General features: G+C 66.0%; 50 protein-coding genes (2 of these 50 running past the window's edge). 27 read left to right on the top strand and 23 right to left on the bottom strand.

Features of this window, described 5'->3' with window-relative positions:
* Both J0A90_RS17320 and J0A90_RS17315 read right to left on the bottom strand, forming a co-directional pair.
* Positions 1 to 178 carry the 5' portion of an efflux transporter outer membrane subunit gene (locus tag J0A90_RS17320; protein WP_207033983.1) on the bottom strand. 1343 nt of this gene lie to the left of the window's left edge, so 178 of the gene's 1521 nt are visible here — the first part of the coding sequence; the start codon lies at positions 176 to 178; its stop codon lies off the left edge, out of view.
* A gap of 90 nt (positions 179 to 268) precedes the next feature.
* Positions 269 to 1417: an AI-2E family transporter gene (locus J0A90_RS17315; protein WP_207033982.1), complete on the bottom strand. Its 1149-nt coding sequence runs from the start codon at positions 1415 to 1417 to the stop codon at positions 269 to 271.
* A gap of 486 nt (positions 1418 to 1903) precedes the next feature.
* On the opposite strand from J0A90_RS17315, the gene J0A90_RS17310 reads away from it, so the two are divergent.
* The 13 genes from J0A90_RS17310 to J0A90_RS17250 all read left to right on the top strand — a co-directional run bounded on the left by J0A90_RS17310 (position 1904) and on the right by J0A90_RS17250 (position 14593).
* Positions 1904 to 2131: a hypothetical protein gene (locus J0A90_RS17310; RefSeq protein WP_207033980.1), complete on the top strand. Its 228-nt coding sequence runs from the start codon at positions 1904 to 1906 to the stop codon at positions 2129 to 2131.
* A complete protein-coding gene (locus J0A90_RS17305) occupies positions 2128 to 2322 on the top strand; it encodes a hypothetical protein (protein WP_035475037.1) in 195 nt (64 codons plus the stop codon). The genes J0A90_RS17310 and J0A90_RS17305 overlap by 4 nt, the downstream gene beginning before the upstream one ends.
* Before the next feature lie 138 nt (positions 2323 to 2460).
* A complete protein-coding gene (locus tag J0A90_RS17300) occupies positions 2461 to 2937 on the top strand; it encodes a hypothetical protein (RefSeq protein ID WP_207033978.1) in 477 nt (158 codons plus the stop codon).
* 244 nt (positions 2938 to 3181) lie between these two features.
* A complete protein-coding gene (gene katG, locus J0A90_RS17295; RefSeq protein WP_207033976.1) occupies positions 3182 to 5470 on the top strand; it encodes a catalase/peroxidase HPI in 2289 nt (762 codons plus the stop codon).
* Positions 5471 to 5667: 197 nt separating this feature from the next.
* Positions 5668 to 5814, top strand: a complete 147-nt coding sequence (locus J0A90_RS17290) for a hypothetical protein (protein ID WP_207033974.1) — start codon at positions 5668 to 5670, stop codon at positions 5812 to 5814.
* 2 nt (positions 5815 to 5816) lie between these two features.
* Positions 5817 to 6527 (top strand): metal ABC transporter ATP-binding protein, encoded by a 711-nt coding sequence (locus tag J0A90_RS17285; protein WP_207033972.1) that lies wholly within the window; start codon positions 5817 to 5819, stop codon positions 6525 to 6527.
* Positions 6524 to 7408 carry a metal ABC transporter permease gene (locus J0A90_RS17280; protein WP_035475051.1) on the top strand — a complete coding sequence of 295 codons (885 nt, stop codon included), beginning with the start codon at positions 6524 to 6526 and terminating at the stop codon, positions 7406 to 7408. Before J0A90_RS17285 ends, J0A90_RS17280 begins: the two co-directional genes overlap by 4 nt.
* A 259-nt stretch (positions 7409 to 7667) precedes the next feature.
* Complete coding sequence (locus tag J0A90_RS17275) at positions 7668 to 8741, top strand: metal ABC transporter substrate-binding protein (RefSeq protein ID WP_207033970.1); 1074 nt, start codon at positions 7668 to 7670, stop codon at positions 8739 to 8741.
* Positions 8742 to 8832: 91 nt separating this feature from the next.
* Positions 8833 to 10059: a winged helix-turn-helix domain-containing protein gene (locus J0A90_RS17270; RefSeq protein WP_207033968.1), complete on the top strand. Its 1227-nt coding sequence runs from the start codon at positions 8833 to 8835 to the stop codon at positions 10057 to 10059.
* 151 nt (positions 10060 to 10210) lie between these two features.
* Entirely contained in the window at positions 10211 to 10840 is a 630-nt protein-coding gene (locus J0A90_RS17265; protein WP_207034026.1) for an OmpW family protein, read from the top strand.
* A gap of 248 nt (positions 10841 to 11088) precedes the next feature.
* A complete protein-coding gene (locus J0A90_RS17260; protein WP_207033965.1) occupies positions 11089 to 13347 on the top strand; it encodes an FUSC family protein in 2259 nt (752 codons plus the stop codon).
* Positions 13337 to 13552, top strand: a complete 216-nt coding sequence (locus J0A90_RS17255; RefSeq protein WP_035475058.1) for a DUF1656 domain-containing protein — start codon at positions 13337 to 13339, stop codon at positions 13550 to 13552. Before J0A90_RS17260 ends, J0A90_RS17255 begins: the two co-directional genes overlap by 11 nt.
* A gap of 102 nt (positions 13553 to 13654) precedes the next feature.
* The gene (locus tag J0A90_RS17250; RefSeq protein WP_207033963.1) at positions 13655 to 14593 is read left to right on the top strand and encodes an efflux RND transporter periplasmic adaptor subunit; all 939 of its coding nucleotides are present in this window, start codon (positions 13655 to 13657) and stop codon (positions 14591 to 14593) included.
* A gap of 56 nt (positions 14594 to 14649) precedes the next feature.
* On the opposite strand, the gene J0A90_RS17245 is transcribed toward J0A90_RS17250, so the two are convergent.
* A complete protein-coding gene (locus J0A90_RS17245; RefSeq protein WP_207033961.1) occupies positions 14650 to 15828 on the bottom strand; it encodes a M42 family metallopeptidase in 1179 nt (392 codons plus the stop codon).
* A 168-nt stretch (positions 15829 to 15996) separates the two neighbouring features.
* On the opposite strand from J0A90_RS17245, the gene J0A90_RS17240 reads away from it, so the two are divergent.
* Positions 15997 to 16908: a polysaccharide deacetylase family protein gene (locus J0A90_RS17240; protein WP_207033959.1), complete on the top strand. Its 912-nt coding sequence runs from the start codon at positions 15997 to 15999 to the stop codon at positions 16906 to 16908.
* A gap of 46 nt (positions 16909 to 16954) precedes the next feature.
* On the opposite strand, the gene J0A90_RS17235 is transcribed toward J0A90_RS17240, so the two are convergent.
* The 3 genes from J0A90_RS17235 to gloA all read right to left on the bottom strand — a co-directional run bounded on the left by J0A90_RS17235 (position 16955) and on the right by gloA (position 21152).
* Positions 16955 to 18313, bottom strand: a complete 1359-nt coding sequence (locus J0A90_RS17235; RefSeq protein WP_207033957.1) for a Na+/H+ antiporter family protein — start codon at positions 18311 to 18313, stop codon at positions 16955 to 16957.
* Positions 18314 to 18680: 367 nt separating this feature from the next.
* Positions 18681 to 20336, bottom strand: coding sequence for a glucan biosynthesis protein (locus tag J0A90_RS17230; RefSeq protein ID WP_207033955.1), 1656 nt, complete (start codon positions 20334 to 20336; stop codon positions 18681 to 18683).
* Positions 20337 to 20621: 285 nt separating this feature from the next.
* A complete protein-coding gene (gene gloA, locus J0A90_RS17225; protein WP_207033953.1) occupies positions 20622 to 21152 on the bottom strand; it encodes a lactoylglutathione lyase in 531 nt (176 codons plus the stop codon).
* Positions 21153 to 21467: 315 nt separating this feature from the next.
* Here gloA and J0A90_RS17220 point away from each other — a divergent pair, with 315 nt between their 5' ends.
* A complete protein-coding gene (locus tag J0A90_RS17220; protein ID WP_233076901.1) occupies positions 21468 to 21938 on the top strand; it encodes a C40 family peptidase in 471 nt (156 codons plus the stop codon).
* Here the strand turns inward: J0A90_RS17220 and J0A90_RS17215 are convergent.
* Positions 21908 to 22894 (bottom strand): AraC family transcriptional regulator, encoded by a 987-nt coding sequence (locus tag J0A90_RS17215; RefSeq protein ID WP_207033951.1) that lies wholly within the window; start codon positions 22892 to 22894, stop codon positions 21908 to 21910. The two genes, J0A90_RS17220 and J0A90_RS17215, sit on opposite strands and share 31 nt — an antisense overlap.
* A 198-nt stretch (positions 22895 to 23092) precedes the next feature.
* Here J0A90_RS17215 and J0A90_RS17210 point away from each other — a divergent pair, with 198 nt between their 5' ends.
* Both J0A90_RS17210 and J0A90_RS17205 read left to right on the top strand, forming a co-directional pair.
* Positions 23093 to 24160, top strand: coding sequence for an aldo/keto reductase (locus J0A90_RS17210; RefSeq protein ID WP_207033949.1), 1068 nt, complete (start codon positions 23093 to 23095; stop codon positions 24158 to 24160).
* 213 nt (positions 24161 to 24373) lie between these two features.
* A complete protein-coding gene (locus J0A90_RS17205; protein ID WP_207033947.1) occupies positions 24374 to 25009 on the top strand; it encodes a peroxiredoxin in 636 nt (211 codons plus the stop codon).
* A gap of 166 nt (positions 25010 to 25175) precedes the next feature.
* Here the strand turns inward: J0A90_RS17205 and J0A90_RS17200 are convergent, their stop codons facing one another.
* Complete coding sequence (locus tag J0A90_RS17200; RefSeq protein WP_207033946.1) at positions 25176 to 25460, bottom strand: hypothetical protein; 285 nt, start codon at positions 25458 to 25460, stop codon at positions 25176 to 25178.
* A 193-nt stretch (positions 25461 to 25653) separates the two neighbouring features.
* On the opposite strand from J0A90_RS17200, the gene J0A90_RS17195 reads away from it, so the two are divergent.
* From J0A90_RS17195 to J0A90_RS17165, 7 genes are all read left to right on the top strand, one after another.
* Positions 25654 to 26202, top strand: coding sequence for a sigma-70 family RNA polymerase sigma factor (locus tag J0A90_RS17195; RefSeq protein ID WP_370635810.1), 549 nt, complete (start codon positions 25654 to 25656; stop codon positions 26200 to 26202).
* Complete coding sequence (locus J0A90_RS17190; RefSeq protein ID WP_207033942.1) at positions 26195 to 27181, top strand: FecR domain-containing protein; 987 nt, start codon at positions 26195 to 26197, stop codon at positions 27179 to 27181. The genes J0A90_RS17195 and J0A90_RS17190 overlap by 8 nt, the downstream gene beginning before the upstream one ends.
* A gap of 250 nt (positions 27182 to 27431) precedes the next feature.
* Positions 27432 to 29723 (top strand): TonB-dependent siderophore receptor, encoded by a 2292-nt coding sequence (locus J0A90_RS17185; RefSeq protein WP_233076900.1) that lies wholly within the window; start codon positions 27432 to 27434, stop codon positions 29721 to 29723.
* 14 nt (positions 29724 to 29737) lie between these two features.
* Positions 29738 to 30613 (top strand): alpha/beta hydrolase-fold protein, encoded by an 876-nt coding sequence (locus tag J0A90_RS17180; RefSeq protein ID WP_207033938.1) that lies wholly within the window; start codon positions 29738 to 29740, stop codon positions 30611 to 30613.
* A gap of 177 nt (positions 30614 to 30790) precedes the next feature.
* Positions 30791 to 31402 (top strand): HAD family hydrolase, encoded by a 612-nt coding sequence (locus J0A90_RS17175; RefSeq protein ID WP_233076898.1) that lies wholly within the window; start codon positions 30791 to 30793, stop codon positions 31400 to 31402.
* Between the two features lie 154 nt (positions 31403 to 31556).
* Positions 31557 to 32699, top strand: coding sequence for an N-acetylmuramoyl-L-alanine amidase (locus J0A90_RS17170; RefSeq protein WP_207033936.1), 1143 nt, complete (start codon positions 31557 to 31559; stop codon positions 32697 to 32699).
* Positions 32700 to 32904: 205 nt separating this feature from the next.
* On the top strand, positions 32905 to 33555 hold the full coding sequence (locus J0A90_RS17165) for a phosphatase PAP2 family protein (protein ID WP_207033933.1): 651 nt from the start codon (positions 32905 to 32907) through the stop codon (positions 33553 to 33555).
* 98 nt (positions 33556 to 33653) lie between these two features.
* Here the strand turns inward: J0A90_RS17165 and J0A90_RS17160 are convergent, their stop codons facing one another.
* The 6 genes from J0A90_RS17160 to J0A90_RS17135 all read right to left on the bottom strand — a co-directional run bounded on the left by J0A90_RS17160 (position 33654) and on the right by J0A90_RS17135 (position 40923).
* Positions 33654 to 34667: an HlyD family secretion protein gene (locus tag J0A90_RS17160; RefSeq protein ID WP_233076897.1), complete on the bottom strand. Its 1014-nt coding sequence runs from the start codon at positions 34665 to 34667 to the stop codon at positions 33654 to 33656.
* A 66-nt stretch (positions 34668 to 34733) separates the two neighbouring features.
* On the bottom strand, positions 34734 to 36281 hold the full coding sequence (locus J0A90_RS17155) for an MFS transporter (protein ID WP_207033929.1): 1548 nt from the start codon (positions 36279 to 36281) through the stop codon (positions 34734 to 34736).
* Positions 36282 to 36445: 164 nt separating this feature from the next.
* Positions 36446 to 36883, bottom strand: a complete 438-nt coding sequence (locus J0A90_RS17150; RefSeq protein ID WP_233076896.1) for a MarR family winged helix-turn-helix transcriptional regulator — start codon at positions 36881 to 36883, stop codon at positions 36446 to 36448.
* Between the two features lie 201 nt (positions 36884 to 37084).
* Complete coding sequence (locus tag J0A90_RS17145) at positions 37085 to 38473, bottom strand: sodium:solute symporter (protein ID WP_207033928.1); 1389 nt, start codon at positions 38471 to 38473, stop codon at positions 37085 to 37087.
* A gap of 126 nt (positions 38474 to 38599) precedes the next feature.
* Positions 38600 to 39853 (bottom strand): amidohydrolase family protein, encoded by a 1254-nt coding sequence (locus J0A90_RS17140; RefSeq protein ID WP_207033926.1) that lies wholly within the window; start codon positions 39851 to 39853, stop codon positions 38600 to 38602.
* A 101-nt stretch (positions 39854 to 39954) separates the two neighbouring features.
* Complete coding sequence (locus J0A90_RS17135; protein WP_207033924.1) at positions 39955 to 40923, bottom strand: LysR substrate-binding domain-containing protein; 969 nt, start codon at positions 40921 to 40923, stop codon at positions 39955 to 39957.
* Positions 40924 to 41085: 162 nt separating this feature from the next.
* On the opposite strand from J0A90_RS17135, the gene folE2 reads away from it, so the two are divergent.
* The gene (gene folE2 / locus J0A90_RS17130) at positions 41086 to 41988 is read left to right on the top strand and encodes a GTP cyclohydrolase FolE2 (RefSeq protein WP_207033922.1); all 903 of its coding nucleotides are present in this window, start codon (positions 41086 to 41088) and stop codon (positions 41986 to 41988) included.
* 182 nt (positions 41989 to 42170) lie between these two features.
* A complete protein-coding gene (locus J0A90_RS17125; RefSeq protein WP_207033920.1) occupies positions 42171 to 44084 on the top strand; it encodes an AMP-binding protein in 1914 nt (637 codons plus the stop codon).
* 125 nt (positions 44085 to 44209) lie between these two features.
* Here the strand turns inward: J0A90_RS17125 and J0A90_RS17120 are convergent, their stop codons facing one another.
* The 6 genes from J0A90_RS17120 to J0A90_RS17095 all read right to left on the bottom strand — a co-directional run bounded on the left by J0A90_RS17120 (position 44210) and on the right by J0A90_RS17095 (position 50647).
* Positions 44210 to 45310 carry an NADH:flavin oxidoreductase/NADH oxidase gene (locus J0A90_RS17120; RefSeq protein ID WP_207033918.1) on the bottom strand — a complete coding sequence of 367 codons (1101 nt, stop codon included), beginning with the start codon at positions 45308 to 45310 and terminating at the stop codon, positions 44210 to 44212.
* Positions 45311 to 45471: 161 nt separating this feature from the next.
* On the bottom strand, positions 45472 to 46686 hold the full coding sequence (cml, locus tag J0A90_RS17115) for a CmlA/FloR family chloramphenicol efflux MFS transporter (RefSeq protein WP_207033916.1): 1215 nt from the start codon (positions 46684 to 46686) through the stop codon (positions 45472 to 45474).
* Between the two features lie 359 nt (positions 46687 to 47045).
* The gene (gene zigA / locus J0A90_RS17110; protein ID WP_233076895.1) at positions 47046 to 48281 is read right to left on the bottom strand and encodes a zinc metallochaperone GTPase ZigA; all 1236 of its coding nucleotides are present in this window, start codon (positions 48279 to 48281) and stop codon (positions 47046 to 47048) included.
* A 49-nt stretch (positions 48282 to 48330) separates the two neighbouring features.
* Positions 48331 to 48762 (bottom strand): RNA polymerase-binding protein DksA, encoded by a 432-nt coding sequence (gene dksA / locus J0A90_RS17105; protein WP_035475089.1) that lies wholly within the window; start codon positions 48760 to 48762, stop codon positions 48331 to 48333.
* 250 nt (positions 48763 to 49012) lie between these two features.
* Complete coding sequence (locus J0A90_RS17100; RefSeq protein WP_207033914.1) at positions 49013 to 50047, bottom strand: CNNM domain-containing protein; 1035 nt, start codon at positions 50045 to 50047, stop codon at positions 49013 to 49015.
* A gap of 111 nt (positions 50048 to 50158) precedes the next feature.
* Positions 50159 to 50647, bottom strand: a complete 489-nt coding sequence (locus tag J0A90_RS17095; RefSeq protein WP_207033912.1) for a pyridoxamine 5'-phosphate oxidase family protein — start codon at positions 50645 to 50647, stop codon at positions 50159 to 50161.
* A gap of 240 nt (positions 50648 to 50887) precedes the next feature.
* Between J0A90_RS17095 and stpA the strand changes: the two genes are divergently transcribed.
* Positions 50888 to 52201 carry a glucosylglycerol 3-phosphatase gene (stpA, locus tag J0A90_RS17090; RefSeq protein ID WP_207033910.1) on the top strand — a complete coding sequence of 438 codons (1314 nt, stop codon included), beginning with the start codon at positions 50888 to 50890 and terminating at the stop codon, positions 52199 to 52201.
* Here stpA and J0A90_RS17085 read toward each other — a convergent pair.
* From J0A90_RS17085 to pgm, 3 genes are all read right to left on the bottom strand, one after another.
* Positions 52198 to 54294, bottom strand: coding sequence for a methyl-accepting chemotaxis protein (locus J0A90_RS17085; RefSeq protein WP_233076894.1), 2097 nt, complete (start codon positions 54292 to 54294; stop codon positions 52198 to 52200). The two genes, stpA and J0A90_RS17085, sit on opposite strands and share 4 nt — an antisense overlap.
* Before the next feature lie 328 nt (positions 54295 to 54622).
* Positions 54623 to 56710, bottom strand: coding sequence for a methyl-accepting chemotaxis protein (locus tag J0A90_RS17080; RefSeq protein ID WP_233076893.1), 2088 nt, complete (start codon positions 56708 to 56710; stop codon positions 54623 to 54625).
* A gap of 249 nt (positions 56711 to 56959) precedes the next feature.
* Positions 56960 to 57671 carry the final stretch of a phosphoglucomutase (alpha-D-glucose-1,6-bisphosphate-dependent) gene (pgm, locus tag J0A90_RS17075; RefSeq protein ID WP_207033907.1) on the bottom strand. Its footprint extends 953 nt past the window's final position, so the window shows 712 of its 1665 coding nt (coding positions 954–1665); its start codon lies off the right edge, out of view — the gene reads right to left on this strand; its stop codon occupies positions 56960 to 56962.

Genomic DNA, 57671 nt, shown 5'->3' with positions numbered 1-57671 from the left:
GCGATATCGGCGTATCACCCAGCACCTGCTGCGCGCTCAGCCGGCTGATCGGCGTCAGCGTCGTCTGCGGCGAAATGCCGGCATAGTTGGCACACCCCGCCAGCAGCATGAGTGTCAGCATCAGCCCACCGGTCAGCAGCCGAGGCACCGGCCGCGTCTTTTCCTGGTGTAAAGACATCCTTGTCCCCACTTGCCTACCCGGCGACCTGGCGGGCCGGGCATCGTCCTGAATTTTCAGTCATCGGTCGATCCAGCGGTCTCGACGCCGCTAGCTCTCCCGATGGCCCGGTTGCGCCGTTGGCGTAACGTGCGATGGCTGGTGCTGGCGAGACTCGTTGGTGATGCCACCGCCACCGGAGAGCGGCCGCGCCTCGTCCTCTTTCTCGGAGCGGAACAGCGACCAAGACACCATGAACAGCGCCGCGATCAGCGGCCCCAGCACGAAGCCGTTGATCCCCAGCAGCGTCATGCCACCGACGGTGGAGATCAGCACCACATAGTCAGGCAGCTTGGTCTCCTTGCCCACCAGCGGCGGCCGCAGCAGATTATCCACCAGCCCGATCACCACCACGCCGACGAAGACCAGGATCGATCCCCTGGCGTAGTCGCCGCTCAGCAGCAGATAGGCCGCCACCGGCACCCAGATGATCGCCGAGCCGATGGCCGGCAGCAGCGACAGAAACGCCATCAGCACACCCCATAAAAGCGCGGCCTCGATCCCCAGCAGCCAGAACGCGACCCCACCGATCGCCCCCTGCGCCATGGCGATGATCACATTGCCCTTGACCGTAGCCCGGACCACCGCGGTGAACTTCTCGATCAGGCGCGAAGTATAGGCATCGCTGAGCGGCGCCGTGGCACGGATCTGCTGGCCCAGCTTGCGGCCGTCACGGAACAGGAAGAACAGCAGGTAGAGCATGATCCCCGAACTGATCAGAAACTGCAGGGTGTTCTGGCCGACGCTCAGCAGGTGCTGGGCGATCAACTGGCTGCCCTGCTCGAGTGCCGACGCCAGCCGCTGGCTCAGATCGGCGAAGCTGCCGATGCCGGCATCCCCAAGCCAGCCCTGCACATAGGGCGGCAGCGAATCGCGAAACTGAGCGATATAGGCGTTGTAGTCGATATCGCCCTGATTGATTCGCTGATACACGCTCGCTCCCTCACGCAGTAGCGAGAAGAAGATCAGCGACATGGGAATGATGACGATGAAGACGCAGGCGAGCACGCTGAGGAAAGCCGCGGTGTTGGGCCGCTGCCCCAACCGCGCGTTCAACCGCCGGTGCATCGGCTGGAACAGGATCGCCAGGATGACCGCCCACAGGATCGCGCCATAGAACGGCAACAGCAGCCACACAAAAGCGATGGAGACCGCCGTCAGCAGCAGGATGAACGCCTTGTGCTGGCTCAATGAACTCATGGAATCGACAGGCTCCGGTAATGGCACGCCAAGAATGACACGCCAAGCATAGCCGCAACCGGGCGGTGCTGACCGCTTTCAGCGCAAGTTGGGCGCAGCCCGAGCACACCGCAAAGACCTTTCGCCGGATACTGGAAGCCTTCGAGCATGCGCCGGGATCAGCTTTTGTACAGTTTATTAACAATCCGCTCAGCGTCCCGAATTGCAGAACGCAACCATCTGAAAGCGTTGATTTTTCAATTCGGTTTCGAAGAATAGTTCAAGCAATTCAAGCGGTTAGCAGGGTAATGTTAACCCAGGATAAGTGCTACGACCTTTCGACACTGGTACAAGTCTTGTACAGCAAGAAACGCTGTGCCATTCTGCACCTGTCGCAGCGGCCACCCAGGTGGCCAACCCGGTAAGGACACCGGGGGCGACGGCAAGGATTGCCACCACTCATCACCGGTCAGGAAGACCGGACATCGACGCCAAGGAGGGCTGACCATGGAACACCAGATTTCATGCACCCGCTGCGGAAATACGCAAACCGCTTCTTCCGAATGTCATCAGGCCTGGGACGAAATCACCTGCATCGAGTGCGGTGACTTCATCGATACCTATGGGCACCAGCAGGAGATCGCAACCCCCAACTACCTGCTGCACACCCTCAACCTGGCACGTTCGCTGTCGCTGCAGATGGCCCGCGCCGAACATCGGAGTGGCAGAACATGATCACGGTCACGCTGGATCTCACCTGCTCCATCTGCGGTCATCAACAGTTTCACCTGCCGATCAAGGCAGAAGAGGGTGCCAACGTCTGCTGCGCCAACTGCAGCGCCTTCAAATGCAAGGCACTGGACCTGGAGCGCGCGCTGACCGCAATGCAGCGCTCGCCGGATAATCGCCAGCCCGCCGCTGCCTGACGGTCACGCCGAGCGTGAACGAGGTAATACCGAGAAGCCGCCTAACCTGGGCGGCTTCTTGTTATGGGGTCCTGTCTACCCGGTCCCCGGGGGTCACTCACTCCACGGAAGTCCAACCATGTCCACGGAAGTCCAACCATGGCCGATATCGAGCAGTTGAGAGCCGGGATTCAGCAGGCGGTTGCCGACAGCCAGCAGCGGCGGCTCGAATTCGAGCAGGAGCTCGAGGATCTACGCCTGCGCCTGGCGGCGCTGCAGCAGTGTGTCGCCCAGTGGATCGAATCACTCGCCCTCGAGGGCGTCGAGATCCACTACGCGGAGACGACCCAAACCCTGACCCGCTTCGAAGAAACCTATCGACTCACCCTGCATGAGCAGACCGTCTCCATGGGGGCATGCAAGCTGCACCTGAAACCCGAGGAGCAGTATCTCTCCGGCCATCGTGTACTGCTCTACGCCTCCACCGACGAGGATGACATCAAGGAGGTAGTCGAAGCCGAAGGCGCTTACCGCTACTCCGACCTGCAGTACGGCCAGCGACGCGATCTCTCCCAGTACGACACCCTGAGTGAAGAGACCTTCTATCGCCTTCTCTACGGCTGGCTCAAAGCGTGACCCCGCCTAACTTGAGCCGGCGGATTCATAGCGTCAGCCAAATCAAGTGGTAGGCAGAAACTATCGCCAGCGTCACACGCCAGTCCCGAAGTTTACCTATGCTGAAGATTCGGCGACGACGCCGAGACGCGAGCGGCCGGGCGCAGTGCCGCTCCGACGCATTGCGATATCGTCTCGCCGCGTCGTCATCGCGGTGCCGGAAAGATATCGGAAGTCGACACAGTAGCGTTTAAGGACGGACAGCATGAGTGAAGAGATCAAGATCGGCGGCAAGTGCCCTTTCGCTGGCGATACCGTGGGCGGCGTCGCCGGCTCCGAACCCACCACCGATCAATGGTGGCCCAATCGCCTCAAGGTCGAGCTGCTGCATCAGAACGCGCCCCAGGCCAACCCGGAAGACCCTGACTTCGATTACGCCAAGGCCTTCAGCGAACTCGACCTGGCCGCGGTCAAGCAGGACATCAAGGCGCTACTCACCTCCTCGGTGGACTGGTGGCCGTCGGACTACGGCAACTATGGCCCGCAGATGATCCGCATGGCGTGGCACTCCGCCGGTACCTACCGTATCGCCGACGGCCGCGGCGGTGCCGGCGAAGCGATGCAGCGCTTCGCCCCGATCAACAGCTGGTGGGACAACGGCAATATCGACAAGTCGCGACGTCTGCTGTGGCCGATCAAGCAGAAGTACGGCGCCGCGCTCTCCTGGGCCGACCTGATCGTGCTCACCGGCAACTGCTCGCTGGAAGTGATGGGCTTTCCCACCTACGGCTTCGCCGGTGGGCGCATCGACGCCTGGGAGCCGGACAACCTGACCTACTGGGGTCCAGAGGCGTGGTACGGCAAGAAGATCGAGGACGCCCCGCGCGGCCCGTTCGAGGGTCACCCGGATCAGATGGTCAACCGCGACCTGCGCTGGACCGGAGAAGCGGGTGACGACGACTACGATCTCGAAGCGCCGCTGGCCGCCTCCAACTCCAACCTGATCTACGTCGACCCGGAAGGCTCGGCCAAGAAGGGCATCCCCGAGGACTCCGCCGCCGATATCCGCATCACCTTCGGCCGCATGGCGATGAACGACGAAGAGACCGTGGCGCTGATCGCCGGCGGCCACGCCTTCGGCAAGTCCCACGGCATGACCCCGCCGGACCAGATCGGCTTCGCCCCGGAAGGCGCGCCGATGGAATCCCAGGGCCTGGGCTGGCACAACCCGCGCGGCAAGGGTAACGCCGAAGACACCATGACCAACGGGATCGAGGGCTCGTGGACCCAGAACCCGACCCAGTGGGACAACAGCTACCTCGAGAACCTGTTCAAGTTCGAGTGGGAGCAGACCCGCAGCCCCGCCGGCGCCCTGCAGTGGACCCCGGTGGACAAGAACGCCCCGCGTACGCCGGACGCCCACCTCGAAGGCGTCGATCATCCGCTGATGATGATGACCTCCGACATCGCGCTCAAGGTCGACCCGGCCTATCGCAAGATCTGCGAGAAATTCCTCGACGACTTCGACTACTTCACCGACGCCTTCGCCCGCGCCTGGTACAAGCTGACCCACCGCGACATGGGCCCCAAGGCGCGCTATCTGGGCCCGGAAGTGCCGCAGGAAGATCTGATCTGGCAGGACCCGATCCCCGCGGTCGACTTCGAACTGGTCGATAGCCGTGACATCGCCGAGCTCAAGGCCAAGATTCTGGGTGCCGACGTCAGCGTCTCCCAGCTCGCCGCGGTCGCCTGGGGCGCCGCCTCCACCTTCCGCACCTCCGACAAGCGCGGTGGCGCCGACGGCGCGCGTATCCGCCTGGCACCGATGAAGGATTGGCCGGTCAACAACCCCGACGACCTGGCCCACGTGCTCGGCGTGCTGGAAGGCATCAAGCGTGACTTCGACGGCGCCCAGAGCGGCAACAAGAAGGTTTCGCTGGCCGACCTGATCGTGCTCGGTGGCTGTGCCGCGGTGGAGAAAGCGGCCCAGGATGCCGGCATCACCCTCGAGGTGCCGTTCACCCCGGGGCGCAACGACGCCACCGCCGAGCAGACCGACGAGCAAACCTTCCGCTGGCTCGAGCCGGTCTCCGATGGCTTCCGCAACTTCCATCGCGACGACATCCGCTACAACGTCTCGCCGGAGCAGATCTTCCTCGACCGCGCGGCCCTGCTCGGCCTCTCCGCGCCGGAGTGGACCGCACTGGTCGGCGGCCTGCGGGTGCTCGACGTCAACGCCAAGGGCGCCTACCGGGAGCACGGCGTGTTCACCGACCGCCCGGGCGTGCTGACCAACGACTTCTTCGTCAACCTGACCTCACCGGACTTCGCGTGGAACAAGGTCGACGCCGAAGGGCTGACGTTCACCCTCGACGACCGCCACACCGGCGAGACGAAGTTCAAGGCGACCCGCTGCGATCTGATCTTCGGCGCCAATGCTCAACTGCGTCAGCTAGCCGAGTTCTACGCCCAGAAGGGTGGCCACGAGAAACTGGTCAAGGACTTCGCCAAGGCGTGGCACAAGGTGATGATGCACGACCGCTTCGACGTCTGAGGCGTGCGGCGGCGATCCGGCCTCCTCCGCTGGATCGCCATGTCTCATACCTCGCTAGCTCACGCATCGACGACTCGGCGCCCTACTGGGGCGTCGAGTCGTTTTTCTGCCTGCCAACGTCGCCACGGTGCACCAATTCTCCTTGGCAGCGATTTTGTTATATTATAACCTTCACGACCTATCCAAGAGGTCGTTTCATGTCGCATCGTCACCGCCACCGCCCGGATGGGCCCTGTCATTTCTCGCTGATGTCGCTCGGCGCCGGGCGCCGCATGCTGCTCACCCTGCTGCCGCTGGCCGTGCTGTGGCTGGCGGCGGCGTGGTCCGTCGGGATGCTGGGCTGAGCATGGCCGCCATCCTGACCCTCGAATCGCTGTCGCTGGCCCAGGGTAATCGCCTGGTGTTGGAAGACCTCAGCGGCGAATTCGACGCCGGTAGCATCACCGCCCTGGTCGGCCCCAACGGCGCCGGCAAGAGCACCCTGGTGCAGGGCATCATGGGCGTGCTGCGGCCGCTACGCGGGCGCGTGCAGTGCCAGGTGCCCCACGCCCGCCGCGCCTGGCTGCCACAGCAGCTGGCGCTGGATCTCTCCTTCCCCATGAGCGTCGAAGAGCTGGTGATGAGCGGCTGCTGGCCCACCCACGGCAGCTTCCGCCGCTATGGCCCGGCGGAGTATCGCCGCGGCCAGGCTGTGATGCAGCGCCTGGGGCTGCAGGCATTGGAGCACCGCCCGCTGGGCGAGCTCTCCGGTGGCCAGCGCCAGCGCGCCCTGCTCGGCCGCACGCTGATGCAGGAAGCCCAGCTGCTGCTGCTCGACGAGCCCTTCGCCAACGTCGACGCGGCGACCGTCGAGCTGCTGATCCAGACTCTGCGCGACATGGCCGCCGAGGGGGTGTCGGTGATCATCGTGTTGCACGACCACGACCAGCTACGCCGCCTGGCCGACCGGGTGCTCCATCTCGACCGCGGTCACGGCCACTGGTACACGCCACAGACCATGGCCTGGGCGCCCAACGGCCAGCCCGTGGCGGCGGCCGCTCAGGGGCCGACGTCATGATCGATTGGTTGATCTCGCCACTGCTCGACTTCGGTTTCATGCGCCGCGCGCTGGTAGCCGGACTGGCGCTATCGCTGGTGGCACCACCGCTGGGCGTGTTTCTCACCCTGCGCGGCATGAGCCTGGTCGGCGACGCCATGGCCCACGCGGTGCTGCCTGGGGTGGCGGTAGGCTTTCTCCTCGCCGGCTTCTCGCTACCCGCGATGAGTCTGGGCGGGCTGGCCGCCGGGCTGCTGGTGGCCGGGCTCGCCGGTAGCGTCTCGCGCCTGACCGGGCACCGCGAGGATTCGGCGATCGCCAGTTTCTATCTGATCTCGCTGGCCGCCGGGGTGATGCTGATCTCGTTGCGCGGCTCGAGCGTCGACCTCACCCATGTGCTGTTCGGCTCGATCCTGGCTGTGGACACCACCGCGCTGTGGCTGATCGTGGGCGTCTCCAGCGCCACCCTGGTGGTGCTCGCGGCGATCTTTCGCATCCTGGTGGTGGAGTGTCTCGACCCGCTGTTCCTGCGCGGCCAGGGGATTCGCGGCGGCGCGGTGCACGGGCTTTTCCTGGGGCTGATGGTGCTCAATCTCACCGCCGGCTTTCAGACTCTGGGCACGCTGATGGCGGTGGGGCTGATGATGCTGCCGGCCACTGCGGCACGCTTCTGGTCGAAGCGTCTCGAAGGGTTGATGGGGCTGGCGATCGCGATCGGCATGCTCTCGAGCGTCGGTGGGCTGCTGCTGTCGTATCACGCCGGCCTGCCCTCGGGGCCCTGCATCATTCTGCTGGCGGGGGCGATCTATCTGCTCTCCGCGCTGTTCGGCCGCTACCACAGCGTGTTCGCACGCTGGCGCCGACGGGTACAACCGATTCTACCGCCGGATGCGCACGGCTGAGCCGTCGCGTCCGGCAGCCATTAGGGTTTGTACGAAAAGTCAGCGAGCGAAGGCAAGACAAGGCAAAAATCGGCGAAAAAGCGGAGTTTACGAGGTGTAAATGAGCATTTTTGACCGGGCTGGCGCTCCAGCCGATTTTTAACGCCGTATTGCCGAGCGCAGGTAGTTTTCGTACAGAGCCTAGGTCCATTCGGCGTCACGCCGCGCTTGTCGTCACGTCACTGCGGTCTTTGCCGCGCAACCGAAGGAGGAATTCGCGATGTCCCGTCTCTCGCTCTCAGCCACTCTGCGTCAGGGGCTGATCGCCGGCGCCCTGGGCCTGGCCCTGCTCGGCCCGGCCCATGCCGACGAGCCGCTCAAGGTGGTCACCAGCTTCAGCATCCTCGACGACATGGTCTCGACCATCGGCGGTGATCACATTGCGGTGACCTCGCTGGTCGGCCCCAATGGCGATGCGCATACCTTCTCGCCCAAGCCCTCCGATGCCCAGTCACTGGCCGGCGCCGATCTGGTGGTGGTCAACGGCCTGCAGTTCGAGGGCTGGATCAATCGCCTGATCGAGGCCAGTGGCTATCAGGGCGACGTGGTGGTGGCGAGCCGCGGTATACAGCCGCTGGCGTTCGACGGCCACCACGACGAAGAAGTCGCGGATGACGACGATCACGGCCATGACCACGGCGACGCCGACCATGGCGATGCCGACCACGATCACGGCGACGCTGATCACGACCATGGCGACGCCGATCACGACCACGGCGACGCCGATCACGAGCATGCCAAGGCCGGGCATCATCACCACGGCAATCTCGACCCCCACGCCTGGCAGGATCTGCGCAACGGCGAACAGTACGCGCGCAATATCCGCGACGGTCTGATCAAGGTCGACCCCAGCCACGCCGATGACTACCGCCAGAACGCCGCGCGCTATATCGAAAAGATGAAAGTGCTCGACACCGAGACCCGCGAGCGTCTGGCCAAGATCCCCGAGGCCGACCGGCTGATCATCACCAGCCATGACGCCTTCGGCTACTTCGCCCACGCCTATGGCCTCAAGCTGCTCGCGCCGGTTGGGCTCAACACCCTGGCCGAACCCAGCGCCAGCGACATGGCTCAGCTGATCCAGCAGATCGAGCAGAACCACGCCAAGGCGCTGTTCCTGGAGAACATGAGCAACCCGGCGCTGGTGCAGCAGCTGCATCAGGAGACCGGGATCGCCATCGGCGGCACCCTCTACGCCGACGCCCTGACTCCGGACGGTGAAGGCAGCACCTACCTGGGCATGTTCCGCCACAACGTGGATACCCTGATGGACGCCCTGGAAGGCGACCACTGAGACCACCGCGACGGGCCGGCGGCGCACGCCGCTGGCCTTTCCTGGCCGGCTCGACGAGACTGATGGCTACACGCTGTCGCTCTGAGCTGCCATGTCCGCCGCGCTACCTCCCGCCCAAGACACCCTGACGCTGGCCCAGGCCCGCCGCCTGACGCTGCGCGCCCAGGGCTTAGGCGCGGCGCCCACCACGGCGATCGACCGCGGCCATCTGCGCCGGCTGCTGACACGCCTCGGCGTGCTCCAGATCGACTCGGTCAACGCCCTCGCCCGCTCGCACTACCTGCCGCTCTTTGCGCGTCTCGGCGCCTACCCCACGGCGCTGCTCGACGAACTCGCCTGGGGCCGCAATCGTCAGCGCAGCCTGTTCGAGTACTGGGGCCACGAAGCCTCGCTGCTGCCGCTCGCCAGCTATCCGGCGATGCGCTGGCGCATGCACCGGGCACGCCGCGGCCAGGGCATCTATAAGCATCTGGCGCGCTTCGGCCGCGAACAGCGCACGCTGATCGACCAGGTACTGGCGCGGGTCGCCGCCCAGGGCCCGCTCGGCGCCGGCGAGCTCAGCACCCGCGAGGGGCCGGCCGGCGCCTGGTGGGACTGGAGCGCCGAGAAGCAGGCACTGGAGTGGCTGTTCGCCGCCGGCGAGGTGACCGTGGCCAGCCGCCGCGGCTTCGAACGCCTGTACGATCTGCCCGAGCGGGTGATCCCTGCCGCCGTACTGACACGTCCCGAGCCGACTCCGCTGGAAGCGCACCGTGAGCTTTTGCGCCACGCGGCCCAGGCGCTCGGGGTCGCCACCGAACGCGATCTGCGCGACTACTACCGCTTGGCGCCCGCAGATAGTCGCGCGGCGCTGGCGACCCTGGTGGAAGACGCCAGCCTGATCCCGGTGGCCGTGCACGGCTGGCGTCAGACCGCCTTCGTCTGCGGTACGCCACGGGTGCCGCGCCGGGTCGAGGCCGCGGCGCTGCTGTCGCCGTTCGACTCGCTGATCTGGGCGCGTGAGCGCACCGAACGGCTGTTCGATTTCCACTACCGCTTGGAGTTCTACGTGCCGCCGGCGCAGCGCCGTTACGGCTACTACGTCATGCCCTTTCTCTATCGCGAGCGCCTGATCGCCCGGCTCGATCTGCGCGCGCGCCGCAATGCGGGTCAGCTCGCCGTGCTGGCGCTGCATCCGGAACCGGGGGCCACGCTGGACGCCGAGGCTTTGAGCGCCCTGTCGGGCGAGCTCGAACGCCTGGCGGCATGGCTCGGGCTGCGCCTGCAGCTGCACGATGCTCGCCCGCCGGGGCAGTGGCTCGCCCGCCATCTGGAATGAGACGGCGTTTGTGATGAGACGGCGTTGCGTCAGAACCAGGGGGCGGTACGCAGCCTAAGTTTGCTTTTGCGACAAATAACCACATTAACTATAAGGTCTTTGCCGCGTACCCTGCGCTTGTGGATCGCACAAGGGAACGCTAATGAACGCAATGACTCGTCATCTCTGTCTCGCTGCCGTCGCCGTGGCCACCGCACTGCCGAGCAGCGCCGCCCTCGCCTATGGCGCCGGCGACTGGTTCACTCACTTCGGTGTGGCCAAGGTCTCGCCCAAGGACGACAACGGCCGCTTCGATGCCCTGGACATCGATGTCGACGTCCAGGACAAGAGCGACTTCGCCTTTACCCTGGGCTACCGCTTCCATGACAACTTCGGGGTGGAACTGCTGGCGGCGGCACCGTTCAAGCACGATATCAACCTGAACAGCAGCGAAGGCGCCTCGATCAAGCATCTGCCGCCGACGCTGACGCTGCAGTACTACCCGCTCGGCGGCACCGACGCCTGGGTCCAGCCCTATGTCGGCGCGGGTCTCAACTACACCCACTTTTCCGACGAAAAGATCGACGTGCCCGGCGCCAGTCTCGACCTGGACGACTCCTGGGGCGCCGCCGGGCAGTTGGGGGTCGATCTTTTGATCGACGACCACTGGTCGCTCAACGCCGCCGCCTGGTATCTGGATATCGACTCCGACGCCACCGCCAAGGTCGGCGGGCAGTCCTACGACACCACCCTGCATATCGACCCTTGGGTGGTCATGGCGGGCCTCGGCTACCGCTTCTAGGCCACCATTTTTTCCAGCCGCCGGCCAGCAGCGCCGGCGGTCCGATCTTCTCAGGGAGCTCCCACTCTCTCCTTGGCCACCCGTGCGGTGGCTTTTTTTCGTCTGCCCCAGGCCGCTGGCCAGCACTAGACAAACGTCGTAGTCGATGCAATACTTCGCAGACTAACTTTTAGATTGCTTTTTCGCGTCTTTTCGAGACATCGACGACGGGCCCGGGTGTGTACACACGCCCGGGCGCTGGTGCTTTTATGACACGCATTCCCGCCGACCACTGGCTGCTCGCCCTGCGTACCGTGCTCGCCGTCTGGCTGGCGCTGTTCCTGGCCATGCGCCTGGATCTCTATCAGCCCGCCTGGGCGATCCTGGCGGTGATGATCGTGACCTTGCAGCCGGTCATGTTCACCGGCGGCACACCGCCCATCGGCATCATCATCGGGCGCGGCGTGGCGCGGCTGTTCGGCACCCTGTTCGGGGCCATCGTCGGGCTGGTGCTGATCTCGCTGTTCGGCCAGCAGCCAATGCTCTATCTCCTGTTCGCCGGCGGCTGGCTGACCTTCTGCATGTACTGGGTGATGCTCGAGCAGGACGAGTATCTCGGCTACGTGATGATGCTCAGCGGCTATACCGCGACCTTGGTCTCGCTGACCGCCATCGGCACCGGGGTCGATCAGATATGGCATGTGGCCCAGGCGCGCTTCAGCGAGACCGCCCTGGGCATCGGCTGTGCGCTGCTGACGCATATCGCCATCGCGCCGCGCTTCGGCAGCCGTGCGCTGCCGCAGACGCTCTCCGAGTTTCTCGCCGAGGGCGCCCGCGACACCCTCGACGTGCTGGCGCAGCCGCGCCCGCGGGGGCTGCGCGACAGCCAGTTCAAGCGCCTGCTGGGCCACTACCAGCAGTTCCAGAAGCTGCGCGGGCTGACCCGCCTGGAGACCCGGCGGCTGAGCCACTTCATCCCCGCGCTGGACCGCTTCGCTAGCGACAGCCTGGCGCTGATCACCGCGATCCGCGAGCTGGAAACCGCGCTGGACTATCTGCGCGCCTGCGACGATGGCCAGCGCTGGCTGTCACCGCTGCTCGATCAGGCCCTGCCAGTGCTCGAGCGTACCGCCGCCGAGCCCGCCGCCGAGCCGGGCGAGCCGCCGGTGCTGGGGGCATTCGACTGGGACCCCGAGCAGGTCTCGCCGCGCAGTCGTGCCCGCGCCGAGCTGGTGCGCCAGCGCCTGGGCGAAGTGCTCGATCTGCTCCACCACGGCCAGCGCCTGCGCCACGCCCTGACCGCCCCCGATTCGGCACGGATCGAGACGCTGCCGCGAAAACGGCGTTCGCGCACCACCCACAACGAGCACTTCGTGGCGCGCTACAACGCCCTGCGCGTGTTCGTCGCCTTCGAGCTGCTGGGGCTCTACTGGATCCACAGCGGCTGGCACTCGGGCTACCTGGCGATGATGCTGCTGGGGGTCTTCACCATGCTCTTTGCCAAGGCGCCCAACCCCGCGGCGGTGGTCTACCAGTTCCTGTGGGGGTCGCTGGCGGCGGTGGTGCTCGGCGGTGTGCTGCTGTTCCTGGTGCTGCCGGTGATCAACGGCTTCCCGCTGCTGGCCCTGGCAGTGGCGGTACCGGTGACCATCGGCACCCTGCTGACGCCGCACCCGCGCTGGTCGGCGATGGGGCTGGCTGGTGCGATCACCATGATGACCCTGCTCAATCTCAATTCGACCTATACCTTCGCCCCGGCGCGCTATATCAACGGCGGGGTGGCCTCGATCATCGGCACCCTGGTGGCCATGGTCACCTACTCGGTGATGCGCCAGCGTTCACCCGCCGAACGTATCCGTACCTTGATGGCAGCCTACTGGCAGGGGCTTGCGCGGCTGCTCGGTGAGCGTAGCCAGCCCAGCCGCGCGCGTCTGGAGAGCCGCCTCTACGACCGCCTCGGCCGTTTGGTGGCGCTGGGCGGTAGCGATACGGCGCTGCGCGAGGCGATCGACCTCCACGCCTTGGCGCTGTGCGTATGGCGTATTCGCCGCCTGGGCCCGGAGCTGGACACACACCGTGAGGCAATCGAGACGTGGCTGGCGGGCATCGGCACTCGCCTGCTGGCGCGCCAGCGCCACGACCCGGCGGTCTGGCGCCAGCTCGCCGACGAGGCGATTTCCTGGGTCGAGCGGCTCTACCACGAGACCCGCCTGCCCATCGCCAGCATCGGCGAGATCGCCATGCTCGGGCACCTGATGCGTACAGCCCCAGGGGTTACGCTGGAACAGGGCGACCCCCTGGCGCCGGGGCCGCAGGGCGTCGTCCAGGAAGATGCACGGGAAGATGCAGAGGAAAACCCGGTGACGGCACACAACGCCGCCACGCGCGAGCGCGAGCCTGAGCCCAGCGAGGCGGACGCGGAGACCGACGAGGCAGATACCGCGCCGGATGAGCCAGACACAGACGTGAACGAGACAGACACCGGCTCGGACGAGCCAGAGACGGGAGATGACACCCATGTTCGCTGAGTGGTCGTTCCTCGGCTTTCTGCTGCCCCCGCTGGCGCTGCCGGTGCTGCTGGCGCTGGCGCTCTACCTATTGATCCGCCGACTGTTCGTGCGCTGGCGGCTCTACCACTGGCTGTGGCAACCGGTGCTGGCCGATATCGCGATCTTCGCGCTGCTGCTGTGGGCGGTGCTTGCGCTCAGCGGCGCGCTGCCGATCGCGCGCTGACCCCGGTGTCGCTTATCGCTCAGCGCTACCGGCATGGATGTAACACCACACTCGTTCGACAACAACAGACTGCCTGAGACCCAGACAAGAGACACCATGACCATGACCCACCGACTCCGCCGGGCGATCCGCCTGGCTCTGACGCTGCTACTGGTGGCGGCGGCCCTGGTCGCCGTAGCAGAGATCTGGAACCACTACATGCACGACCCGTGGACTCGCGACGGCCGCATCCGCGCCGACGTCATCCATCTCGGTACCGACGTGGCGGGGCTGGTCGACGATCTCGAGGTTCACGACAACCAGCGGGTGGCCAAGGGCGACGTGCTCTTCACCATCGACAAGCGCCGCTACCAGCTCGCGCTCGACGATGCCCGCGCCAATCTGCACCGTCTGCAGCAGCAGCGCGACGAGGCCCAGGCCGCCAGCGGCCGGCGCCAGCGGTTGAAGAACTATGTCTCCCAGGAGGACAAGGACAACGCCCGCTTCACGCTGTCGACCGCCCAGGCCGCGGTCGAGCAGGCCAAGGTCGAGGTGGCCAGGGCCGAACTCGACCTGGAGCGGGCCACCGTACGCGCCCCGGTGGATGGCTATGTCACCAACCTGCTGCTGCGCCCGGGGCAGTATGTCGGTGTGGGTGCCGACACCCTCACCCTGGTCGATGCCGACAGCTTCTACGCCCTGGGCTACTTCGAGGAGACCAAGCTCGACAGCATCGAGATCGGCGAGCCGGCGCGGGTCCAGCTGCTGGCCAACGATCGCCCGATCTGGGGCCATGTCGACAGCTTCGCCCGCGGCATCAGCGACAGCAGCCTGAGCAATCAGAACGGCGGGCTGGCCTCGGTCAACGCCTCCTTCGACTGGGTGCGCCTGTCGCAGCGCATTCCGGTACGCATCGCCCTCGACGACATTCCGCCGGGGACCAAGCTCTCCGCCGGGCTCACCGCCACCATCTACATCGGCGGCGATCGCGCCGAGCACGAGCAGCAGCCCGATTGGTGGGTGTCGGTGAAGCGGTGGTGGGAGAATCTGATCAGCGTGTGAAAAGCGCGCGCCGGCGATAACGCCGGCGCGGGTCGGGAGGTGTCAGGCGCCGGCCATCACTCGAAGTAGCTGAAGGTCTCGCCTGGCTTGATGTCGAGCAGCGCATGGTAGATCAGCTCGATCACGTGCTCGACGTCCTGCTTGTGGACCATCTCCACCGTGGTGTGCATATAGCGCAGCGGCAGCGAGATCAGCGCCGAAGCCACCCCTGAGTTGGAGTAGGCGAAGGCGTCGGTATCGGTGCCGGTGGCGCGCGAACGCGGCAGCCGCTGGAACGGGATCTTCTGCGCGGTGGCGACCTGGATCAGGCGCTCGCGCAGCTTGTTCTGGATCGCCGGGGCGTAGCAGATCACCGGGCCATCGCCGATCTTGTTGGCGCCTTCGCGCTTGGGTTCGATCATCGGCGTCGAGGTGTCGTGGCTGACATCGGTGACGATCGCCACGTTCGGCTTCAACCGCTCGGCGATCATCTCCGCCCCGCGCAGCCCGACCTCCTCCTGCACCGCGTTGACGATATACAGGCCGAAATCGAGCGTCTGCTTGCGCGCCTTCAGCAGCCGCGCGACTTCCGCGATCATGAAACCGCCGATGCGATTGTCGATCGCACGGCAGACGAGCTTGTCGCCATTGAGCACGAAGAACTCGTCCGGGTAGGTGATCACGCAGCCGACGTGCACGCCCAGCGCCTCAACCTCGTCCTTGGTGCTGGCACCGACATCGATGAAGATGTTGTCCAGCTCCGGCGGCTTCTCCTGCGGCCCCTGGCGCCGGGTATGGATCGCCGGCCAGCCGAATACACCGGGCACGATGCCGTTGTCGGTATGGATGTTGACCCGCTTGGAGGGGGCGATCTGATGGTCGCTGCCGCCGTTGCGGATGACGTAGATCAGGCCGTTGTCGGTGATGTAGTTGACGTACCAGGAGATCTCGTCGGCGTGGCCCTCGATCACCACCTTGTACTCGGCGTCGGGGTTGATCACGCCCACCGCGGTGCCGTAGGTGTCGGTGATGAACTCATCCACGTAGGGACGCAGATACTCCATCCACAGCTTCTGACCTTCCCACTCGTAGCCGGTGGGCGAGGCGTTGTTGAGATAGCGCTCGAGGAACGCCATCGCCTGATCGTCGAGCGGCTTGCCGCCGCTGCGCGTGCGTTTCGGCGTCTTGGCCCTAGTGTTCTTGCTGGAACTAGCGCTCTTGCTGGAACCAGCGCTCTTGCCGGTAGTCTTGCTCATGCCACCTTCCTGACGGGTGTCTGTCGTGAAGAAGAAGAGTCCTCGTTCAGCTTAGCAGTGCCCGCGCCCGAATGGGCAGCGCCAGTGCATGGCGCAAGCTACGCTGGGTAGACCCGATGGCCGGCGGCTGTGCCGCGCCACCCCCCAGGATGGACAGGAGCCGACAGGATGTCTCAACCGCCGCTGCGCCACCACGGCCGCTTCCCCTACCGCCCGATCACCGACCGCGACCCCGCGCACTGGCCCGGCGAGACGCGTCTGGCGGTCTATCTCGGCTTCAATCTGGAGCACTACGCCTTCGGCGAGGGGCGCGGCGTGGGCATCGCCCCGCCCGCCCCGGAGGGTGAGCCGGACGTACTCAACTACGCCTGGCGTGAGTATGGCAACCGGGTCGGCGCCTGGCGCTGTCTGGAACTGTTCGAGTCGCTCGCGCTGCCGGCGGGAGTGATCGCCAATACCGCGCTGCTCGACCACTGCCCCGAGCTGATCGAGGCTTTCGCCGCGCGCGGCGACGAGATCATCGCCCATGGCCATACCAACGCCGAGCGCCAGGGCCAGCTCGAGCAAGCCGCCGAACGCCGCCTGATCGACGAGTGCCGCCAGCGCCTGGCGGCCCATCTGGGCCAGGCGCCGAGCGGCTGGCTGTCACCCTGGATCTCGGAGAGCGAGCACACCCCGGATCTGCTCGCCGAGGCGGGTTTCGACTACGTCCTCAACTGGGCCCATGACGAGCGCCCGACCGCCATGCGCACCACCCGGGGCACGCTGTGGTCGATCCCCTATCCGCAGGAGGTCAACGACATACCCACCATCTCCACCCACCGGGTGAGCATGCAGGAGTTCTGCACCATGATCCGCGATCAGTTCCTGGAGCTGCTGGCGCAGTCGCAGCAGCAGCGGCTGGTGATGGGGATCGCCCTGCACCCCTGGCTGGTGGGCCAGCCGTTTCGCCTGCGCCAGCTGCGCGAAGTGCTCACCGAGCTGGCCGGCTACCGTGAAGCCGAGGGCGTGTGGTGGACCACCCCCGGCGCCATCGCCCGCCAGGTGCAGGCAGAAACGGCCAGCGCTAGCCGCGAGTGAGCCCCGGGTTAGCCTCGCAGGAGCGCCGAATGAGCCTCGGACACCCTCACAGCGTCATCGCGGCGATCCAGCCGAACACCAGCAGCGGCACGTTGTAGTGCAGGAAGGTGGGCACCACGCTGTCCCAGATGTGGTCGTGCTGGCCATCGGCATTGAGCCCCGCGGTCGGCCCCAGGGTCGAGTCGGAGGCCGGCGAGCCGGCGTCGCCCAGCGCCGCCGCGGTGCCCACCAGGGCGATCGTGGCCAGCGGCGAGAAGCCGAAGTTGAGCGCCAACGGCACGTAGAGCGAGGCGATGATCGGAATGGTCGAGAACGACGAGCCGATACCCATGGTGATGAACAGCCCCACCAGCAGCATGATCAGCGCCGCCAGCCCCTTGTGGTCACCGATCAGCGCGGTGGAGCTGCCGACCAGGCTGTCGACCGCGCCGGTCGCCTGCATCACGCTGGCGAAGCCGCCGGCGGCGATCATGATGAAGCCGACCAGCGCCATCATGCGCATGCCTTCGGTGAAGACACTGTCCTGCTCGTGCCAGCGGAAAACCCCGGTGAGCGCGAGCACGGCGAAGCCAAACAGCCCGCCCAGCACCATCGAGTCAGTATAGAGCTGCACCAGCACCGTGCCCACCAGGGCGACGATCAGCAGCAGTTTCTGCCACAGCGCCAGACCGCCGGCGCTGGCCGCCGGATGGTGTTCATCGGCCGGGCTCTCGCCGACATAGGGCAGGTCCTCGTAGTGGCGCTTGCGGCGGTAGCTGAAGAACACCGCGGTGAGCAGCCCCAGTGCCATGCCGCCAATGGGAATCGCCATGGCCAGCGGCACCTGCGACGCCTGCACCTCGAGCCCGTAAGCGGCGCCGCTGGCGTTGACGTTGCTGAGCAGAATGTCGTTGAGGAAGATCGCCCCGAACCCCACCGGCAGCAGCATATAGGGCGCGGTAATACCGAAGGTGATCACGCAGGCCACCGCGCGGCGGTCCAGCTCGAGCCGGTTCATCAGCCCCAGCAGCGGCGGCACCAGAATGGGGATGAAGGCGATATGCACCGGGATCAGGTTCTGCGAACTGATCGCCGCCAGCAGCAGACAGCCCAGCAGCCCCAGGATCACGCTGCGCCGTGACGGACCGCTGCCATCCAGCGCCAGCTTGCCCACCGCCCGGTGAGAGAGCCACTGGGTGATGCCGGAGCGCGACAGCGCCACCGCGAACGCCCCCAGCACCGCGTAGGAGAGCGCCACCGTAGCGCCACCGCCCAACCCATCGTTGAACGCGGAGAGGATCGTCTCCAGCGGCAAACCGGCATACCAGCCGCCAACCAGTGCTGCCACGATCAACGCGAAGACCACCGGTATCCGGGCCAGACTCAACGTGACCATCACCAGGATGGCCAGAACCACTGCATTCATGCGTCGCCTCGACTCTTTGCTTCATGACGCCGGCGCCTGCGGCCGACCCTGCGCGCGAAGCCGCCGATGATATCGCCACAGCCCGCGAACGCCAGGGAAAAGCGGAATTTTCCTGCTCTCCCGGCCCCCCCCCCAACGTCAGGGCCAACCGGGGTCACAGGGCGCGCCCACTGCCCTCAGGATGAAGAGATGTCGACAATGGCGGCGAACACGCAGCCATAAGCGAGAAAACGGGAGGTATTGGGCGCCAGGTGCCCCGCCGCTGCGTGGCGCCGGTCTAGACCCACACCGCCAGACGCAAGCAGGGCGGCCATCGGGCCGCCCTGCGTCATGGTGTCCGGCGGATATCCGCCGCCCGAGGCGTCGTTCAGCCCGCCTGGTTGGGGTGCGCCGGGTACTGGCGCTCGTCCGGCGCCGGCGGGAAGTACTGATAGAGCCAGGTCTCGCTGACCGTCTTGCCGTCGGCGTTGAGGGTCAGGCGCATGTTGATCGGGTCGGTGGAGTCGCTGGTCGGATACCAGTCGAACTGGATACGGAAGGCGTCGACCTCCTCCACCCACAGGATCTCGACCTGTTCGACCTTGCCTTCGGGCACATCGAGCTGGGCATGCACCGGAATCCCGTCGTCATAGAAGTGCTTGAGCTCGCCGCCGATGAAGTCGACCGCGATCCGCTGCGCCCACACCTTGGGGTAGTGCTCGCCCGGCGCCCACCCTTCGGGGAAGCCACCGATACCGGTGAAGGTCTTGCGCACCCGTGCCAGGTCGCTCTGCACCGGCGGCAGCGCGCTCCAGTAGAGCTTGTAGCCGTAACTGAAGGTCTCGCCGGGCTGCACCGGCTTGGCCGGTTTCCAGAACGCCACCACGTTGTCCATGGTCTCGCCGGTGGTGGGGATCTCCAGCATCTGGATCTCGCCCTTGCCCCAGTTGCCCTTGGGCTCGACCCACAGGCTCGGACGCGCGTGGTAGTTGCCGACGATATCTTCGTAGCTCTCGAAGTCGTGATCCGTCTGCAGCAGCCCGAAGCCCTTGGGGCTGTCGTCGTCGAAGGTGTTGAACTGCAGCCGCGGCGGATTGTTGAGCGGCCGGCACACCCACTCGCCGTTGCCGCGCCACATCGATAGGCGGTCGGAGTCGTGGATCTGCGGGTGGAAGGTCAGGCACATGTCGCGCTGCTGGGTGCCGCAGCTGAACATGCTGGTCATCGGCGAGATGCCGAGCTGGGCGATCGTCTCGCGCGGATAGAGATGCTTGTCGATCTCCATCACCACGCGGGTCTCTTCGCAGTGGATGATGAAGCGGTAGGCCCCGGCGAGGCTCGGCGAATCGAGCAGCGCATAGGCGGTGAAGGTGGTACTGCCCGGCTTCGGCGTCTCGAACCAGAAGCGGGTGAAAGCGGGGAACTCCTCGCGCTCACCGTCGGTATAGGTGTTGACCGCCACGCCGCGTGCCGACAGCCCGTACTGATAGGTGTCGTCGACCGCGCGGAAGTAGCTGGCGCCGAGGAACGAGACGATGTCGCGCTGGGTCAGCGAGGGCGCCTTGAACACACGGAAGCCGGCGAAGCCGAGATCGCCCTGGCCCTCGAGCTGGGAGACGTCGACATCCGCCTTGCTGTAATCGAACAGCTCCGGGCGGAAGTGGATCTCCTTGGCCTGCTGCGTCTGCGGGTCGATCGAGTACATCCGCACCGGCTGATTGAAGGCCATGCCGACATGGAAGAACTGGATATCCAGCGGCCCCTTCATGTCGTGCCACAGCGAATGGGCCGGATCGTAGCCGATGGCGTTGTACTGCTGCGGGGTGAGGTTGGCCAGCGTCGGCGGCAGCTTCTCGACCGTGCTCTGGTAGGGCTTTGCCGCCAGCGAGCCGGCGTACTCCTTGAGCCAGTCGAAACTGAACGCCTGCGACTTGCCATCGGCGATACCGCTGGAGGCCTTTGCCGCCGCGAACAGTGGCGCCGAAGGCACGCCATACCAGGCCGCCAGCGCGATGGCGCTTTTCAGTACACTTCTACGATCCATGAACACCCCATCCTTTTTCGTCTCGAGTCCGACCGCGGTGGACCAACGATTGGCAGCATACCCGATCGTCGCGCGCCGGGCTGCATCGATAAAATCTCATGATAAGACGCTGGCCGGGCGGATGGGTTCCCGGGCAGAGCCGGTCTTGGCGCGGCGTCGATGGCAAGCCGGCACACGTGGCGACTCAAGCGGGGGAAGTGAGAGAAGCGCGGGGTGATCGCGAGAAGCAGCACGGATGGCCGGCGTCAGGGCGACGCCGGCCAGCGCCGCGCGAAGGCGTGCGGCTCAGTCGCCGAGGCCGGCGGAGAGCGAAGGCTGCACCACCTCGATCCAGTAGCCGTCCGGGTCCTTGACGAACACCACGTTGGGCATCTTGCCTTCGTCGGCACGCTTCTTGAACTCGACGTCGTTGGCGTCGAACCAGCGCTCGGCGGCGGCCAGATCCGGCACCGCGAAGCAGATATGGCCAAAGCCCTGGGGCTCGGCGTTACCGTCGTGATAGCTGAGTTCGGGGTCGTTCTCGCTACCCCAGTTGTGGGTCAGCTCGAGCACGCCCTTCTGCGAGAAGGTGTAGGCGGTGCGCTCGGCATCATCCTCCGGCACCTCTCCGGCCTCGGCGTGGCCGAGGAAGTAGAGCGTGAACTGCATCTCCGGGAAGTCGAGCTTGCGCAGCAGGCGCATGCCGAACACTCGGGTGTAGAACGCCAGCGAGACCTTGGGGTCCTTGGCCCGCAGCATGGTGTGGTTGAACACGAAACCCTGGCTCTCGGCGGTGGCGGGCTCGACGCCCGGCACCTGGTCTTCGGCGATACTCATGAGCACTCTCCTCCTGTGTATGATCGATGATGAGGCACCTGCGTCGCGGCCAGGCTGAATGCCGTTTGCGACGACGGCCTTTAATGCTCGAAAGCCTATAGTCTTGAAAATCTATAGCCTTGCAGGCTTGTCGTAGAGAGATGGGGGGCATGTCCCGGCGTCTCAACCGGGCAGGGGCAATGCTCTGTTGCCTGCCCGCCGCCTACTCTACACTTCTGACAAACCGGCGCGAGACGAGTTGGCATGGCGACACCCGTAATACGCTGTTCTGCGATGGGCCCGAGAGGGGTATCCATCAAGGCCCCTTTCCAACGCTTGGGATGGCTGCTGCTGTGCAGCCTGCTGCTAGTTGCCGGCTGCAGCACCCAGAAAGCGATCGTGACCCGTGACAGCGGCCCGGCGATCGATGGCGACAACCTCTCGATCTCGCGCATCCTGGTGATGGCCGCGGCCAAGGATGCCCTCGGCACGCCCTACCGCTGGGGGGGCAGCACCCCCGCCGGCTACGACTGCTCGGGCCTGGTGCAGATGGCCTACGCCAAGATCGGCGTGCAGCTGCCACGCACCTCCAACGAGCAGTACCACGCCCTGCCCGAGATCGACGTCGCCCGCCCCGGCGACCTGCTGTTCTTCGGCGGCGGCAACCGCGCCACCCATGTCGGCATCTACATGGGCCACCGCCAGATGATCCACGCCCCCGGCAGCGGGCGCACGGTAACGGTCTCATCCTTGGACGTACGCTACTGGCGCCAGCACTATCTGGGAGCGGCGGCCCCGGCCGACTGACCCGGCTCGCCGCGGCGCCAGCGCTGGCGATCCTGCTGCGCCGAGAGCCCGAAGCAGCGCCGATATTCGCGACTGAACTGGGACAGGCTGGCGTAGCCCACGCGCTGCGCCGCCAGCGTCACCTCCAGATCCTCGCCCAGCAGTAACCGCCGCGCCTCCTGCAACCGCAGCCGCTTCTGATACTGCAGCGGGCTCATCGCCGTGAGCGCCTTGAAGTGATAATGAAAGGCGGAGACGCTCATATGCACACCAGCGGCCAGCTCGGCGATCGTCAACGGCTCGGCGTAGCCCTCGCGCAGCCGGCGCACCGCTGCCGCCACCCGATGGGCATGGCTCTCCTGACTAGCGATCTGGGCCAGCCGCGCTCCCTGCTCGCCGCGCAGCAAGCGGTAGAAGATCTCGCGCCGCAGCATTGGTGCCAGTACCGGGATGTCCGCCGGCGTCTCGAGCAGCCGCAGCAAGCGCACGCAGGCCTCCAGCAGCGGCGTTTCCAGTGCGCTCACACTGAGCCCGCCCGCGGTCTCGCGAGCGGCGATGGCGGGCAGGCCGGGGTCACGCAGCAGCTCGCCGATGCACTCGAGATCCAGATCCAGGCGCAACCCCAGATAGGGGCGTTCACGGCTGGCCTGGGTGACCTCGGCCAGCACCGGCATATCCACCGCGGCGAGCAGGCTGTGCATGGGGTCGTACTCGAACAGCGCCTCGCCCACCGCCAGCCGCTTGGCCCCCTGGGCGATCACGCTGAAGACCGGGTCATGAATGACGTGGCGTGGCGGCTGCGGCGCGTCGAGCCGGTTGATACAGAGCCCGGGGATCGCCGTGGGCAACTTGCCCTGGCGCCCGCGGGTCAGACGATCGAGCAACTCGACCAGCTCCTGACGCAGCGCCCGGGCATTCGCCGCGGTCCCCTCCTGGCGTACCGGCGCCGCCAACTCACCTATCCGATAAAGCTGCACGGCCCCGCCCTCCTCTCTGTCGCGCCGGCCCAGCTTACGCCAAGCCGACAGCCGGCGCGGCGGCTATCAAGACGACAAAGAGTTTTGAGCAAATATCCGACCGGATCGAGCCAGTCACCGCACCCGGCCTTGACCATACTGTGGTGACACCGGCGACGCTCGACGCCGGCCTTTCACCCGCGTTTCAGGAGCTCTCCCATGCGTTACAGCAAGCTCGGCAACACCGGCCTATTCGTCTCTGAACTCTGTCTCGGCACCATGACTTTCGGCGGCGACGGCGACATGTGGCGCCAGATCGGCGATCTGCAGCAGGCGGACGCGGACAAGCTGGTCGGCCGCGCGCTGGACGCCGGCATCAACTTCATCGATACCGCCGACGTCTACTCCCAGGGCCAGTCCGAGGTGATCACCGGCCAGGCGCTCAAGAACCTCGGCGTGGCACGTGACGACGTGGTGGTGGCGACCAAGGTCTTCGGCCCCACCGGCACCAATGACCCCTACCGCTCGACCGGCGTCAACAATCGTGGCGCTTCGCGCTATCACATCATGGAAGGGGTCAAGGCGAGCCTGAAGCGGCTGCAGCTCGAGCATATCGACCTCTACCAGATTCATGGATTCGACCCCGCCACGCCGATCGAGGAGACCGTGCGCGCCCTGCACACCCTGGTCGAGCATGGCCACGTGCGCTATGTCGGCGTCTCCAACTGGGCAGCCTGGCAGATCATGAAGGCGCTGGGGATCGCCCAGCGCAACGGCTGGCACCGCTTCGAGTCGCTGCAGGCCTACTACACCGTGGCTGGGCGCGATCTGGAGCGCGAGCTGATCCCCCTGCTCGAGAGCGAGGATCTGGGGCTGATGGTGTGGAGCCCGCTGGCGGGTGGGCTACTCAGCGGCAAGTACAGCCGTGACGGCGAAGCCCAGGCAGGCGACCGCCGCGCCAGCTTCGACTTCCCGCCGGTCGACCGCGAACGCGGCTTCGACTGCATCGACACCATGCGCGAGATCGCCGACGCCAAGGGCGTCTCGGTGGCCCAGATCGCCCTGGCCTGGCTGCTGCACCAGCCCCGCGTGACCAGCGTGATCGTCGGCGCCAAGCGGCTCGATCAGCTCGACGACAACATCGCCTCGACCGGGGTCACGCTGAGCGACGACGAACTGGCGCGGCTCGACCAGGTCAGCGCGCTGCCCGCCGAGTACCCAGGCTGGATGCTCGAGCGCCAGGGCGACTACCGCCGCGAGCAGCTGCGCCAGGCACGCAAGCGCTGATACCGCGTCGAATCCTGCGCAGGGCTTGAGAAACGCCTGCAGCGCTACCACTTCAGACAGAGAACGACATCCCAGGCCGGCGCCATCGCCCGGGGTGTCGGGCATGTCGTTAGCGCCAGCGGTTGTTTCACACGTCCCCGGCGCTACGTCATGATGAGCGTGCGAACCCGGCTTCACGGCCACCCCAGGTCAACAGGCAAACAGGAGAGTGTCATGGCGTTACAGCTCGGCGATACCGCCCCGGACTTCACCCAGGAGAGCACCGAAGGGCCGATCTCGTTCCACCAGTGGGCCGGCGACAGCTGGGTCATCCTGTTCTCCCACCCAGCCGACTTCACCCCGGTGTGCACCACCGAACTCGGCGAGGTCTCGCGCCTCAAGCCGGAGTTCGAACGCCGCAACACCAAGGCGATCGGCCTCTCCGTCGACCCGCTGGACGACCACCAGCGCTGGGTCGGCGATATCGAGGAGACCCAGGGCTGCGGGCTCAACTTCCCGCTGCTGGCGGATGCCGACCGTTCGGTGAGCGAGGCCTACGGCATGATCCATCCCAACGCCAGCGGCACCAACACCGTGCGTTCGGTATTCATCATCGACCCGGCCAAGAAGGTGCGCCTGACCATCACCTATCCGCCCAGCACCGGGCGTAACTTCGCCGAGATCCTGCGCGTGCTGGACAGCCTGCAACTGACCGACAGCCACAAGGTTGCCACGCCGGTGAACTGGCAGGATGGCGACGACGTCATCATCGTACCGTCGATCGACAACGAGAAGGCCAAGACGCTGTTCCCCGACGGCTGGGACGAGAAAAAGCCCTACCTGCGCGTGACCAAGCAGCCCAACAAATAAGCCGGCTGCCCGATCTCGTAAGATCTTTGTATGAAAAGCGCCGTAAAAAGCGCGACAAGCAAGTCCCTAAAAAAGCCCGCGCTCATCGAGCGCGGGCTTTTTTGTCTGGCGGTCTTGGCTTACGGTCTTGGCTTGCAGTCTTGTCTTGCGAGCGAGCAGCAATGACTCAGCAACGTGAGCAGGACTTCAGCGCCTTGCGCTCGTCGCGCGTCAGGCGCGGCCGCGCCTCGCGGGCCGGCAGGCGCAGCGTGGCCGAGCGCGCCAGCATCATCACCATGACACGCACTACGTGGGCAACCACGTAGATAACCACGGCCATGATGATCAACGCCTTGATGCGCCCTGAGATTTTCACGCTGCGTCTCCTTGCGAGAGGGATATTGGGGGGATTGACAGCAAGGATATAAGCACAAGAGTGTGACGGAAAATTGAAGGCGTCGATAATGGTCATGCCGACTATCGATAGCCTCGACGGCCAATACCGATAGCCTAGACGACCGATCGTCCGACGGATTTTCGCCGGCAGAATCTCTGAGCAGGGCGAGGCTGACGACGCGCCACGGCAGTCGTCCCCGGGCTGGCGCGGAGAATCACGCCAGGCGCAATTGAAACGAGATTGATTCGCGTTTAATGTTGTGAGCCGCGTGATCTTTGCCAGCCCTGATGCGATCGAGCTCTCAACGCCAATGTCCGTCGACTCCCACACCGCTTTCGAGAACCTGTATCGCGCGCATCACGGTTGGTTGCGCCATTGGCTCTACCGTCGCCTGACCTGCTCGGATCGAGCGGCGGATCTGGCACATGACACCTTCCTGCGGGTACTGACGCGGCGATCAGAAGCGCCAGACAAGCCGTCGCGGGCCTTACTGATCACGATCGCCAAGGGGTTGGTGATCGATCACTGGCGGCGCAGCACGCTGGAAAAGGCCTACCTGGAGACGCTGGCTGCCCTCCCCGAGCATCAGGCACCCTCACCAGAGGCGCAGCAAGAGGCACTGGAACTTCTGGCGCAATTGAGCGCGCTGCTCGACGGGCTCAAGCCTGCGGTCCGCAATGCTTTTTTGTTACGTCAGTTGGGCGGCCTGGGTTACGCCGACATCGCCACGAGATTGGGCGTCTCGTCGCGCACGGTCGAGCGATATGTCGCCGATGCGCTCTATCACTGCTACCGGCTGCGTTTCTTGGATGAGTGATGCCAACGGCGCGCCCGCGCCCACCGAGGCGATCGTGCGTCGCGCCATCGCCTGGCATATGCATCTGGCGTCTGCCAGCGCCGCAGAGCGCCCGCGACTCCTCGAAGAGGTCGACCGCTGGTGCGACGAGCAGCCGGACCACGCGCTGGCATGGCGCCGTGTCGCAGGGATGAGCGCCGAGCTAGACGACATCACCCAGCGGCTACCCACGACTACCGAGGCACTTTCCATTCTCGACCGTGGCAACCGGGAGCTGGCACGGCGTCGGGCATTGAAACTGATGCTCACCGGTTGCGCCGTCGGCGGTGCCGGCCTCTGGCTGAGCCCCGCGCGCTTGCCATGGCAAGCTGACTACACCACCGCGATCGGCGAACGCCGCCGGATCTCACTGTCCGACGGGACCCGGGTGACGCTGAACACGGATTCCGCGCTCGACGTGGCCTTCGATAACGACCAGCGCCGGCTGGTTCTCGCCCGCGGCGAGGTGCTCGTAGAGAGCGGCTCGGACGTAGCGAGCCTGCACCATCGCCCGCTGCGACTGGCGTGCCGCCATGGAATCTGCGAGGCGCTGGGCACCCGTTTCAGCGTTCGCGACACCGCCGCCACGAGCCGCCTCCATGTCAGCGCTGGGCGCGTGGCACTCGACCAGCCCGGCACCACCAGACAAATCGTGGTACCCGGGGAGACGGTCCGCTTCGATGGCGCGACGACCACGCCCGTCGCAGCGCCGGCGCTCGACCCCGATGCCTGGAGCAGAGGCATGCTGGTAGTGAACGATATCCGCCTGGACAAGTTTCTCGCCGAACTGGCGCGCTATCGCCTCGGATTTGTCGGCTGCGACGAGCACGTGGCTGGGCTGCGACTCTCCGGCGTTTACCAGCTCGACGATCAGTCAGCGCTGCTGCGCCATCTCACGCGTACGCTACCCATCAAAGTCGTCTCACGCACCCGCTGGTGGATTCGCGTCGAGCCCGCCTGAGAAAAAATCTCGCCCTGGCTGTCGGATTTCACTCGCTCGTTCGGTATCCCCTGCAAGCACCCTGAAGACACGTCTTTTCAAGGCAAGACACGTCTCTTCAAGAAAAGACACGTCTCTTCAGAGCGCGCCAATGACAACGCCAGGGAACCCTCACATGAACGCGCCGTTACCGTCTCCGCTCAGGCACAAGACATCTTCTCTCCTCACGCGTCGGCGACTGCCGCCGGCAACGCTCGTCATCCTGCTGGCCTTGCCCCCGTCCCCGCTGTTCGCCGACACCCAGGCGTCACCTGTTGCCAGCGTGAGTATTGCCGCCGGCCCCTTGAATCAGGCGCTCAATCGCTTCGCCCAGGCCACGGGCCTGACGCTCTCTTACACGCCAGACCTCGTCGACGGCCTGCGCAGTCATGGCGTTACCCGAGTGACGAGCCTCGATCAAGCGTTGGCGGCACTGCTCGACGGCACCGGTTTGATGGCGCAGCGTACCGACTCCGGCTATCTCATCGTCAGCGCACCGACGACACAGCGCACCAGCCTGGAGACGCTGACCGTCGCGGCGACACGCATCGCCAGCGGCGTCGCGCCGGTCGATGGCTATGTCGCTACCAGCAGCCGCTCGACGACCAAGACAGACACGCCACTGATCGAGACGCCTCGTAGTGTCAGCGTCATCACCAGCGATCTGATCCAGGCGCGCGGCGCCAGAGACATCGAGGATGCCGTCGCTTACAGCGCCGGCGTCAGCGTTGGCAATTACGGCTTCGATCCACGCTATGACCAGATCCAGGTTCGCGGCTTTGCCACCACCACCAGCGGCAACTTCCTCGACGGCCTGCGCCAACCCTACGATGGCTGGCTGGCCGCTCCCAATACCCTGCCCTACGCGCTAGAGCGCATCGATATCGTCAAGGGCCCGGATTCAGTGATCTTCGGTCAAGTCAGCCCGGGTGGGGTGGTCAACCGGGTAAGCAAACGCCCCAGCGCGGAAGCCGACAACGAGGTACGCATCACCGCAGGCAATAAGGATACCCGCGAGGCGGCGTTCGACCTGGGTGGCACCTTCGATGAGCGCGGCGACATCCGCTATCGCCTGGTCGGTCTGGCCCGCAACGCCGACAGCGACATCGAGCAGATACCCGACGACGCCAGCTTCATCGCTCCCTCGCTGTCGTTACAGCTCAGCGACGACACCTCGCTGACGCTGCTGGCTCAATATCAGGATCGCGAGACCGGCGGCAGCCCAGGCTATTATCAGAATGGCGACGAGCTCACCGACTTCTGGGCCGGCGACGCGGATTTCGACAAGGCGTCGCTGCATCAATGGCAAGTCGGCTGGGAGCTCGAACACCATTTCAACGACGCACTATCGTTCAGCCAGAACACCCGCTATCAGTCGCTCAGTGCTATCAATCAATACGTCGGCACCGTCGCCAGCGAGGGCAGCGTACTGCAGCGCAGCGCCACCGGCGTCTATGAGGACACCCGGTCGGTCGTCACCGACAATCGCCTGACTGGCGAGTTCACCACCGGCGCCCTGCAACATACCCTGAGCGGCGGCATCGACTACGCCTACTTCGATTACGACGTGCTCTATACCGGTGGCGAAGCGCCGCCGATCGATCGCGACGACCCGGACTATCATCAAGCCATTCCCCGCCCGAGCGATGTCTATTCCGACATCGACGGTCGTACCCATCGCACCGGCGTCTACCTACTCGACCAGGTCGCACTCGATCGCTGGCGACTCTCCGCGGGGCTACGCCGCGACTGGTCCGAGGACATCACTCGCAACCGCCTCTCAGGCAGCGACACCCTCGCTACCCATGCCACCACGGGCCAGCTCGGCGTGCTCTATGCCTTCGACAACGGCGTGTCGCCCTATCTGAGCTACGCCACGTCATTCGAACCGCAGAGCGGCACCGATGCCAACGGCAATCACCACGCACCCTCCGAAGGCCGCCAATGGGAGGCCGGGGTCAAGTACCAGCCGCCGGGCCGGAATCTGCTGCTGACCGCCGCCGTCTACCAGATCGAGCAGACCAACGTACTGACCACGGACCCCGACAATCGGCTCTACTCGGTGGCCACCGGGGAGCAGCGTATCCGCGGCCTGGAGCTGGAACTGACCGCCGACCTCACCCGCGAACTCAGCATGACCGCCGCCTACACCGTCAACGATCCGGAAATCACCCAGGACAATGACGGCAATGCTGGCAACACACCGGTCAATGTCTCGAAACACCTGGCCTCGCTGTGGCTGGACTACGCCATCGACCACGGTGCGCTGCGAGGCATCGGCCTCTCGGCTGGCGCCCGCTACGTCGGCAGCTCCTGGAGCGACGCCGCCAACACCCGCAAGAACGATGCCTATACCCTGGTCGACGCCGGGCTCCACTACGATTTCTCCGGTGAACTCGACGGCGTGCGCGTGGGTATCGATGCCCACAATCTGGCCGACAGACGCTATGTCGTCTGCGAAAGCGGCTACTGCTATCGCGGCAGCGGACGTAGCGTGCTGGGCAGCTTGAGCTATCACTGGTAAGCGAGGAGAACGTCGTGCCATTGCACTCCCTCATGCGCGGACTGGCAGTGCTCGGTGTGCTGGGCCTTCTCGGTGCACCGATCTCAGCCAGCGCAGCCTCGGCACCTGCCGACGAGACGGCATCGGTCACACTCGACCACACGCGCCAGTGGCAGATGCACAATGCGGCGGGTGACGCCTATCGAATCATGATCAGCCTGCCTGACGGGCCACCACCGCAAGCGGGCTACCCGGTGCTCTACGTGCTCGACGGCAATGCCTATTTCCCGGCGTTCCACGCCGCCAGGGAGACGATCGAGCGCTACCGCGAAACGATCATCGTCGGGATCGGTTATCCCGAGGCGCAGTCGCTCAACTGGCTGCGCCGCTCCTACGATTTCTCTCCCCCGGCGCCCCCCGAGCACAACGAGCCGCCCCAGGGTGGCCAGGACGCATTCCTCTCCTTCATCGAGCACCGCCTCAAGCCGCGCGTCGAAGCCGAACTACCGGTCGACCCGCAGCGGCAGAGCCTGTTCGGCCACTCTTTCGGCGGCATGTTCGCCATTTATGCGCTGTTCCAGCGCCCGCATCTCTTCGCGCAGGTGGTCGCGGCCAGCCCATCGCTCTGGTGGGCCAGCCATCACCTGCTAGCGCTGGAACCCGACTTCGCCGACACGATGGCGACCGGAAGATTCAAGAACCCGCCTAGCCTGGCGCTGATCGTCGCCGAGGGAGACACACCGCAGGAGATTCAGGAGGCCAGAGCCATGGCCAAGCGGCTAACGCCGCTCTCTGCCTTCGGTTTTCGTGCAAGCTATACCCGCATCCCCGGCGTCGATCACGCAACCGTGCCGTTCAAGATCGTCCCCCGTGTACTGCGAGAGGTGTTCGACGTCGGCTATACCCCATAGGCTGAAACGCACCCCGGTCTGGCCTTCGCTCGCCAACTTTTCGCATGGCGTCTTGTAACCTTCGGCAACGCCCCGGTACCAACCACGCTGCCACTACATACCCTTTGCCTCGCGGCCGCGTCGCGCCGCACTCGCGATCATGGCAGGATGCCAGGCATATCCCGCGAGGAGCGCCCCATGACGTCCCACCCCCTGCAACACCGCCACCACTGGGTCTTCGACATGGACGGCACGCTCACCGTCGGCGTGCACGACTTCCCGGCGATCCGGCGCGAGCTGGAAATCCCAGCGGAGGCGGATCTGCTCCACCATCTGGAGACGCTGCCCGCGGCCGAGCGCGATGCCAAGCACGCCTGGCTGCTGGAGCACGAGCGCACGCTGGCACTCGCGGCCACCGCGGCGAGTGGCGCGGTCGAGCTGATTCTGACCCTGGCCCAGCGCGGCTGCCGGCTGGGCATACTGACGCGCAACGCCAAGGAGCTGGCGCACATCACGCTGGAGGCGATCGGCCTGGCGGACTGCTTCGCCCACGCTGACGTGCTCGGCCGCGACGAAGCACCGCCCAAGCCTCACCCCGGCGGGCTGCAGCACTTCGCCAGCCTCTGGGCGCGGGCGCCGGATGAGCTGGTGATGGTCGGCGACAGCCCCATGGACATGGCCTGCGGCCGCGCTGCGGGCACGACCACGGTGCTCGTCAACGTCCCCGACAACTCCTGCCCCGAAGCGGTGGACTGGCACTTTCCGGACTGCCATGCGCTGCTATCAAAAGTGACACCGGCTGACCGCTAGGCAATCACGGCGCGTCACAGCCCGCGAGATATCTTCCGCCGAGGGATCGTTTACGCCCGGCGTCGGTCATAGTCATGCCGATCTCTGGCCATAAATATTATGTTATAACGTCCGTTTCGTTATCCATCGTCACCCATTTTCACGAGTCACCGTCATGGATAGAAGACGCTTCATCACCACGCTTCTGGCCACCTGTCTCCTGCCCAGCACCCGGGCGCTGGCCGCCAACCCACTTACCCCCTTCACCCTGCAGGAAGACGACGACAGCGCCAGCTTCGTCATCGAGCTCGAAGGCAGCCACGAACACAAGGTCTTCACCCTGGATAACCCGCCGCGGGTGGTCATCGATCTGCCGCAGGTATCGCGCATTGCACCGTCGAAGGCCCCGCGCCAGCACGCCGGCATCGTCAAGGACGTGCGCACCGGGCGTCACGGCGACGGCATTCGTATCGTGCTCGACCTGAAACGGCTCAAGCAGCCCAGGACCCAGGTGCGCCAGCTGGATGCCCACCGTGCCCAGCTGATCGTCAGCATCAACGACCCCGACCCGCTGATGGCGGCGGTCACCGCCGAGGCCGAGTCCCACCGCCAGCCGCGCAAGGCGATCATCGAGATCGATGCCGGCCACGGCGGCAAGGACCCCGGCTGCGTCAGCGCCGACGACCACTACGAGAAGTATGTCGCCCTGGGCGTGGCCGACGCACTCAAGACGCGGCTCCACGCGGACCCACGCTTCGAGCCGTCGCTGACCCGGGACAGCGACATCTTCATTCCGCTGCATCAGCGCGTGCTGATGGCCCGCGACCACCACGCCGATCTGTTCATCTCGATCCATGCCGATGCCGCGCCTACCCCTTCGGCGTCGGGGGCCTCGGTCTATATCCTCTCCGAGCACGGCGCCAGTTCGGCGATGGCACGCTGGCTGGCGGAGAGCCAGAACGCCGCCGACCGCTACGACTCGACCCGCGACAGCAACATCTATTCGGACGATCCCGACGTGCAGTCGGTGCTGATCGACCTGTCGATGCGCGGGACCGACGTCGCCAGCCAGAAACTGGCCAAGACCACGCTCGGCCATCTCGGCGAGGTGACCCACCTGCATCAGCACCGAGTCAACAAGGCGGCGTTCGCGGTGCTCAAGTCGCCGGATATCCCCTCGATGCTGGTGGAGACCGGGTTCATGTCCAACCGCGCCGACTGCAAGCGCCTGCTGGTCAAGGCGCACCAGCAGGCGCTGGCCGAGGCACTGCACCAGAGCGTGGCCGACTTCTTCGAGGCCAACCCGTTGCCGGCGTGAAGCGCTCGCCACGCTGGCGCTGCCAGCATCACCCGGCCACACCGTCAGCGACGGCGTGGCCGCCCTAAGCTCTTGTTAAGCGAACCGGCGTAGAACACGGACGGTCACCCCGTTGCCAGACGCCGACAGCGCCAGGCGGCGGCTGACAAAAAGATGACCGTTTCGTTACCAATCCCTGCGCACCGTCCGCCGTCGCGGCGCTAGCATGGCGATCTGGTTTTTCCCGCACGCCGCTCGAGGACGCCCCCGTACCGCCATCATGGAAGCGCTCAACCTTCGCCTGTTCGATTGGCTCAACGCCCCCGCCCACGCCTCGCGGCTGACCCTGGATCTCGCCTACGCGCTGGCCATCTACGCCATCTACCTGGTGCCGCTGTTGATGATCGTCGGCTGGCTGCAGCGCGACCCGGCCCGCCAGCGCCTGGCGCTGCGCGGCCTGGTGGCCTGCGTCGCTGCGCTCGGCGTCAACAGCGTGATCGGGCTTACGTGGAGCCATCCGCGCCCGTTCATGCTGCCGGTGGGGCACACTTATCTGAGCCATGCCGCCGACAGCTCCTTCCCCAGCGACCACATGACGGTGATCACCGCCGCCGCGGTGACCCTGCTGCTGTCGCGGGAGCTGCGCCCGCTGGGGGTGATCTTCGCCGCCATCGGCCTGGGCATCGCCTGGTCGCGGGTCTATCTGGGGGTGCACTTCCCCCTGGACATGCTGGGGGCGCTGCTCATCTCCGGCTCGGTGGCCCTGCTCGCCGCGCGCTGCGAGGCCTACTACATGCCCGCGCTGCACCGGCTGGCCCGAGGCATTCACCGGCGGCTGCTGGCGCCGCTGATCGCCCGCGGCTGGCTGCCGCGCTAGCGGTGTGAGTCGAACGCCGAGATCCGGCTGGTGCTGGTGTGAATCTAGGCGCTGATCTGAATCGAGGCGCTGGTCTGAATCTAGGCGCTGGTCTGAACCTAGGTACTGGTGTGGATCGTCGTCTCGACAGACAGGCCGACCGCGAGCCGATCGAGCCCGGGTTGATCGGGATCGAGCGTGATGCGAACAGGCAGTCGTTGGACGATCTTGGTGAAGTTGCCCGACACGTCGTTGCTCGACACGGGTGAAAAGGTCGTGCCGGTTGCCGGGGCCAGACTCTTCACGTGACCATGCAGATCGAGGTCCGGATAGGCGTCTACGGAGAGGCTCACTGGCTGTCCTGGCTTCACATGAGTGATGTCGACTTCGCGATAGTAGGCGGTGACGTAGATGGCGTGGACCGGCACGATAGCCAACTGCGCTGCGCCCGCTTCGGCCCAGGCTCCTACCCGAGCGGACTGCGCAGCGACGATCCCGTCGATGGGAGCCTCGATTCGCGTGTGCGACAGGTCCAATTTCGCTTGTCGACGTTGCGCCTTGGCCTGCGCCAACGCCGCCTCGGCGCCTTTCCGCTGTGCTTGGAGCACCTCGGTCTGCTGGCGCACACTCTCCAGCGTCGCCTGGTCCGCCTGTCGCTGCGCCTCCCGCGCGCGTGCATTGACACTGGCCTGCTGCGCATTCTGCTCCGACACATTGCCGTTGTGGCGCAGGCGATCGTAGCGTTCGGCGTCGGCCCGCGCGTAGTCGGCGTTGGCATCGTCCTGGCGTACGGTTGCCTCGGCGTGACGAATCTGCGCCGGCTGCTGGGCGAGCTGCGCTTCGATCTCCGCCAGATTGGCCTCGGCAGCCGCTACCATGCCCTCGGCACGCTCGACCGCCACCTGATAGTCACGGGGGTCGATGTCGAGCAGCGGGTCGCCTCGCCCGACGCGATCATGGTCCTCGATGTGTACCTTGACCAGGTCTCCCGATACGCGCGGCGAAATCACCGTATAGTCGGCATCGAACTTGGCGTCATTGGTCCAGACATTGGCGTCACCCCCGAAGTCGCCGTAAGCAAGGCTCGCAGCGACAACGACCGCGGCCACGACGGTCGTCAAGGCGATGATCAAGGGTTTACGCGAGTGTGTCTGGGAGTGCTCTTGGGAAGTCGGCTTCATGGCGATCGCTAGGGTTGCCTACAGGGGTTTGGGTCGGTGAAAGCGAGGGGCGTAAGTGCGCTTCGGTAGCAGGCAGAACGGCACCATGATCAGCGCCATCACCGCCAAGGCACGCCAGATATCGGCATATGCCAAAACCTCGGCATGACGTGAAACCTGCTCGTGGAGGTGACTCAGCGCTTCGCTCGAGTGCCGGCTCGGTGCCCACTGTAAGGCCTCGGCGTCGTGCCCCGAGAGCGCCGCCGCCTGTGCCAACGAGAAGCGCATGGCTCCGATCCGATCGAGCAGCGCGTGCGCGTGGTGGTCAGCGGCCACCACCAGCCAATGGCCCAGAATACCGCCGGCGATCGGACTCGCCAGCGCGCGGGAGGTGTTGATCGTGGCCGATCCGAACGGACCCTCCATGGGATCGACCACCGCCGTCGCCGTCATCAATAGCCCCACCACGACCATCGACTGGCCGCAGGCGAAAATCACCTGAGAGAGATAGAACTGCTCGCGTGCCCATGCGACGCCGACGTCACCGTTCATCCAACTCGCCCAGGCCATCAGCACCAGGCCCGATGCCATGACCCAGCGACAGTCGACGCGCTCGACGTTCAGCACGAGCGCGCTCAGCGGCAGCATCAGTAGTGGGGGCAGCGCCAGCGCCAGCGCGACTGGCAGGCTCTGCAGCGGGCGATAGCCCTGCACCTCGGCGAGGAACTCACCCGGCAGGGAGGCCGCCGAGGCGCCGAGCGCAATGACGCCGACCAGCATGAAGATACCGAAGCCGAAGTTGATCCGTTTGACCAGCTGTGGCCGCACGAATGGCACCGGCGCGACCCAGCAGCGCAGGACGAACAGCGGCAGCAGCGTCACCGCCGCCAGCGCCAACCAGCGCACCAGCGAAGCGTGGAACCAGTCGAGTCGCTCTCCCTGGGTAAACAGGATCACCACGCTGGCGCATAACCCCCAACCCAAGAGCAGCCCCAGCCAGTCGAACTGCCGCCAGCGCCCCGTCGGTCGAGGATCCTGCGGGAGCCCGTAGAGCATCATCGACGCTGCCACCAGGCACAGCGGCACCGCCGCCCAGAAAACGAAATCGATGCCCAGCCCATGGTTGGCCCAGATAACCACCGGGCTGGCGATGTTAGGCGCGAATGTCGCGGTCAACCCGTAGGCGGCGAGGCCGAAAAGCTTGGTGGAAGGTGTCAGGAAGCGCAGGGCCACCGCCATCAGCAGCGGAATCAGAAATCCGTTGCTGAGTCCCTGGACCCAGCGTAGCGCCAGCAATAGAGAGCGGGACTCGGTCACCGTGCAGCAGAGCCCCAGCAGCGCCAATGACACCGCCGCCAGCGCCGCGAAGCGACGCATGGAATAGGTCACCGCGAGCCACGGTGCGACCAGCATGCCCATCGCCACACCGGTCGCGTAGAGCGTGGTGAACCAGCTGCCCTGATCGACGCTGAAGCCGTAGGCGCCGCGAATATCGGCCAGCGCCAGCGAGGCCGCCTCCTGATTGATATCGGCGGCAATGCAGGCGAGCAGCATGCCGATCATTCCGACGATCAAACGCGAGGACATGGCAAAACCCTGGATCACGGCGAGTGGGAATAGGCGACGAGCGACACGGGTGTCGCGCAGGGAAACTATCGCCGCAAGTTGACTTTGTCAACTTTAAACGACAGGCCGATCTTGCCCTGAATCCAGCATTTCAGGCCGAGCACGAGCCAAACACGCCAGCGATCTCACTCGATGGGAGGCGCCTCGACGATGTTATTCATGGCCCGCTTCATCAACTGCTCGAAGGTTCGCCTTTCGGCCGTCGAGAATTCCGCCAGGGTCGTTGCCGTCAGCTCTTCGCGAATGCGCTCCAACCGCTCGAAGATGACCTGGCCTTCCGCCGTCAGGGCAACCTGGGTGATTCGACGCGGCGTCGAGTCACCGCAGCGTCGAATCAGACCTTCACGCTCGAGCGCCTTGAACGCTCTCGCCACTTGCCCTTTGTCCCAGCCCTGCTTTTGCATGAGCGACTGCTGATGCTGCTCGGGATAACGACCGACCACCGAGAGCACTCGTAGTTGAAAAGGGGGATGCGTCAGACCATCGCGCTGGGCGAGTTCACTGAGACGCGCGCGGCAGGCGACGCTCAATGCCGCCATCGTATCGATGATTTTCTGTTGCAAGGAAAGCGGACTCCACGTGGACTAGCGGCGAATGACAGGGGATTCCTGTTGCCATCCCATTATGTCCCATGGCGCCGATCCCGCCGAATCGAGTTCACCGCCACGTCGCCTCGATCGCCCAACGTCTCTTGCCATCCACGGAACGTAGGACGCCCGCTCTCGCTAGCCGAGAACGGGCGTCTGGATACGCGTCCCGGTCCCTCAGGCGGCGCTAGAGACCGCCGCCGGGCGTCGCCCGGCGAGACTCACCGCAATCAGCGTCAATGCCGCCAGCGGCATCGCCACCAGCACGCTGTTCCAGCCCATCGGCTTGCCCAGCGCGATCTCCCACACCAGCGTCATCCCGCCACCCACGAGCATCGCCGCCAGCGCCCCGGCCGGGGTCGCCCGCGGCCACAGCAGCGCGGCCAGGAACACCGGCGTGATCGCCGCGCCGTACATGCCGTAGGAGTACATCTGCATCGCCAGCACGCTGGGGAAGAAGGCGCCCAGCACCCAGGCCAGCAGGCCGAGCAGCACCACCGCCAGGCGGTTGAGCAGCAGCGCCTTGCCCGCCGGCACCTGGATCTTGAACAGCCCACCGACGATATCCTGGGTCAGGCTGGCCGAGGCCGAGAGCAGATACGAGTTGCCGGTGGTCAGCAGCAGCGCCACGATCGAGGCCAGCAGCAGGCCGCCGATCACACTGGGGACACCCTGCTGGGCCAGCGTCATCATCGCCGTCGACGGGGTGATATCGGGATACATCACCCGCGTGGCGCATACCAGCAGCGTGATCAGCGACGTGCAGACGATGGAAGCCAGGACCAGACCCAGCGCGGCCTTCTTGGCGGTCTGCGGGTCGCGCGCCGCGGCGAAGCGCTGGAACAGGTTCTGATCGCCCAGGATGAGCAGGAACAGCGGCAGGAAGTAGCCCAGCGCCTGCCACGGCGAGAGCCCGCCGAGCAGCGTCTGGTGGGTCGCCGGCAGCGCCTCCATCATGCCGTCGAGGCCGCCCAGCCGGGTCAGCACCAGCGGCAGCGCGATCAGCATGCTACCGAAGATGATCACCGCGCTCAGATAGTCGGTGTAAGCCACCGAGACCAGCCCGCCCATGGTCGCCAGACCGATCATCACCAGCGCCGCGATCACCACGCCCTGCCACACCGGCAGGCCGAAGACGAGATTGAGCGCCTGCCCCGCACCGGTGAACTGATACGACACGATGCCGACATAAGCGAGCAGGATGATCAGCGAGGCGATCGAGCGCGCCACCGGGCCGAAGCGCGCCTCGATCAGCGCCGGGATGGTGGTGGCGCGTGAGCGGCGCATCTTGCGTGCCAGCAGGAAGTAAACCACCAGCGCGGCGATCGGCGTGCCGGCGAAGAAGAAGATCGCCGCCCCCGGGCCGTGCTGGAACACGAAGCTGGCGCCGCCGACGATCGAGCCGGAACCGACGAAGGTCGCCAGCAGCGTCGCGGTGAGTACCAGGGTCGAGAGCGAGCGTCCGGCGACGATGAAGTCGGTATCGTCGTGGACCTTGCGCCGTGAGAAGTAGAGCCCCACGACGACCATCAGCAGCAGATAGGCAATGACGAAGAGTGCATGCATGGTGCAGGCCTCCGATTGTGGTTGTTATGAATCGTGGTTGTTATGGATCGCGGTTGTTATCGACGGTGGTGGTTGTCCAGCGAGTGCCGGTCGCGGCCGTGGGTGGCGCCCATGGCCGCGCCGGGCTCAACGGCTCAGGCGCTCCTTGATCACACGCCCGCCCTGCATGATCAGCGCCAGATGATCGCCCTGGCCGGTCAGCAGCCGCATATCCTCCAGCGGATTGCCGTCGACCACGATCAGGTCGGCATAGGCCCCCGGCGCGATACAGCCGACCTCGCCCTCCATGCGCAGCAGCTTGGCCGCGGTGGCGGTGGCGCTGCGGATCACCTCGTGGGGCGGCAGCACCTGGGCGCGGATCACGAACTCGTCGGACTGGTGCGGATGCATCTCGCCGAGCAGGTCGGTGCCGTAGGCCATCTCCAGGCCCGCCTCGCGCATGGTCACCAGACTCTCCAGCCCGGCCAGGCGTACGTCGTCGATCTTGGCCACCGACTCCGGCTTGAGCCCGTACTCGGCACCCTCGAGCTTGAGCCGTTCGTAGGTCACCAGGGTGGGACACGCCATCGCCCCGCGCTCGGCGGCAAAGCGCGCGGTCTCCGCGGTGATCAGATTGCAGTGCTCGAGCGAGCGCACCCCCGCTTCGACCGCGCGCCGGATCGCCTCGTCGGTGTAGAGATGGGCACTGACGTAGGTCTGGGCGTTGCTCGCCTCCTCGACGATGGTCTCGAGCTCGGCGCGCGAGAAGCTGAGAAAATCGATCGGGTCGCTGGGCGACGAGACACCACCGTTGGCCATCACCTTGATGAACTGGGCGCCGCCCTTGATCTCCTGACGCACCGCGCGACGCACCGCCTCGACGCCGTCGCAGATACGCCCCATCGAGCCCAGCCGGCGGGTCTGGTACTGATCGTCGCGCTCATCGAAAAAGCCGCGGTAGTCGTTGTGGCCACCGGTCTGCGACAGCGCCTTGCCGCAGATCACCAGTCTGGGGCCGACGAAGTAGCCCTCCGCCACCGCCTGCTGGATGGCGCGGTCGGCGCCGCCGACGTCGCGCACCGTGGTGAAACCGCGCTCGAGCATGCCTTTCAGGATCGGCGTGGCGCGCGCCGCGACCAGCGCATCGGGCAGCAGCGCGTTGGCGCCGAGATCGGCGGTAGTGGCGATCACGTGCACATGGCAGTCGATCAGCCCCGGCATCAGGGTGCGCCCGCCGAGATCGATCACCTCGGCGTGGGGGGCCTCGATCGCTGTCTCGGCGACCTGGACGATGCGGTCACCCTCGATCAGCACCTGGAGGCCGTCGCGCGGTTCGGCGGCGCTGCCGTCGACCAGGCGGAAGTTCTTGAGCAGGCGGGTGGGGGGCGTGCGTTCGGTCATGATTGGGCTCTTGTGGGGACGGGAACGTCTCGAGCCTAATCAGCGCGGGAAGAGCCTGAAAAGCGACAAAAACGCATGTCAGCATGCGGCCAGCGCATCGTTCAGCCCGCGCCGCGACCGCCCGCCGGGCCCGCGGCCAGCGGTTCGTTGGGCGCCATCTCCAGCAGCCAGCGCTTGAAGCAGCGAGTGGCGTAGTTCTCGCGGCGCTCCTCCGGGGTGATCAGGAAATAGCCGCCGCCGTGGCTGGCCCAGTGGTCGGAGGCCCATACCAGGCGCCCGCGGCGAATCTGGCTGTCGATCACATGCCGCCAGCCGAGCACGATGCCCTGCTCCAGACTCGCCATCTCCACCAGCGTCGGATAGTGGTTGCACACCAGAGTGTTGGCCAGCGCCGGACTGGCCAGGCGGTGGTAGCGAAACCAGTCGTGCCAGGATATCCACAGGCTCTGGGCATCCTCGAGCATCAGTAGCGTCTCGTGCTGCAGCTGCGCCGGGCTCAGGCGTTCGCCCTCGCCCAGCCCGTGGCGCTCGCGGCACGTGGCGAGATAGCCCGGCGCGCAGGCGGTATAGACCTGCTCGGGAATCACGAAGGTGGTGTCGAACCCCGGCAGCGCAGGGTTCTTCAGGTAGTAGAGCCCGATATCGAACTCGAACGAAGAGAGCGAAGTGACACCGTCGCGCACGATCAGGCGCAGCTTGATGTCGGGGTGGGCGCGCCGGAACAGACTCAGCCGCGGCGCCATCCAGAACTGCGCCACGCCGGCAGTGCAGGCGAGCGTCAGCTCGTTCTCGCCGGTGCTCTTCATCACCTCGGCGGTGGCCTGGACGCAGTCGTCGAGAATCGCCCGCACCTGAAGCGCATAGGCCTCGCCGGCCCGGGTCAAGGTCAACCGCCGCTGCTCGCGCACGAACAGCTTGCGCCCCAGAAACTGCTCGAGATGGACCACCTGGCGGCTCACCGCGCTCTGCGACAGATTGAGCTCGCCCGCAGCGCGGGTAAAGCTCATGTGGCGCACCGCCGACTCGAAGGCGACCAGCGAGTTGAGCGGCGGCAGGGGGGACATGCGCATGGCGGGCTCCAGCCGGGACAGCGAAGCCGCCAGCATACGCGATCTCGAGCCCCGCGCCCGCCATGATCGACGGCCGTCGAGCGGTGTTCGGCGGCAGTGTCTGCTCTCGCCCAAAAAATGATATGTTATAAAGTAACCTTTTGGATAGAGCATCGAGACACCATGACAACGCTATCTCCTCTCCCCGACATCGCCGCCGAGCAGGGCCAAGGCCCCCGCGCCCTGCAACGGGTCGGCATGCGGGGCATCGCCACCCGCCTGCACTGGGCCGACGGCGAGCGGCTGGCGGCGACGGCCGACGTCAGCGTCGATCTGGCCGCCGGTCAGCGCGGCATCCATATGTCGCGCCTCTATCGCCTGCTCGACCGTCTGGACGAATCGCCGGTGACACCGGCGCGGCTCAATGCCCTCGGCCACGCCCTGCTGGATAGCCAGGACGACACCAGCCAGCGCCTCTATCTGACCCTGCGCTTCGCCCTGCCGCTGCGCCGCCGCGCCTTGCTCAGCGACGCCAGCGGCTGGCGCCACTATCCGCTCACGCTGGCCCTCGAGGGCAGCCGCGAGGGCCTGACCCAGACCCTGACCCTCGAACTCGACTACTCATCCACCTGCCCCTGCTCGACCGCGCTGGCCCGCCACGCCATGGCCCGCGACTGGCGCCACTGGGCCGACGAGCAGAACACCGCGAACCTCGACGCCGAGGCAGTGGCCGAGTGGATCGAGCACGGCGGCAGCTTCCCCACGCCCCATAGTCAGCGCAGCCGGGCGGTGATCGCGCTGCGTCTGAAGGCGGATGCCGCCTACGACCCGGCGACGCGCATCGACGCCTTCGAACAGACCCTGCAGACGCCGGTGCAGACACTGGTCAAGCGACTCGACGAACAGGCCTTCGCCGAACGCAACGGGGCCAATCTGATGTTCTGCGAGGACGCCGCGCGGCGGCTGGCGGCGGCGTGCGAGGCGCAAGCCGGCGTCGCCGGCTACCGTATCGACATCACCCACGCCGAGAGCCTGCACGCCCACGACGCCGTAGCCCGGGCCGAACGCGACTTCGCGGTGCGCTGAGAGGCGCCGCCGGCGTGCCCTACTCGACCCTCGCCCGCGTCCATTCGTCGAAGCTAGCCGATGGTCTGACGGCCGCCGCGTCGCTCCCCCCATAGAGTGTGATCAGACAGCCTGTTCACGCAGACGCTGCCTCCGACCCGCGCCATGGGGCGGGTGAAAGGGCACACGCAGCGGGGTAAACCATGAGTCGTTATCAGGACGAGTACCGGGCCTCTCTCGATGACCCGGAAGCCTTCTGGATGCGCCAGGCCCGGCGCATCCCCTGGTTCACCCCGCCGCCCCGGGCCCTCGAGCTAGATGCCACCGGCCATGCGCGCTGGTTCGGCGATGGCGAGCTCAACCTGTGCCATGCTGCCCTCGACCATCATATCGAGCAGGGCCACGGCGAGCGCATCGCGCTCTACTGGGACTCACCACTCAGCGGCCAGCAGCGCCGCTACACCTACCGCGAGCTGCGCGACGCCACCGCCCGCTGCGCCGGCGCCCTGCGCGGGCTGGGTGTGGCGCCGGGTGAGCGCGTGGTGATCTACATGCCGATGGTGCCGGAGGCGCTGATCGCGATGCTCGCCTGCGCGCGTCTCGGCGCCATCCACTCGGTGGTGTTCGGCGGCTTCGCCGCGCGCGAGCTGGCAACACGGATCGAGGACGCCAAACCCAAGGTGGTGGTGGCCGCCTCGTGTGGGCTCGAACCCGGCCGCGTGGTGCCCTATCAGCCGATCGTGCGCGAGGCGCTGTCGCGCAGCGCGCATGCGGTGGCCCACTGCGTCTATCTGCAGCGCGACGCGTGCCGCGCCGAGTTCGGCCCCGGCGAGAGCGATTGGGAGACGCTCATGGCCGCGGCCGAGCCCGCCGCCTGCGTTGCGGTCAAGGCCACCGATCCGCTCTATATCCTCTACACCTCCGGCACCACCGGCCGCCCCAAGGGCGTGGTACGCGATACCGGCGGCTACGCCGTGGCGCTGCACTACTCGATGGAGGCGATCTACGACATCGCCCCGGGGGAGGTGTTCTTCTCCGCCTCCGATGTGGGCTGGGTGGTGGGTCACTCCTACATCGTCTACGGACCGCTGCTGCGCGGCGCCAGCACGGTGGTCTACGAAGGCAAGCCGGTGCGCACCCCGGACGCCGGCGCCTTCTGGCGGGTGATCGAGGCGTACCGGGTGAAGAGCTTCTTCACCGCCCCGACCGCCTTCCGTGCGATCAAGAAGGAGGACCCCGAGGCGCGGCTGAAGGAGGGTTACGATCTCTCCAGCCTGCGCTCGCTGTTCCTGGCCGGAGAACGTCTCGACCCGCCCACCTACCACTGGCTCAAGGCGCATCTCGACGTGCCCGTCGTCGACCACTGGTGGCAGACCGAAACCGGCTGGGCGATCGCCGCCGATCCGCTAGGGCTCGACCCCGTGCCCACCCGCGCCGGCTCCGCGACCTTCCCGGTTCCGGGCTACGACGTGCGCATCCTCGACCGCCACGGCGAGGAAGTGGGTGCACTGACCGAAGGTAGCGTGGTGATCAAGCAGCCGCTGCCGCCGGGCTGCCTGGCCGGTATCTGGGGCGATCCCGAGCGCCTGCACAGCGCCTATCTGGCCACCTACCCGGGCTACTACCTGACCGGCGACGGCGGCTATATCGACGACGAGGGCTACCTGTTCGTGATGGGACGCACCGACGACGTGATCAACGTCGCCGGTCATAGGCTCTCCACCGGCGAGATGGAGGAGGTGCTGGGGTCTCATCCCGCGGTGGCCGAATGCGCGGTGATCGGCGCCCAGGACGCGCTCAAGGGTCAGCGGCCGGTGGGGCTGGTGATCCCCAAGGATGGCTTCGACGGCGATGAGATGCGACTAGCCGAGGAGCTGATCGCGCTGGTGCGCGAACGGATCGGCCCGGTGGCGAGCTTCAAGCAGGTGCGGGTGGTGGCACGCCTGCCCAAGACCCGCTCGGGCAAGATCCTGCGCCGCGCGCTGCGCCAGATCGCCGATGGCGAGCGCTTCGACGTGCCCGCCACCATCGACGACCCGACCAGCCTGGAGGATGCCCGCGAGGCAATCGCCAGCCTGCGTGAGGAGGCACCCAAGGAGGCGGACGACAACCGCTGAACGGGCGCCACCAAGCATCTAGCTCGGTGCGCCCGCCCCGTGATTTGCACCGCCCGGCGTGACCTGCACTATCGCCAAAAGCCCTGGCCCAATAGCCCTGGTCAAATAGCCCTGGCCGAACAGTCCTAGCCAAATAGCCCCTTGAGGGTATGCGGCTGGCTGCGCAGATACTGCTTGGGCGCGTGCACGCTGGCCCCCAGCTTGGCCGCGGCGTGCCACGGCCAGCGCGGATCGAAGAGCATCCCGCGGGCCAGCGCCACGGCGTCGGCGTCACCGCTGAAGACGATTCCCTCGGCCTGCTCCGGTTCGGTGATCAGACCGACCGCGATCACCGGCATGGCGACTTCCTGCTTCATGCGCCGGGCGAACGGCACCTGGTAGCTGGGGCCGACATCGAGCGTCTGGCGCGGGTCTAGCCCGCCGCCGGAGCAGTCGATGAAGCTGCAGCCGCGGGCGTCCAGCGCCTGAGCAAGAGCCACGCTCTGCGCCAGGTCCCAGCCGCCTTCGACCCAATCGCTGCCGGAAATCCGAATGCCCACGGGCTTGTCTGCCGGGAACACCTCACGCACCGCCTCGAAGATCTCGAGTATCAGGCGCATGCGGTTCTCCAGGCTGCCGCCGTAGGCGTCATCGCGCTGGTTGGAGAGCGGCGACAGGAACTGGTGCAGCAGATAGCCGTGGGCCGCGTGCAGCTCGATCAGATCGAAGCCCAGGCGCGCAGCACGCTGCGCCGCGGCGACGAAATCCGCCTTGAGCGTGTCGATATCGTCGAGCGTCATCGCCTGCGGCGGGCGCTGATCGTCCTGATAGGGCGTGGCAGAGGGGGCCAGGGTCTCCCAGCCACCATCTTCGAGCCCCAACTGCTTGCCGCCCTCCCAGGGGGCCTGGCAGGAGGCCTTGCGCCCGGCGTGGCCGAGCTGAATGCCGATGGGCATCGGCGAGTGAGCGCGTACCGAGGCGAGCGTACGCGCCATCGCCTGCTCGTTGGCGTCGGAGTAGAGCCCCACATCCCCCGGGGTGATACGCCCTGCCGCGGCCACCGCCGAGGCTTCGATGATCAAGAGGCCGGCGCCGGAGAGCGCCAGCTGGCCCAGGTGAATGGTATGCCAATCGGTCATGCTCCCCTCGCCGTCGGCCGAGTACTGGCACATCGGCGAGATCACGATACGGTTGGGCAGGGTCAGCCCGCCGATTGCCAGCGGGGAAAAGAGTTGCGGAGATGCCATCGGGTCGCGGCTCCTGTTGCGAAAGGGAGTGGCACAAAATGTAGCTGGCTAATAATTGCAGTGCAATGTCGCCACCGCAGATGCTTTCCGTGCGATGCCTCGCATTACCTGATGCGGTATGCGCCACGCCGGTCGAGCAATGGCCCATCGACCGAGAGTTGTCAGTCAGGTGTAGATCCCTTAGCGACGGCGTCACGCAGTCGGAGCAGCACCAACCCCGCCGACACCAACAGCGCCATCGTCGTGGCATAACAGATCAACGGCCATGCCGTATCTCCGTTCAGCAGGATGATTGACAGCGTGCCCGCGAAACTGACGATCAGACTCTGGATACAGAAGTAGAGAGCGACTGCCGTTCCCGCGATATCGTCAAACGCCCCGAGTGCGCCGTTGGCGGTAACGGATACCGTGCAGACGATCCCGATCGCCATCACCCACATAGGCACGATGAGCGTGAAGAACGAGGGTTCCCAACAGAGCTCCCCCACGCTCAGCAGCAGCGCACCACCTATCAGCAGAGCCATTCCGCGTAATACGCAACCCACATTTCCCCATTGGGTGACGAAGGACCGGATGCATCGCGTGGTCAAGACCATGACGAGCGCAACGCTCGAAAAAGTCAGACTGAATTCGATCCCCGAATAACCAGCGCGGTCCATGAGCATACGCGGGGCCGTTGAGAAGAAGACGAAGAAGCTCCCCATCCCAGCGCTGAAACCAAGCGTGTAAACCCAGAAATCGAGACTCTCGAGGATCGAGGACAGGGACCGGGATGCCTCGGCTCTGGGCTCCGGGCGTGTCTCGTGCCATCGCATGCAGGCATGCATCAGAGCCACCAGTGCCAGCACGGCCAGCAGCACGAATATCATCCGCCACCCCAGATACCGACCGACAACGGCACCAACGATGGGGCCAAGCGTAGGGACGAAGGCAAGCGCTGCACTCAATAGCCCGTAGATGACGGTACCTTCTGGTCGCCTCGCGTACACATCGCGAATCGTCGCGAATGTCGCTACCAACATTGCCGAGGCGCCGAATGCCTGCAACAGACGGAAGGTGACAAAGGGAGTCGCCGTGTCAGAAAACGCAGCACCCAGAGACGCCATGGCGAAGATGGCGCCACCGGCCAGCAGGACCGGCCGCCGCCCGAGACGATCCGATATCGGCCCGAAAATCATTTGACCCACACCGAGCAGCGCCATGTAGAGGCTCAGTGTCAGTTGGATCACATCAGGCGTCGTATCCAGCAGACCGGGCATGGCCGGGACCACCGGAAGATAAATATCCATCGCCAGAGAAGCGAGAATGTCGAAAGGCGCCATCAGCAGCAGGGCTGCCGGTAGCGTATGCCGCCACGCAGAGGGAGGTTGAGTCATGACGAATCACCGCTCGATCGAGAATATCGGGCGGCATCTGCTCGTCATCCATCAGGCGGGATCGATCTCGCAGAGTGCCGCAACAACTACAGACGTTGTTGCGGCTCAGTTCTCTGCAGTAATGCTGGCTCCCATCGTCTTTCCTTGCGCAAGCTGTTACCAGGACACGGTTCGAGCCTATGTGATCCTTCCAGCCGTAGCAATGTCTGGTCCTATGACGGCCATCAAGAGAGACACAGCATCCCCCACCTATAGAGAGCGCATGCCATCGGCCACTGGGCGACACAAAAAACCCCGGCCGTCGGGCCGGGGAAGACTCTGGTGGAGACCAGACCACAGAGAGGGGCTGGGCGCATCGCTCAGGCGGCGACACCCCAATCGGGAAAGGGGTCGGGCAGGCTTTTCCAGTACGCCTTGCCGCGGGCCAGTTCGTCGTCGTCGAGCAGGCAGGCTTCCAGGCGGCGGCGGATGCCCGCCACGTCGAGCCCCTGGCCGATGAACACCAATTCCTGGCGCATGTCGCCGAACGGCTCTTCCCATTTTTCCCGGATCGAGGCGAGATATTCCGGGTCCTGGGGCCAGCGCGACTCGGGCACCGCCCGCCAGAACAGACCGGCGAAGCCGTGGTGGGCTATGCCGCCGGCCTGGCTCCACTGGCCGGCGAACTCGGGGCGGCTCGCCAGCCAGAAGAAGCCCTTGGAGCGCAGCAGGCGGCCGTCACCCCAGTCACCGTGCAGCAGTTCGAAGAAGCGCTGCGGGTGGAACGGGCGGCGCGCTTCGAAGCTGAAGCTGCTGATGCCGTACTCCTCGGTCTCGGGGACATGCTCGCCGCGCAGCTCCTTTAGCCAGCCGGGGGCGAGCTGGGCCTTCTCGAAGCTGAAGCGGCCGGTATCGAGCACCCGATCCAGGGCGATCTGGCCGTGGCTGATGGCATGGATCTCGGCATCCGGGTTGAGGGTTCTGAGTACCGCCTCGACCTCGGCGAGCTGGGCGGCGTCGATCAGGTCGCTCTTGGAGATCAGCAGCACGTCGCAGAACTCGATCTGGTCGACCAGCAGATCGGCGACGTTACGCTCATCCTCTTCGCCCAGGCTTTCACCAGCCTCGGCCAGCGATTTGGCCTCGTAGTACTGGGTCAGGAAGTTGGCGCCGTCGACCACCGTGACCAGGGTATCCAGGCGCGCCACCTGCGACAGGCTGCGGCCCTGCTCATCCTCGAAGGTGAAGGTCTCGGCCACCGGCAGCGGCTCGGAAATGCCGGTGGATTCGATCACCAGATAGTCGAAGCGCCCCTCCTCGGCGAGGCGGTTCACCTCGATCAGCAGATCTTCGCGCAGGGTGCAGCAGATGCAGCCATTGCTCATCTCGACCAGCTTCTCTTCGGCGCGGTTGAGATCGACTTCACGCTCGACCAGAGCGGCATCGATATTGATCTCGCTCATGTCGTTGACGATCACCGCGATACGGCGGCCGTCACGGTTGTTGAGCAGATGGTTGAGCAGCGTGGTCTTGCCGGCGCCGAGAAAGCCGGACAGTACGGTAACGGGAAGCGGCTTCGCCATGGGGCGAGAGCCGGCCGGTATGATGTCATTCATGGTCGTTTCCTCACGGCATCGGTCATTGCCAGGGTACGGCGATACAGGGTCAGGCACTGCGACGCTTGGCATAGTGGTGTTCGCGCTGCTCCTGGCGCTCCTTGGCCTCCAGGCAGAGTGTGGCGGTGGGCCGCAGCAGCAGGCGCTTCAGCCCGATGGGCTGGCCGGTCTCGTCACAGAAGCCGTAGTCGCCGGACTCGATACGCTTGAGCGCCGCCGCGATCTTGCGCAGCAGCCGGGTTTCACGATCGGCCTGACGCAGCAGCAGGCTCAGCGTCTCTTCATTGGCGGCGAGATCGGCGTCGTCGCCGTCACCGCGGCTGTCGACGATGATCGCGCGGGTCTCCGCCAGAGCGGTGGCCAGCGTCTCACGCTCGCGTTCGAGCCGGCGCTGGAAGAACGCCAGCTGGGCCTCGTTCATGTAGTCCGCTGCCGGCATCGCCAGTAGCTGCGCCTCGTCTTCGATCGGTAATAGCGCCATGACCCTCTCCAGGCTTGGCGGCAGACCGCTGTCGGCCCGCGCGATGCCATTTATGTTATAACATAACAATTCACCGGCCAAGCGTAAAGCCGATAGTCGCGCGCCACCGCGCGTCACACCGAAGAGATAGCGTCATGTGTGGCCTGGCCGGGGCGCCTGTCACGGGGCCGAAAAAAGGGGCGTCCAGGACGCCCCTCTCTTCTCGCGCTTGCGCTGACGCTGACGCTGACAGCGCCATCCACCGCCGGCTTCAGCCCGGCGGCTGGGCGGATTCGCCGCGCTTGATTCGTTTCAGCCAGCGCTGCTTGGCGTACTTGCGCAGGTTATGCACGTTATCGGTCTCATCGACGATGTCCTGGCCCAGAATCGTCTCGATCACGTCTTCCATGGTGATCAACCCGACCCAGCTACCGTGATCGTCGTAGACCACGCGCAGGTGGTTGTGATCCTTGAGCATGGCGGCGAAGACATGCTCGACACTGTCGTTCTCGTCGACCATCGCGATCGGGTGCATCAGCGCCTTGAGCCGCTGATCGTCCTCGGCGTGGTAGGTGTCGGCCTTGTGCACGTAGCCCAGCGCATGCTCGGCACCATCCATCACCGGGAAGCGGGTGAACTGGGTCTTGCCGTAGTCGCGGTCGAACTCCGCCACGCTCATGTCCGGCGCCACCGTCATGCACACGGTGCGCGGGGTCATCACCCGCTTCAGCGGAATCTCGTGGAGGTTGAGAATATTGGTGATGGTGCGCGTCTCGTCGGCGTCCAGCGCCTTGCCTTCGAGACCGATCCTGGCCAGCGCCTTGATCTCCCCGCGCATGTCGACATCGCCCTCGTTCTTGGCGATGCGGTTGGTGATCATCTCCGACAGCCAGATGAACGGCAGCAGCAGCCACACCATGAACTTGAGTATCCGCGGCAGCATCGGCGCCAGCGCGCGCCAGTAGGTGGCGCCGATGGTCTTGGGGATGATCTCGGAAAACACCAGGATGCCCAGAGTCATCAGCGCCGAGGCGATGGCCACGTGGGCATCGCCGAACACCACCGCCACCTGGGCACCGACCCCGGTCGCACCGACCGTATGGGCGATGGTATTGAGCGTCAGGATCGCCGCCAGCGGGCGGTCGATATTGGACTTGAGCGCATTGAGCGAGTCGTGCAGCTTGGGCCGCGTGTCCTGGAGCTGCGCGATATAGCTGGGCGTCAGCGACAGCAGCGCGGCCTCGAGAATCGAGCACAGAAACGAGAAGCCGATGGAGAGAACGACGAAAGCCGTCAGCAGGAGCATGGGGGTTCGCTATGTGACCAGTGAGCGCTCTTTATCGGGACTTGGGCGGAGCGTGTCAAGGCGGCAGGATGTCGCCGCCGCCGAGCGCACGGCGGCGGCCCCAGGCCACGCTCAGTGGCCGAATTTCTCGTTCTCGCCCATATCGGGCTTGTGGTCCTTCTTCACGTTGGCCTTGGCGATCTCGTAGAGCTGGAAGGCCTTGCTCTCGCGCGACTGCCAGTGCTCGCCGAAGTCGATGTCGATCTCCAGCATGGCGATATCGCCATCCTCGCGACCGCCCTCGAACCAGGCCGCCACGAACGGGTTCCAGTACTTGTCGATCAGCTCGGCATCGTCGCGCAGACGCGCCTTGCCCGACATCGACACGTAGACCCCGTGCTTCTGATCGGAGAAGGTGATGCAGACGTCGCGGTCGCTCTGCGCCTCGAACGCCTTCTCGGCGCTACGCCGGGTGTAGAACCAGAGCGTACCGTCGTAGGCATCCTGGACCAGATGCATGGGGCGGGCGCGGGGGGTGCCGTCATCGAGGGTCACCAGCATGCCGACCTTGATATCGTCGATCAGCTGCCAGATCTTCTGCTTGTGTTCGGGGCTGGACATCCTTGCCTCCTGTCACCGTGGGGGTCCGCAAGCGAACCGGACAACACGCCATCCAGGCGTGGCCGCCGAAGGTTCGGCGGCTCCTTGAGCCTAGTTGCGCGGCGCCGGCTAAGCAAAGTCCGCCGTACCCCCGGGCTGAGCCCCAGCGCGGTGGGGGCTATACTCGAACCATCGTGTTTGCCGCACCGTGCCTGGCGCTCGCGATCAGGCCACGCATCGACCTCGGAGCCCACCCACGCCATGACCGACCCGCAGACTCCCAGCGCCGCGCTGTCTCTCACCCCCCGCCACTTCGCGCTCGACCACGCCGAGCTGGGCCGGGCTCTGGCGGGGAGTGCCGATCTACTGATCATCCAGGATCTCGACGGCGTCTGCATGGGGCTGGTGGACGACCCGCTGACCCGGCAGCTGCCACGCCGCTATGTGGAAGCCGCCGGCGAGCTGGCGGGGCATTTCTTCGTGCTCACCAACGGTGAACACGTCGGCACTCGTGGCGTCAATGCGCTGGTGGAGGCGCAGTTCGAAGACCCCGCCGAGGCGCGCCGTCGCGGTTGCTACCTACCCGGGCTGGCCGCCGGCGGGGTCCAGTGGCAAGACCGTTTCGGCTGCGTGTCGCACCCCGGCGTCAGCGCCGCCGAGCTCGACTTCCTGGCCAGCTTTGCGGCTGCGGCCGAGGCGTTTCTCGATCACTGTCTGGCTCGTCCGCCCTTCGCCCTGGACGCCACGACGCGAGCCCCGTTGATCGCCGCTGCGGTGCTCGACAACCTCGCCTCACCGACACTCAACCTCAATGTCTTCCGCCGTCACTGGCAGGCAACGCCCGAGCCCTACTGGCGCCTGCAGGAGGCGGTGGTGGACTTCATGCAGGCGCGTCTGGCCGCGGCCGCAGCGGCAGGGCTCGAGGACGCCTTCTTCATCCACTATGCGCCCAACGCCGGACGCGACGACTCAGGCCAGGAGCGCCCGCGTCTAGGCACGGCGGAAGGCACTACCGACTTCCAGTTGATGCTGCGCGGCGCGGTCAAGGAGAGCGGCGTGCTGGCGATCCTCAATCGCTACTACCAGGCACGTACCGGAGTGGCGCCGCTGGGGGAGACGTTCGATGCGCGCCAGGCGCCGCGCGAGCCGCAGGCGCTACTGGCGCTGGCGCGTGAGCACTTCGACCCGGCACTGATGCCGACGATCGTCGGGGTCGGCGACACGCTCACCTCGGTCAGCGCCGGAGAGGGCGAGCCCCCACAGCGGGGCGGCAGCGATCGTGGTTTCCTGACCCTGGTACAGCAGTTGGGGCACGCCTTCACGCGCCCCAACCGGGTGCTGTTCGTCGACAGCAGCGGAGGCGAGGTGGCGCGCGCCCGGGTCGACGCCGAACGGCTGGCGCGTCACGCCAGCGACCCCAGCGTCTCACCGTGGCCGGCGCTGGCCGGCATCAGCGACCCCGACGACCCGCTCCGCCTCGATGTGATCTTTTCCGGCGGCCATACCGAATATGTCGAATTCTTCTGCGAGCTGGCCCGGCAGCGCCGGGCCAGCAATCCCGCGCCCCAGGTCTAGTGATCCAGGGCCAGGGCCGGCCGCCTGGCACCACCACTGTCATCCAGGGTGAAGGCGCCCACCGTCTCGGCCAGGCGCTGCGACTCCTGCTGCAGCGCGACGGCGGCGGTGGCGGTCTGCTGCACCATGGCGGCGTTCTGCTGGGTCACGCTGTCGAGCTCGGCGACCGCCAGATTGACCTGGCCGATGCCCTGGCTCTGTTCGCTAGTGGCCGCGGTGATCTCGCCCAGCACGCCGTTGACCCGGGCGATACTGGCGACGATCTCGTCCATCGCCGCACCGGCATCGCGCACCCGCTGCGCGCCTAGTTGCGTGCGCTCGGCGGAGGCGTCGATCAGCGTCTTGATCTGCTGCGCCGCGTTCGCGCTGCGGCTGGCGAGATTGCGCACTTCCTGCGCCACTACCGCGAAGCCGCGACCGTTCTCGCCGGCACGCGCCGCCTCGACCGAGGCGTTGAGCGCCAGCAGGTTGGTCTGGAAGGCGATGCTGTCCATGGTGGTGACAATCTCGGCGATCTGACGCGACGAGGTCTCGATCTCGTCCATGGTCTGAACCACGCTGGAGACCACCTCGCCGCCGCGCTGGGCCGCCTCAGTGGCCGAGACGGCCAGCTTGTCGACCTCGCGCGCCGAGTGCGCGGTGTGCTCCACGGTGCCGGTGATCTGCTCGATCGAGGCCGAGGTCTGCTGCAGGCTCGCCGCCATCGAGTCGGTACGCCGCGACAGATCCTCGCTGCCGCTGGCGATCTCCTGCGAGGCGTGCTTGACCGAGTCACTACTGTCGCGCACCTCGATCAGCACCTGCTGCATTTTCTCGGCGAAGGCGTTGAACTGGACTGCCAGCTCGGCGCTCTCGTTGCGCCCGCGCACCGGCAGCCGCTGGGTCAGGTCGCCGTCGCCGGAGGCGATCTCGCGCATGCGCTGCGCCAGCAGCCTGAGCGGCCGAGACAGGCTGCCGCCGAGCAGCCAGCTCACGAGCAGCCCCAGCGCGGCCAGCCCGGCGCCCACCGCGATCATCGCCAGGGTGTCGTGATGGCGCTGGGCGGCGAGCTGTTGCTGCAGGTCGGTGAGCCCGGCCATGGCCACGCTTTCGGGCAGGCGGATCATCACGATCCAGGGCTTGCCGTCGGCCGGTCCGACATGGAACGGCCATGCCATCTCGATCTGGCCGCCCTCTTCACGCAGCGCCGGCTGGCCCTGGCGCGCCTGATCGAGCAGCGCATTGACGCTTTCATCGAACACCTCGGCGGCCGGCTTGCCCACCGCCTTGGGATCGGTGGTGTTGGCGGTGACTCCACCGCGCGGAGCGATCAGTGTCCAGTCGCCGGCGCCGTCATAGAGTGAGCGGCTGGCATCTTTCAGCAGGCCCTGGATGAAGTCGACCGAGAAGTCGACGCCGGCGGTACCGCGGAACTCACCGTCGACCAGAATCGGCACGTTGAACGAGGTCACCATCAGCGTCTTGCCGTTATAGTCAAACGGGTGGGGATCGACCACACAGGGTTTCAGAGTCTCTTTGGGACACAGATAGTACTCGCCCTCACGGATGCCGCCCGGGATCGGCTTTTCACTCTCCATCGAGCTGCCGAGTCCAAGCACCGCGATGTTGCCGTCGGCAGTGCGGTACCACCACGGCATGAAGCGCCCATCCTTGCCGTAGCCGGCATCTTCGCGGCCCTGATAATAGGCATCGTTGCCGAAGGCGTTGGGCTCCCAACCGATGAAGGCGTCGAGCAGGTCGGGGTTGTCGATCACCGTCTGACGCACCAAGTTGGAGAGCTCGTCGCGGCTCAGCGAGAGCCGGCGCCGGCCCTGGTCGTCTACCGCGCCCATCAGCGCATTGGTATTGGCGAGCGAGTGCGCCAGGGTCAGGGCGTGCTCGAGACGCGCCTCGATACGCTCGGCTTCGCGCCCGGCCACCGCACCCAGGCGCTGACGAATACTCGCGGTCAAGAGTTCATCGGTGCGCGCATCCATCAGTGCCTGCGAACGCGCGTTGGCGTAGACGGTGTAAGTCACCATGGCCGCGACCACGAAGACGATGCACGCTCCTACCAGCAGCGTGACCAGCGTACGTATGGATTTGAAGTGCATAAGAGAGTCCCCCCGGAAAGGCAGTAGCCCGTGGCGCTACGGTCGATCGGCTCACGCCGCTCGAATCAGCTTGTTCTTTTGAGATTGCCTGGCACCGCGCGGACTGGCCCCCGAATCACCTCTCGGAGCACCAACACGGCGACGTATTCAGGGATATCGCCGTGGCCGAAGGAAACTTTAGACGCCGCTTGAGTAAACGGAGGGCGACAACGACATACCGCTACGACCGGGGCACCCGCCCCGGCCATCTCGCCCTTTTCACTGTTCAGAGCTTTCGATTTTCAGTGCTGGCCGTGTCGATTAACGGCCTGCCCGTTCAACGGCCAGATCAGCTCAACGCCGGCCGCCTGACACCGCCGGTGTCATCCAGGGTGAACGCCCCCACCGTCTCGGCCAGACGCTGCGACTCCTGCTGCAGCGCGGCGGCGGCGGCAGCGGTCTGCTGCACCATGGCGGCGTTCTGCTGGGTCACGCTGTCGAGCTCGGCGACCGCCAGATTGACCTGGCCGATGCCCTGGCTCTGCTCGCCGGTGGCTGCGGTGATCTCACCCAGCACGCCGTTGACCCGGGCGATGCTGGCGACGATCTCGTCCATCGCCGCACCGGCATCGCGCACCCGCTGCGCGCCTAGTTGCGTGCGCTCGGCGGAGGCATCGATCAGCGTCTTGATCTGCTGCGCCGCGTTCGCGCTGCGGCTGGCGAGATTGCGCACTTCCTGCGCCACCACCGCAAAGCCGCGGCCATTCTCGCCGGCACGTGCTGCCTCGACCGAGGCGTTGAGCGCCAGCAGGTTGGTCTGGAAGGAGATGCTATCCATGGTGCTGACGATCTCGGCGATCTGACGCGACGAGGTTTCGATCTCGTCCATGGTCTGGACCACGCTGGAGACCACCTCACCACCGCGCTGGGCCGCCTCGGTGGCCGAGACCGCCAGCTTGTCGACCTCGCGCGCCGAGTGCGCGGTGTGCTCCACGGTGCCGGTGATCTGCTCGATCGAAGCCGAGGTCTGCTGCAGGCTCGCCGCCATCGAGTCGGTGCGCCGCGACAGATCATCACTGCCGCTGGCGATCTCCAGCGAAGCACTCTTGACCGAGTCGCTGCTGTCGCGCACCTCGATCAGCACCTGCTGCATCTTCTCGGCGAAGGCGTTGAACTGGACTGCCAGCTCGGCGCTCTCGTTGCGCCCGCGTACCGGCAGCCGCTGGGTCAGGTCGCCGTCGCCGGAAGCGATCTCGCGCATGCGCTGCGCCAGCAGCCTGAGCGGCCGCGACAGGCTACCGCCGAGCAGCCAGCTCACGAGCAGCCCCAGCGCGGCCAGCCCGGCGCCCACCGCGATCATCGCCAGGGTGTCGTGATGGCGCTGGGCGGCGAGCTGTTGCTGCAGGTCGGTGAGCCCGGCCATGGCCACGCTCTCGGGCAGGCGGATCATTAGAACCCAGGGCTTGCCGTCGGCCGGGCCGACATGGAACGGCCACGCCATCTCGATCTGGCCGCGCTCTTCGCGCAGCGCCGGCTGGCCCTGGCGCGCCTGATCGAGCAACGCATTGATGCTGGCATCGAACACCTCGGCGGCGTTCTTGCCCACCGCCTGGGGATCATCGGTATAGGCGGTGACTCCGCCGCGCGGGGCGACCAGCGTCCAGTCGCCGGCGCCGTCATAGAGCGCGCTGCTGGCGTCTTTCAGCAGGCCCTGGATGAAGTCGACCGAGAGATCGACCCCGGCGCTGCCGCGGAACTCACCATCGACCAGGATCGGTACGTTGAACGAGGTCACCATCAACGTCTTGCCGTTGTAGTCGTAAGGCGCCGGGTCGATGATGCAAGGCTTCAGGGTCTCCTTGGGGCAGAGGTAGTACTCGCCCTCACGGATCCCGCTCGGCAGCACCTGGGTGCTCTCCAGGGTGTCACCCAGCGGCAGCACCGCGATCTTGCCGTCGGCGGTGCGATACCACCACGGCATGAAGCGCCCATCCTTGCCGAAGCCGGCGTCTTCGCGGCCCTGGTAATAGGTATCGTTGCCGAAGGCGTTGGGCTCCCAGCCGATGAAGGCGTCGAGCAGGTCGGGGTTGTCGACCACCGTCTGGCGCACCAGGTTGGAAAGCTCGTCACGGCTCAGCGACAGCCGCCGACGGCCCTGATCATCGACCGCCCCCATGAGTGCATTGGTATTGGCGAGCGAGCGCGCCAGGGTCAGGGCGTGCTCGAGCGGTGCCTCGATACGCTCGGCCTCGCGCCCGGCCACGGTCTTCAGGCGCTCGCGGATTCCTGTGGTCAGCAGCGCGTCGGTGCGCGCGTCCACCAGCGCCTGGGAGCGCGCGTTGGCATAGACGGTGTAAGCCACCATGGCTGCGACCACGAAGACGATGCACGCCCCCACCAGTAGCGTGACCAGCGTACGTATGGACTTGAAATGCATGAGGGGTTCCCCGGCAGCGAGAGGCGCCGCTCGACGAGCGGCAACGAATCGATTCAGGGGGGATATCGCCCGGGTCAGAGGCAACTTTAGGCAGGGGTACAGCGACGTCGCCGCCGGATCACCCGGCGTCGCAGGCTACTTATCGTCTCAGACCACGCATCGTTTCAGGCCAAATATCGTCGCAGGCCACACATCGAGGGGGCGGCAACGGCAACGGCGGCGGCGTGGCCGCCGACGTTGCACGCTGGCTCAGCCCGCCAGCACGGCGTCGACCAGCGCCTTGGCCTCTTGCTGGATACGCGCAAGATGCGCCTCGCCTTCGAAGCTTTCGGCGTAGATCTTGTAGACGTCCTCGGTACCCGAGGGGCGCGCGGCGAACCAGCCCGCCTCGGTGACCACCTTGAGTCCGCCGATGGCAGCACCGTTGCCCGGCGCTTCGGTCAGCTTGCGCATGATCGGGTGGCCAGCCAGCGTCTCGGCGGTGACCTGCTCCGGCGACAGCTTGCCCAGCCGGGCCTTCTGTTCACGCGTGGCCGGGGCATCGACACGCTGGTAGACCGGCGCGCCGTAGCGTTCGGTCAGCGCCCGGTAGCGCTCGCCCGGGTCCTGCCCGGTGACCGCGGTGATCTCGGCGGCGAGCAGGCCGAGGATGATGCCATCCTTGTCGGTCGACCAGGGCTGGCCCTCCAGGGTCAGGAAGGAGGCCCCTGCGGACTCCTCGCCACCGAAGCCGAGACTGCCCTCGATCAGGCCATCGACGAACCACTTGAAGCCCACCGGCACTTCGTTGACCTCGCGCCCCAGGCCCTCGGCGACGCGATCGATCATCGACGACGACACCAGGGTCTTGCCGATGGCTGCCTTGTCACCCCAGTGCGGACGGTGGGTGAACAGGTATTCGATGGCCACGGCGAGATAGTGGTTGGGATTCAAAAGCCCGGTGGAGCGGGCGACGATACCG

The organism is Salinicola sp. DM10 (assembly GCF_017306975.2).
In the GTDB taxonomy this organism is placed as follows: domain Bacteria; phylum Pseudomonadota; class Gammaproteobacteria; order Pseudomonadales; family Halomonadaceae; genus Salinicola.
This window is presented reverse-complemented; position numbering and strand designations above follow the sequence as displayed.

Excerpts from the sequence above, each read along its gene's own strand:
- J0A90_RS17100 (WP_207033914.1), bottom strand. The coding sequence starts at position 50,047 with ATGCTCCTGCTGACGGCTTTCGTCGTTCTCTCCATCGGCTTCTCGTTT.
- J0A90_RS17270 (WP_207033968.1), top strand. The coding sequence starts at position 8,833 with ATGTCCGCCGCGCTACCTCCCGCCCAAGACACCCTGACGCTGGCCCAG.
- J0A90_RS17120 (WP_207033918.1), bottom strand. The coding sequence starts at position 45,310 with ATGGCATCTCCGCAACTCTTTTCCCCGCTGGCAATCGGCGGGCTGACC.
- J0A90_RS17125 (WP_207033920.1), top strand. The coding sequence starts at position 42,171 with ATGAGTCGTTATCAGGACGAGTACCGGGCCTCTCTCGATGACCCGGAA.
- J0A90_RS17140 (WP_207033926.1), bottom strand. The coding sequence starts at position 39,853 with ATGACCGAACGCACGCCCCCCACCCGCCTGCTCAAGAACTTCCGCCTG.
- J0A90_RS17230 (WP_207033955.1), bottom strand. The coding sequence starts at position 20,336 with ATGGATCGTAGAAGTGTACTGAAAAGCGCCATCGCGCTGGCGGCCTGG.
- J0A90_RS17265 (WP_207034026.1), top strand. The coding sequence starts at position 10,211 with ATGACTCGTCATCTCTGTCTCGCTGCCGTCGCCGTGGCCACCGCACTG.
- J0A90_RS17080 (WP_233076893.1), bottom strand. The coding sequence starts at position 56,710 with ATGCATTTCAAGTCCATACGTACGCTGGTCACGCTACTGGTGGGGGCG.
- J0A90_RS17315 (WP_207033982.1), bottom strand. The coding sequence starts at position 1,417 with ATGAGTTCATTGAGCCAGCACAAGGCGTTCATCCTGCTGCTGACGGCG.
- folE2 (WP_207033922.1), top strand. The coding sequence starts at position 41,086 with ATGACAACGCTATCTCCTCTCCCCGACATCGCCGCCGAGCAGGGCCAA.
- J0A90_RS17085 (WP_233076894.1), bottom strand. The coding sequence starts at position 54,294 with ATGCACTTCAAATCCATACGTACGCTGGTCACGCTGCTGGTAGGAGCG.
- J0A90_RS17175 (WP_233076898.1), top strand. The coding sequence starts at position 30,791 with ATGACGTCCCACCCCCTGCAACACCGCCACCACTGGGTCTTCGACATG.
- J0A90_RS17280 (WP_035475051.1), top strand. The coding sequence starts at position 6,524 with ATGATCGATTGGTTGATCTCGCCACTGCTCGACTTCGGTTTCATGCGC.
- J0A90_RS17210 (WP_207033949.1), top strand. The coding sequence starts at position 23,093 with ATGCGTTACAGCAAGCTCGGCAACACCGGCCTATTCGTCTCTGAACTC.
- J0A90_RS17155 (WP_207033929.1), bottom strand. The coding sequence starts at position 36,281 with ATGTCCTCGCGTTTGATCGTCGGAATGATCGGCATGCTGCTCGCCTGC.
- J0A90_RS17165 (WP_207033933.1), top strand. The coding sequence starts at position 32,905 with ATGGCGATCTGGTTTTTCCCGCACGCCGCTCGAGGACGCCCCCGTACC.
- J0A90_RS17235 (WP_207033957.1), bottom strand. The coding sequence starts at position 18,313 with ATGAATGCAGTGGTTCTGGCCATCCTGGTGATGGTCACGTTGAGTCTG.
- J0A90_RS17240 (WP_207033959.1), top strand. The coding sequence starts at position 15,997 with ATGTCTCAACCGCCGCTGCGCCACCACGGCCGCTTCCCCTACCGCCCG.
- J0A90_RS17145 (WP_207033928.1), bottom strand. The coding sequence starts at position 38,473 with ATGCATGCACTCTTCGTCATTGCCTATCTGCTGCTGATGGTCGTCGTG.
- gloA (WP_207033953.1), bottom strand. The coding sequence starts at position 21,152 with ATGAGTATCGCCGAAGACCAGGTGCCGGGCGTCGAGCCCGCCACCGCC.
- dksA (WP_035475089.1), bottom strand. The coding sequence starts at position 48,762 with ATGGCGCTATTACCGATCGAAGACGAGGCGCAGCTACTGGCGATGCCG.
- J0A90_RS17190 (WP_207033942.1), top strand. The coding sequence starts at position 26,195 with ATGAGTGATGCCAACGGCGCGCCCGCGCCCACCGAGGCGATCGTGCGT.
- J0A90_RS17170 (WP_207033936.1), top strand. The coding sequence starts at position 31,557 with ATGGATAGAAGACGCTTCATCACCACGCTTCTGGCCACCTGTCTCCTG.
- J0A90_RS17135 (WP_207033924.1), bottom strand. The coding sequence starts at position 40,923 with ATGCGCATGTCCCCCCTGCCGCCGCTCAACTCGCTGGTCGCCTTCGAG.
- J0A90_RS17255 (WP_035475058.1), top strand. The coding sequence starts at position 13,337 with ATGTTCGCTGAGTGGTCGTTCCTCGGCTTTCTGCTGCCCCCGCTGGCG.
- J0A90_RS17260 (WP_207033965.1), top strand. The coding sequence starts at position 11,089 with ATGACACGCATTCCCGCCGACCACTGGCTGCTCGCCCTGCGTACCGTG.
- stpA (WP_207033910.1), top strand. The coding sequence starts at position 50,888 with ATGACCGACCCGCAGACTCCCAGCGCCGCGCTGTCTCTCACCCCCCGC.
- J0A90_RS17305 (WP_035475037.1), top strand. The coding sequence starts at position 2,128 with ATGATCACGGTCACGCTGGATCTCACCTGCTCCATCTGCGGTCATCAA.
- J0A90_RS17285 (WP_207033972.1), top strand. The coding sequence starts at position 5,817 with ATGGCCGCCATCCTGACCCTCGAATCGCTGTCGCTGGCCCAGGGTAAT.
- J0A90_RS17095 (WP_207033912.1), bottom strand. The coding sequence starts at position 50,647 with ATGTCCAGCCCCGAACACAAGCAGAAGATCTGGCAGCTGATCGACGAT.
- J0A90_RS17300 (WP_207033978.1), top strand. The coding sequence starts at position 2,461 with ATGGCCGATATCGAGCAGTTGAGAGCCGGGATTCAGCAGGCGGTTGCC.
- katG (WP_207033976.1), top strand. The coding sequence starts at position 3,182 with ATGAGTGAAGAGATCAAGATCGGCGGCAAGTGCCCTTTCGCTGGCGAT.
- J0A90_RS17290 (WP_207033974.1), top strand. The coding sequence starts at position 5,668 with ATGTCGCATCGTCACCGCCACCGCCCGGATGGGCCCTGTCATTTCTCG.
- J0A90_RS17310 (WP_207033980.1), top strand. The coding sequence starts at position 1,904 with ATGGAACACCAGATTTCATGCACCCGCTGCGGAAATACGCAAACCGCT.
- J0A90_RS17245 (WP_207033961.1), bottom strand. The coding sequence starts at position 15,828 with ATGAGCAAGACTACCGGCAAGAGCGCTGGTTCCAGCAAGAGCGCTAGT.
- J0A90_RS17275 (WP_207033970.1), top strand. The coding sequence starts at position 7,668 with ATGTCCCGTCTCTCGCTCTCAGCCACTCTGCGTCAGGGGCTGATCGCC.
- J0A90_RS17200 (WP_207033946.1), bottom strand. The coding sequence starts at position 25,460 with ATGACCATTATCGACGCCTTCAATTTTCCGTCACACTCTTGTGCTTAT.
- J0A90_RS17205 (WP_207033947.1), top strand. The coding sequence starts at position 24,374 with ATGGCGTTACAGCTCGGCGATACCGCCCCGGACTTCACCCAGGAGAGC.
- zigA (WP_233076895.1), bottom strand. The coding sequence starts at position 48,281 with ATGAATGACATCATACCGGCCGGCTCTCGCCCCATGGCGAAGCCGCTT.
- J0A90_RS17250 (WP_207033963.1), top strand. The coding sequence starts at position 13,655 with ATGACCCACCGACTCCGCCGGGCGATCCGCCTGGCTCTGACGCTGCTA.
- cml (WP_207033916.1), bottom strand. The coding sequence starts at position 46,686 with ATGACTCAACCTCCCTCTGCGTGGCGGCATACGCTACCGGCAGCCCTG.